Source organism: Pseudomonas sp. NBRC 111140 (assembly GCF_001320885.1).
Classification (GTDB): Bacteria; Pseudomonadota; Gammaproteobacteria; order Pseudomonadales; family Pseudomonadaceae; genus Aquipseudomonas; species Aquipseudomonas putida_P.
This window is the reverse complement of the sequence record NZ_BCBQ01000017.1, coordinates 1-56,075: the sequence shown is the minus strand read 5'-3', so window position 1 is coordinate 56,075 and position 56,075 is coordinate 1. Positions and strand designations below refer to the sequence as shown.

Sequence of the window (56,075 nt, the reverse complement as noted above, 5' to 3'; positions counted from 1 at the left end):
GTGTCCGGTTCGGGCAAGTCATCGCTGGCCTTCTCCACGCTTTATGCCGAGGCCCAGCGCCGCTATTTCGAATCGGTAGCGCCCTATGCCCGGCGCCTGATCGACCAGGTTGGCGTGCCCGACGTGGATGCCATCGACGGCCTGCCGCCGGCAGTGGCCCTGCAACAGCAACGTGGTACGCCAAGTGCCCGCTCTTCGGTGGGCAGCGTCACCACCCTGTCCAGCTCGATCCGCATGCTCTACTCGCGCGCGGGCCACTACCCGGCCGGGCAAGCAATGCTGTACGCCGAGGACTTTTCACCGAACACACCTCAGGGCGCCTGCCCGGAGTGCCACGGCATGGGCCGGGTTTACCAAGTGACCGAAGCGACCATGGTCCCCGACCCGTCGCTGACTATCCGCGAGCGGGCGGTGGCCGCGTGGCCGATGGCCTGGCAGGGGCAGAACCAGCGCGACATCCTGGTGACGCTGGGCTATGACGTGGACATTCCCTGGCGCGACCTGCCCCAGGCGCAACGCGACTGGATCCTGTTCACCGAAGAAACGCCTACCGCGCCCGTGTATGCCGGCTTGACCCCAGCGCAGACCCGCGACGCACTCAAGCGCAAACTGGAGCCCAGCTACCAAGGCACGTTCATGGGTGCACGGCGTTACGTGCTGCATACGTTCATGCACTCGCAAAGCGCGCAGATGCGCAAGCGCGTGGCTCAGTACATGCGCCCCAGCCCCTGCCCGCTGTGCCAGGGCAAGCGCCTGAAGCGCGACGCGCTGGGCGTGACCTTCGCCGGCCTGGACATCGCCGAGCTGTCGCACCTGCCGTTGCAGGCGCTGGCCGAAGTGTTGCGCAAGGTGGCGGCGGCAGACTACCTGACACTGCAGCAGGATGAGCTGACGCTGGAAAAGCGCCTGGCCGCCCAACGCATCGCCAACGAACTGCTGGAGCGTATCGACACATTGCTCGGCCTGGGCCTTGGTTACCTGGCACTTGAGCGCAGCACCCCGACGTTGTCCTCCGGCGAGCTGCAACGCCTGCGCCTGGCCACCCAGCTGAATTCACAGTTGTTCGGCGTGATCTACGTGCTCGACGAGCCATCGGCCGGTTTGCACCCAGCCGACAGCGAAGCGCTGTTCGAAGCCTTGCAACGCCTGAAGCATGCAGGCAATTCGGTGTATGTGGTGGAGCACGACCTGGACACCATGCGCCGCGCCGACTGGCTGGTGGATGTAGGGCCGGCTGCCGGTGAGCATGGCGGTACCATTCTTTACAGCGGGCCGCCTGCGGGCCTGGCCGAGGTCGAGCAGTCATGCACCCGTGCCTACCTGTTCAGCGCCCCGCCCCAGACCAAACGCGCCCCCCGTCAGCCCTGCGACTGGCTGAAGCTTGAAGGCATCACGCGCAACAACCTCGATAACCTCAGCGCTGCCTTCCCGCTGGGCTGCTTCACCGCCGTTACCGGTGTTTCCGGTTCTGGCAAGTCCAGCCTGGTCAGCCAGGCCCTGCTGGAACTGGTAGGGGCACACCTGGGTCATGCCGAGCAACGTGGCGAGCCCGAAGAACACAGCCTGGAAGACGAACCTGATCAGGCCAGTAGCGGCCAGGTGAGTGCGGGGCTTGGCAGCATCAAGCGCCTGGTGCAGGTCGACCAGAAGCCAATCGGCCGCACACCGCGCTCCAACCTGGCCACCTATACCGGCCTGTTCGACCATGTACGCAAGCTGTTCGCCGCCACCGAGCAGGCCAAGGCGCAGGGTTTCGACGCTGGGCGTTTTTCTTTCAACGTTGCCAAGGGCCGCTGCGCCAACTGCGAGGGTGAAGGTTTCGTCAGCGTCGAGTTGCTGTTCATGCCCAGTGTCTACGCGCCCTGCCCAACCTGCCATGGCGCCCGCTACAACCCCGAAACCCTGGCGGTGAGTTGGCAAGGCATGAACATCGCGCAAGTGCTGCAGATGACCGTCGACCAAGCCCTGCAGGTATTTGCCGAACAGCCACCGGTGCGACGTTGCCTGCAAGTGCTGCAGGATATCGGCCTGGGCTACCTGCGCCTGGGCCAACCGGCCACCGAGCTGTCCGGTGGCGAGGCGCAGCGGATCAAGCTGGCTACCGAACTGCAACGCATCGCCCGCGGGGCAACGCTGTATGTGCTGGATGAGCCCACCAACGGTTTGCACCCGCAGGACATCGACCGGCTGCTGGTGCAGTTGAACCGCCTGGTCGAGGGCGGGCACAGCGTGGTAGTGGTCGAGCACGACATGCGTGTGGTGGCGCAAAGCGACTGGGTGATCGATATTGGGCCGGGAGCTGGCGATGCCGGGGGCAAGGTGGTGGTCAGCGGCATCCCGCAAGTCGTGGCTGGCTGTAGCGAAAGCCGTACAGCGGCGTTTCTGGCCAAAGCCTTGTAGTGCCTGCGCATTGCCAGGCTCCGTGGATGGCGCTTAGAATGCGATCAATTCTTAATTGCACCCTTCGCCCGGAGCCTCGCGCCCGTCATGCCGCCCGCCGACCCTACCCTGAACCTGCAAGTCCAGACGCTGTACACCGAGCACCATGGCTGGCTGCAGGGCTGGCTGGGGCGGAAACTGGGCAATGCCTGCGATGCCGCCGACCTGGCTCATGACACGTTCGTGCGCCTGCTCAGCCGGCAGGGCAACAGCTTTTTCGGCAATGAACCCCGGGCCTTGCTGACCCACATCGCAAAGGGCCTGGTGATCGACCGCTGGCGCCGCCAGGAAGTCGAGCGCGCCTACCTGGAAGCCATCGCACACTTGCCGCAACCCGAGGTGCCCTCGCCGGAAACGCGCTGGCTGATCCTCGAAACCCTGTACCGCATCGACGCCATGCTGCGCGACATGCCGGCCCGTGTACGTCAGGTGTTCCTGCTGTCGCAGCTGGACGGGCTGACCTACGCACAAATTGCAGAACAGCTGCAGGTTTCGCTGATCACCATCAAGCGCGACATGCGCACGGCTTTCCTTGCCTGCCTGAGCATCGACTGATGGTGCAGCGCATCGACCCACTGATCCTTGGCGAAGCCGCTGACTGGCTGGTGCAGCTGCAGTCGGGCAACGCCACCGAGGACGATCGCCGTGCGGTCCTAGCCTGGTGCCAACGCAGCGCCCAGCACGCCCAGGCGTGGCAGCGTGCCGAGGCCATCCTCGGTGATTTCCGCCGCCTGCCCACCCCGGTTACCGGTGAAACCCTGCGCCGCCTGAGCCGCAACGGGGCGGTAAGCCGTCGCCAGGCCCTGCAGCGCCTGGGGCTGTGGCTGCTGGCAGCACCCACGGCCTGGCTGGCCTGGCGTGAAACGCCTTGGCAGCAATGGACCGCCGATGCGCGCACCGCGGTCGGCGAGCAACGCGCATTGACACTTGCCGACGGTAGCCAGGTGCTGCTGAACACCGACACAGCCATCGATATCACCTTCGACGCCCAACAGCGCCGCATCGACCTGCTGGCGGGCGAGATTCTGCTCACCAGCGCCAAGGACCCTGCCACCCTGGCGCGGCCGCTGCTAGTGCGCACCCTGCATGGTCAGGCGACTGCGCTGGGCACACGCTTCAGCGTGCGTATCGATGGCGCGCTGACCCGGGTGGCCGTACTTGAAGGCGAAGTGGCTACACGCCCGCTGCATGCCGCAAGCCTGTTGCTCAAGGCTGGCGAGCGCAGCGCTTTCGATGCCGACCGAGTACTGCCCGCCTCAGCGCTGGAAACCGGTGACCTGGCCTGGGAGCACGGCATGCTGCTGGCGCGCGACATGCGCCTGGCCGACCTGTTGCTGGAGTTAGGTCGCTATCGCCCAGGCGTGCTGCGCTGCCACCCGGCAGTGCGCGAGCTGAAGGTATCGGGCGCCTTTCCACTGGCAGACACCGACGCCAGCTTGCGGCTGCTGGGTGACACCCTACCCGTATCAATCCAGGGTTTGACCCGTTACTGGGTGACGGTGGAGCCCCTAAGCTGACACGCCCCTACAGGGACCGCGAAAAAGTCAGTGATACCTTTACCTGCGTCGTCCGGTGATGAGTGCAGAACCTTCATTTTCTGCACCCACAGGATGCTTGCATGACGCCCCGCCAGCCGTACCGCTTGCCCTTCAAGGCACTGAGCCTTGCTATCGCCATGGCCGCCCTGGCCCCCACGGCGATGGCCGCCGACACCACCCCGCGCACCTATCACCTGGCCGCTGGCCCACTGGCCGACGTGCTGGCGCGCTTCGCCGCCAGCGCCGGAGTACCATTGTCGTTCGACCCGGCCCTGCTCAACGGCCTACAAAGCCAGGGCCTGCAGGGTAACTACAGCATCCCGGAAGGTTTCACCCGCCTGCTGGCCGGCAGTGGCTACAGCCTGATCACCACCGACAGCGGCGGTTATACCTTGGCGCCGACGGTCGACCTGGGCAATGCCCTGGAACTGGGTGCGACCACCATCAACAGCGACCTGGCCGCCAGCAGCGACACCTGGCAAGGTGGCCAGGTAGCCCGCAGCGCGCGCCTGGGCGTGCTCGGCGACCAGGCCATCAGCGACGTGCCGTTCAGCGTTACCAGCTACACCGCCAAGACCATCGCCGACCAGCAGGCTCGCACCCTGGGTGACGTGTTGCTCAATGACGCGTCGGTGCGCCAGTCGGCGGGCTTCGGCAACTTCTCGCAAGTGTTCACCATTCGCGGTTTGCCGCTGAACACCGACGACATCAGCTACAACGGCCTTTACGGCGTACTGCCGCGGCAGATCGTGACCACCGAAGCGCTCGAGCGAGTCGAGGTGTTCAAAGGGTCCAGTGCCTTCCTCAATGGGGTCGCACCGCAAGGCAGCGGCATTGGGGGTGCAATCAACCTGGTGCCCAAGCGCGCCGAAGATACCCCCACACGGCACGTTACCCTCGACTATGCCACTGGCGACAACATTGGCGGCCATCTCGACCTGGGCACGCGGTTTGGTGAGGACAATCGTTTCGGCGCCCGCATCAACCTGGCCCAGCATGACGGCGGCACTGGCGTGGACGACGAAGCCCAGCATTCCACCCTGGTTGCCGTGGCCCTTGATTACCGTGGCGAGCGGCTGCGCTTGTCCACCGATCTGGGCTACCAGAAGGAACGCATCAACCAAGGCCGCGCGGTGATCTACCCCACCGGCAGCAAGGTGCCCCACGCGCCTTCAGCGCGTGACAACTATTCGCAAGCCTGGAGCTGGTCGCAGCTGGAAGACACCTACGGCATGCTCAACGCCGAGTACGACCTGAACGACAACTGGATGCTGTATGCCGGCGCCGGCGCCAAGCACACGCGTGAGAACGGCGAATACTCCTCGCTGTACGTCAGCGACGCGAACGGCACCGCGCGCGGAGGTTTTCTGTATTCGCCCCACGACGAGGACAACAAAAGCGCCGTCGCCGGGCTCAATGGCCGCTTTGCCACCGGCCCGGTCAGCCACCGGGTCAATTTCGGCCTGTCAGGCATGTGGGGTGAACAGCGTTCGGCCTACGAGGCACTGGCTGCCAGCAAGCGTTATGACAGCAACCTGTACAACCCGGTGAAAGTGCCGCGCCCCACCGACACCTACTTTGGCAGCGACCTGCACGACCCGCGCATCGTCGGCAAAAACCGCAACAAGAGCGTCGCATTGTCCGACACCCTGGGTTTTCTTGATGACCGCGTCCTGTTGACCGTGGGTGTGCGCCGGCAATCGATCAGCGTCGACAGCTGGGCGACCGCCACGGGGGGGCGCAACACGCCGTACGACGAGTCGATCACCACACCGGTGTATGGCTTGGTGATCAAGCCTTGGGAGCATGTGTCGTTCTATGCCAACCGCATCGAGGGCTTGGCCCAGGGCCCGACGGCACCGTCGAGTGTCAGCAATGCCAACGAGGTGTTCCCGCCCAAGCGCAGCAAGCAGGTCGAGGCTGGGGTGAAACTGGACTGGAACAGTTTTGGCGCCACCTTGGGCGTGTACCGCATCGAACAGCCCAACAGCGTCACCTACCGCGCTCCGGGCGCTGCGCTGGACACATTCAGCATGGACGGCGAGCAGGTCAACAAAGGCGTGGAACTGAACCTGTTTGGTGAGCCCGTCGACGGCTTGCGCCTGCTGACAGGCGCGGTATTCATGCACACCGAGCAGAAGCACACGGCCTATGGCAGCAACGACGGCAACCGCGCCGCTGGCGTGCCACGCTTCCAGTACAACCTGGGTGCCGACTGGGACGTGCCTGGCATTCAAGGCGCCGCGCTCAGTGCCCGCTTGCTGCGCACGGGTGGCCAGTATGTGAATGCGGCCAACAGCCTGAGCATTCCGGCCTGGACCCGAGTGGACCTGGGCGCACGCTACCGTTTCAAGGTCGATGACAAGCAAGTGACATTGCGCGCCAACGTGGAGAACGTGGCGAACAAGGCGTACTGGGCTTCGGCGTCGACTTCCAACAACTACTTGACCCAAGGTACGCCGAGAGTGCTGCGATTGTCGGCCAGTGTAGACTTCTGAGCCATTCGCGGCACAGGGCTGTTCCTACAGCGACGGCATCGCCTGCAAATGCGAGGCAGTGCGTGTAGGAGCAGCCTTGTGCTGCGAAAGGGCCGGAAGATGTCGTGGCCACTGCCCTACATCCACCAGGCCAACACCACCGGCAACCAGGCAAACGACAGCACTGTCGAGCACATCACCAGGTTTGCCACCTGCTCCGGCTCACGGTTGGCCCGTACCGCCATCAGGTAGTTGAACACGGCTACCGGCATCGCCGACTGCACCACCAGCACTGCACGCTCCAGGCTCTCCATACCCAGCGCTGCGCCCACCGCCCAGCCCACCCCGGCCCCCAGGCCAATGCGCAAACCACCCAGCAGCATGCCACTGCCAACATGGCGCAGGCGAATGCTGGCCAGCGATACCCCGAGGGTCAGCAGCATCAGCGGAATGGTCATGCCACCCAGCAAGTCCGCGGTATTGGCCAGCCAGCGCGGCAGCTCGAAGTCCAGAAATATGATCGGCATGGCACCGGCCAGGCTGATCACGATGGGGTTGCGCAGCAAAGCCTTGAGCGAAGCGGCAGTGCCGGAAATGGCCATACCAATGGTGAACTGCACGATCGAGAGGGTGAGAAAGAACGCCACGGCCAGGGCCAGGCCATGTTCACCAAAGGCGTACAGGCTGATCGGCAGCCCCATGTTGCCGGTGTTGGGGAACATGAACGCCGGCAGCAGTACCCGCCAGTGCATCCCCGAAACGCGGCACACCAGCAAAGCGGCCATGGCCATGCCCAGGGTGCACAGCAGACAGGCCATGGCCATGCTGGTGAAGGCGGCGGGGTCCAGCTCGGTGCGGCTGAGGGTGGACAGTACCAATGACGGTGTGCCAACGGTCATCACCACCCGAGCGATGAACTCGGTGGGGTAGTCCAGGCCCTTGCGGGCCCAGATATAGCCGATGCCGGCGACGATGAATACCGGGGCCAGGACTGCAAACAACGACGCGAACATGGGGGCCTTCCTTGGTGTGGGTTCAGCATTATGCAGCAGTCTGCAAGATTGCCCAGATAACCTCACCCCTGTCGGAGCAGCCCTCAAGATTGTCTGTAAAAGACACTTTCATGTCGCCCACAGACTGCGGCGTCTCGTCGCATACCGTTGCCCCTTGGGCAAAAGCTTCCAAGCCCGTAGAATCCCGCTTCCTTTTCGCCCGTCGCCTTGAACGGTGGCAACCAGCAGCAAAGACAGAGTCAGCGCCTGAACACATGAACGCACATGTGAAATAGGCTCAACCCTCCCCGCCCGGCCCCTTCCCAAAAGGCCCAGCGGTTGAGTCTTGCCCAGGTCGCATCCGTGTCGCCACTCGCCCCTTGTTGGGCCGAGCCGGTGTGCGCGTCCGAGAAGGCGCTCATTCCGCTCATCCAACTAGAGGTACGTATGTCTCCGCGTTTGCTGGCCATGGCGCTGGCGCCCCTGCTCGGGCTGTTCATCATCGCCCTGGGCAACGGCTTCATGTCTTCCCTGACCACCCTGCGCCTGGGCGCTGCCGGTGAGTCCGCCACCACCATTGGTATCGTCTCGTCGACTTACTTCATCGGCCTGACCCTTGGTGCCATCTTCAACGACCGGCTGATCCTGCGCATCGGCCACATCCGCGCCTATACCAGCTTCGCCTCGCTGATCGCCGTGACCATCCTGCTGCAGGGCCTGTTCTATGACGTCACCTGGTGGTCTGTGCTGCGCCTGATCAATGGCTGGGCGGCCGTCGGCGTGTTCCTGGTGATCGAAAGCTGGCTGCTGCTGGCCGGTGACGCGAAAATCCGTGGTCGCTTGCTGGCGCTGTACATGATCGCCTTCTATGGTGCCGGGGTAATCGCCCAGGCCGGCCTTGGCGAAATTACCCAGTTGGGCGAAACCGCACCCTTCATGCTGGCTGGCGTGCTGGCCGCCCTGTCGGTGCTGCCAATCGTGATCCTGCCGCGGGTGTCGCCGCTGTTGGACCAGGTCGAACCCCTCAAGCCCCGCCAATTGCTGGGTGTGGCGCCGTCGGGCCTGGTCGGTTGCTTCGGCTCGGGCGTGGCCATTGCCGGCATTTATGCGCTGCTGCCGCTGTACCTGCAACGCATCGGCCTGGAGGTAGGGGAAGTTGGCAACATGATGGCCTGGGTGATCCTGGGTGCCATGCTGCTGCAATACCCGGTCGGGCGCTGGTCCGACCGCAAGGACCGCCAAGATGTGCTGATTGCCCTGGCTGCGCTGTGCGTGGTGCTGTCGCTGATCACGGTGTTCCTGCCGTCGGACTCGTTCCTGCTGCCGGCCATGCTGTTCCTGCTCGGTGGCGGCGTGTTCACCCTGTACCCGGTGGCGGTCAGCCACGCGGCCGACCGCGCGCCTTCCGATGCGCTGGTACCGATGATTCAGGGCCTGCTGCTGATCAACTCGCTGGGTTCGGCCATGGCGCCGGTGGCCATTTCGCCGATGATGAGCGAATTTGGCGAGGCCGGGCTGTTCTGGGCCTTTGCCGTGGTCAACCTGGCCATGGTGTGCTTCTTCATGTGGCGCCGTGGCAAGCGCCCGGCCGCGGAGCACCCAGCCCCGTTCACCGCTTCGACGACCTTCTCGCCAACCGGCGCCGAGCTGAGGGTGACCGAAGACCTGATGCATGCGGCCCAGGAGCATCCGCCGCTGGAGCCAGTGGAGCCCGTGCAGGCTGCCCGTAGCGAAACGCACTGAGCCTCGGGGCCGCACAGCGGCCCCTCCCCTGCGACCACTCGTCGCCCAGAAGGCACCCCTCCTCACACCCCCAGCCAAACGAATGACAGATCATCCGCAAAGGAGACGTCCCATGATCCGCATTCGCCCGCTCTCCCTGTGCCTGGCGCTGGCCCTGACCAGCCTCGCCGGCACTACGTTCGCCGCCACCGATACCCATACCGACAGCCGCCCGCAAACCGACCAGTCTGGCGGCAAGACCGCCGGTGATGACAGCAGCGTCAACAGCCCCGGCAGTGGCAAAAGCAACGACAGCAGCGACACCGGCAGCAATACCGATGCCGCCGACGGCGCCAGCGGCGGTTCCAACAGCACTGGCGAAGCCACGGGCTCCGGCGCCGGGTATAGCGGTGGCACCGCCGAGGACCAGGACAGCCACTGACGCGGGCCTGGGCTACACTGCGCTCCAACGCCCTGCCAAGGAGTTGCCATGAACCTCAAACCCTGGCTGCTCGCCGCCCTGATGCCTTGCGCGGCCTTGGCTAACAGCAGCAACCAAGGCGCACTGTCGATCAGCTCCTCGTCGTTCACCGATGGTGGCGTGATTGCGTTGCAGCAGGTCGGCCTGGACCCGGCCTGCGGTGCCGGCGAGGAGCGCACCCCGCAACTGAGCTGGGACAACCTGCCCGAAGGCACCCAATCGCTGGCCCTGATCATGTTCGACCCAGACGGCGGCAAGGGTGTCGGCGTAGTGCACTGGGTTGCCTACAACATCGACCCCGAACAGGATGGGCTCAAGGAAGGTATGGCCGGGCTGAGCGGGCAGTACCTGACCGTGGGCCGAAACTCGAGGGGCACCCGCAGCTACCGTGGCCCCTGCCCACCCGCCGGCGACAACCCGCACCACTATGCATTGACCCTGATCGCCACCGACCTGCCGTTAGGTACATTGCCCGAAGACCTGGACCGCAACGGCCTGCTGGAGCTGCTGCAAGGCCACGCACTGGGGGCGCAGAGCCTGGTCGGGCGCTACGGCCATTGAACCATTCAGTACAAAAATAAATGATCAGCTCCATAGCATTTATCCATTGAATGGCCCGCACCAACTGAAGTAAGCTCGGGGTCATTCACTGGAGAGCAACATGCCGAAACACACCCGCAACCACGCCAACCACACCGGTCGCAGCCTGCGCCCTGTGCTGGCCGTTGCCGGCTGCGTGGCACCTGCCAGCTATTACTTTGGGTATTGGTTTAGCCACTAGGCGCCGATACCCACACGGCGCCCACCTTCGAGGGGCCGCCGAACATGAGAATACTCAAACCCCCGGTCGGCTCCCCGACCGGGGGTTTTGCTTTTCAGGCCTTTGAACAACACCGATTCACATTGAGGACAGATTCATGAACTACGCCACTTACTACTACGCAAACACCTATGCCTGGCGATTTAGCCAATCCCGTTCGGGCCAGCCTGCCGCCTCCGATCGGTCCTCTACAGGTGGCAATGCAGCAGCCAATACGAATTCAACGATCTGTCGAACACCTCGATAGGGCCGACCACGCGGGCTTGAACCCGCCGTCCGCCCAGGGAAAAACGCCATGCAAGCTTCCAACCTCGCCCTGCCCCTGACCCAGCCGCAAGCGGCCAACACCACCGTCAGCAAACGCCTGCCCAGCCCGCACCTGCTCAAGCAGCAGATGCCACTGCCCAGCGAACTGGCCCAGCAAGTCCAGGCCCATCGCCAGGCTATCCGCAACATCCTCGAAGGCCGCGATCAGCGCCTGCTGGTCATCGTCGGCCCCTGCTCGATTCACGACCCTCGCTCAGCCCTGGAATACGCCGACCGCCTGGCCGCCCTCAGCCGCGAAGTCGATGACAAGCTGCTGCTGGTGATGCGCGCCTACGTCGAAAAACCGCGTACCACAGTGGGTTGGAAAGGCCTGGCCTACGACCCGCACCTGGATGGCAGCGACGACATGCACTCGGGGCTTGCCTTGTCCCGTGGGCTGATGCTGAGCATGATCGAGCGCGGCCTGCCCATCGCCACCGAGCTGTTGCAACCGATGGCCGCCGGCTACTTCGATGACCTGCTGGCCTGGGCCGCGATTGGCGCACGCACCACCGAATCGCAAATCCACCGCGAAATGGTCAGTGGCCTGGAGCTGCCGGTGGGCTTCAAGAACGGCACCGACGGCGGTATTGCCATCGCCAGCGACGCCATGCGCAGCGCTGCCCACTCGCACCGCCACTTCGGCATGGATGCGCAGGGCCACCCGGCAATCATCGATACCCTGGGCAATCCGGACACACACCTGGTGCTGCGTGGCGGCCACAAAGGCCCGAACTACGATGCCGACAGTATCGCCATGGCCCGCCAGGCATTGGCCAAAGCCGGCCTGCAGGCACGGATCATGGTCGATTGCAGCCACGCCAACAGCGGCAAGGACCCGGCGCGCCAGCCGGCCGTCTTCAATGATGTTTTGGCGCAGCGTCTGGCCGGCGACCGTTCGCTGGTCGGCGTGATGATCGAGGGGCACCTGTTCGAGGGTTGCCAGGCGCTGGGCAAGGGCGCACTGAAATACGGCGTGTCGATTACCGATGGCTGCCTGGGCTGGGCCTCGACCGAATCCCTGTTGCGCGAGGCGGCACAAATACTCTAGGCCGATGGTTGCAAGCCTGGCGAGACATACCCCAAGCAAGTGCGCTAGGCTTGCCTTTTTACCCCAAGGAGCAGTACCCATGGCCCGTGCAACCGCCCGCCACATCCTGGTCAGCAGCGAAGAGAAATGCAACGAACTGAAAGCCCAGATCGAAGCAGGCGCCGACTTCGCTGAAATCGCCAAAGCCAACTCTACCTGCCCGTCCAGCCGCCAGGGCGGCGACCTGGGCTCGTTCGGCCCAGGCCAGATGGTCAAGGAATTCGACACCGTGGTGTTCAGCGCCCCGGTCAACACCGTGCAAGGCCCGGTGAAGACCCAGTTCGGCTACCACCTGCTGGAAGTGACCAGCCGCCAGGACTAAGTAGCCAGTAGCTGCTCATGTCCCCTGTGGGGGCGGGTTTACCCGCGAATGCGCCAGATCAGGCAACAAGGTTGCATGGATGGACGCATTCGCGGGTAAACCCGCTCCTACAGGTTCTGTGTTGCCTGTTCCTGCTTTGTTTCGCATTCAACACGCAGGCCGCCCCCTCCCACGCCCTCACCGTCTACGGTGAAGCCCCCCGCTACAACGCCAGCTTCCAGCATTTCGACTATGTAAACCCCAACGCCCCCAAAGGTGGCATCCTGCGCCGCTCGGCCATCGAGATTGGTCAGTTCGACCACATCCTCCCCTACATCGACAAGGGTATCGGCGTCAGCGAAGTCGATGGCTTGCTCTACGCGCCTCTGGCCGTGCGCTCGTTCGATGAACCCTACACCGTGTATGGCCTGATTGCCCGACGCATGGAGCGCGGGCCCGATGACGTCTGGCTGCGTTTCGAAATAGACCCGCGCGCCACCTTCGCCGATGGCAAGCCGGTGCGTGCCGACGATGTACGTTTCACCTTCGAACTCTTGATGAGCAAGGGCAGCCTCAAGTACCGCACCCAGTTCGCCGACGTCACCGGCGTTACCGTGGAAAGCCCGCGCAGCGTGCGTTTCGACTTCAAACCCAAGCACGGCCGCACCCTGGCGCTGGACCTCGCCAGCCTGCCGGTGCTGCCCGAGCACGACTGGCAACAGCGCGACTTCGCCAACGGTGCCGGCTTCGACAAACCGGTCGGCAGCGGGCCGTACCGCATCGGGCGCATCGACAATGGCCGCAGCATCACCTTCGAGCGCGACCCGAACTGGTGGGCGCGTGAGCTGCCCGCCAGCCGTGGCCGCTACAATTTCGACAAGTGGCGCATCGAGTACTTCGGCGACACCGAAGTGGCGCGCCAAGTGCTCAAAGGCGGTGGCTACGACTACAACCGCGAATTCTCCGCCACCGCCTACACCTTGGGCTACAACGGCGTGCAACTGGACGACGGCCGTCTGCAACGCGCCCACCTGGGCCCGGCCAAGCCGCAGGTGGCCCAAGGCTTCGTGTTCAACCTCGACCAGCCGCAGTTCAAGGACCGCCGTGTGCGTCAGGCGCTGGGCATGTTGTGGGACTATGAGTGGAGCAACCGGCAGATGATGCGCAATATGTACATCCGCCAACAGAGTGTGTTCTCCAACACCCCGTTGGCTGCCCGCAAGCTGCCCGATGCCAGCGAGCTGAAGCTGCTTGAGCCACTGCGCGGCAAGGTGCCGGACGAAGTCTTCACCACCGTGTTCACCGCCCCGGTTACCGATGGTTCGGGCATCATCCGCCAGCAGCAGCTGCAGGCCCTTGCCCTGCTCGAACAAGCCGGCTGGCACCCTGAAGGCGACCGCCTGGTGAACAGCCAGGGCACACCGCTGGCGTTTACCTTCCTCAACGGCCAGTCGGGCATGGAGCGCCTGCTGTTGCCGTGGAAGCGCAACCTGGCCCAGATCGGCGTCACCCTGAACATCCGCAACGTCGATTCGGCCCAGTACGTCAACCGGCTGATGGCGCGCGACTACGACATGATCGTCACCGGCTACCCGGTCACCCTGTCGCCGGGTGCCGAGCTGTACAACTACTTCGGCTCGACGGCCGCGCACGACCCTGGCTCGAACAACCTGATGGTGTTGCAGGACCCCGCCGTGGACCGCCTGATCGACGGCCTGGTGCGGGCCGAAACTCAGGCCGACATGCTGCATCATGCCCATGCGCTGGACCGGGTACTGCAATGGAACTACTACTGGATCCCCAACTACTACCCACCGGGCAGCTCCACCGCCTGGTGGAACCGCTTCGGCCTGCCCAAGGTACAGGCCGCCTATGACGAAGGCCTGGACACCTGGTGGGAGGCAAGCCCCACCGCGCTGACCAATGAGCAAATGGCCGAACGCCGGAAGGCCTCGCCATGACCGCCTACCTGCTGCGCCGCCTGTTGCTGATCATTCCGACGCTGCTGGCAATCCTGCTGGTCAATTTCGCCATCGTCCAGGCCGCGCCGGGTGGCCCGGTGGAGCAGGCCGTGGCGCGCCTGCAGGGCCTCGGTGGCAGCGCACCCGGCGCGCGGGCTGAGGTTGTGCATGGTGAATCCCGCGCCACCCGTGGCCTGGACCCAAAACTGATCAATGAGATCAAGCGCCAGTACGGTTTCGACAAGTCCGCCCCCGAACGCCTGTGGCTGATGCTGGGTCAGTATGCCCGGCTGGATTTTGGCAACAGCTTCTTTCGCGGAGCGAAGGTGACCGACCTGATCCTCGACAAGTTGCCGGTTACCTTGTCGCTGGGTTTCTGGGCCACGCTGATCACTTACCTGGTGTCGATCCCGCTGGGTATTCGCAAGGCAGTGCGCCACGGCAGCCGTTTCGATGCCTGGAGCAGCGCGCTGATCGTGATTGGCTACGCCCTGCCCTCGTTCCTCTTCGCCCTGTTGCTGATCGTGCTGTTCGCCGGCGGCACCTCGCTCAACTGGTTCCCGGTGCGTGGCCTGGTCTCGGACAATTTCGACGAGCTCAGCCTGCTGGGCAAGGTCGCGGACTATTTCTGGCACCTGGTGTTGCCGGTCGGCGCCCTGGTGATCGGTGGTTTCGCCACCCTCACGCTGCTGACCAAGAACGCCTTCCTCGACGAGATTTCCCGCCAGTATGTGGTGACTGCCAGGGCCAAGGGCCTCAGCGAGCGCCGTGTGCTGTATGGCCATGTGTTGCGCAATGCCATGCTGCTGGTGGTGGCTGGCCTGCCGCAGGCATTGATCACGGTATTCTTCGCCGGTTCGCTGCTGATCGAAGTGATCTTCTCGCTCGATGGCCTGGGCCGCATGAGCTATGAAGCAGCCGTGTCGCGAGATTACCCGGTTGTGTTCGGCACGCTGTTCATCTTCACCCTGGCTGGCCTGCTGATTCGCCTGATCGGGGACCTGTCGTACACCCTGCTGGACCCGCGCATCGACTTCGACACGAGGGCGCACTGATGCTCTCGCCCATATCGCGCCGTCGCCTGCAACGCTTTCGCCGCAACCGCCTGGGCTGGGTGTCGCTGTGGCTGTTCGCCGGCCTTCTGCTGTTGAGCCTGGGGGCGGAGCTTGTGGCCAACGACAAGCCACTGCTGCTGGGCTACAAAGGCCAGCTGTATGTACCGGCGCTCAAACGCTACACCGAGCAGCAGTTTGGCGGGCAACTGCCGTTTCAGCCCGATTACCGCAGCGCCTATGTGCGCCAACTGATCGAAGGCCAGGGCGGCTGGATGCTGTTCGCGCCTATCCCGTTCAGCGCCGATACCCCCAACTACGACCTGCTGGTACCCACCCCCAGCCCGCCCAGTGCCAGCAACTGGTTGGGCACCGACGACCAGGGCCGTGACGTGCTGGCGCGGGTGCTGTACGGCACGCGGGTATCGCTGCTGTTCGCCTTCGCCCTGACCGTGGTCAGCGTGCTCATCGGTGTGGTGGCCGGCGCTCTGCAGGGCTACCACGGCGGCTGGGTCGACCTGCTCGGCCAGCGTTTGCTGGAGGTATGGTCGGGGTTGCCGGTGTTGTACCTGCTAATCATCCTCAGCGGCTTTGTCGAGCCGGATTTCTGGTGGCTGCTGGGGATCATGGCGTTGTTTTCCTGGCTGACCCTGGTCGACGTGGTGCGCGCCGAGTTCCTGCGTGGGCGCAACCTTGAGTATGTAAAGGCCGCCCGGGCGCTGGGGCTGCCGGACAGCCAGGTGATGCTGCGGCATATCTTGCCCAATGCCATGAATGCCACGTTGACTTATGTGCCGTTCATGCTGACCGGGGCGATTACCACACTGACCGCGCTGGACTTTCTTGGCTTTGGCATGCCGGCGGGCAGCGCCTCGCTGGGTGAGCTGGTGACCCAGGGCAAGCAGCACCTGGAGGCGCCATGGCTGGGCTTTACCGCGTTCTTTGCGCTGGCGGTGATCTTGTCGCTGCTGGTGTTTATCGGGGATGCCCTGCGCGAGGCGTTCGATCCTCGAGGATGATTTTTCAGGATTTCTACCCATGCACGACAGCGACAGCCTCAAGGACTACCCACAAGTACGGCAACTGGCGATCCGCTCGCTGTTCGAGATCATCGAGCAGTCCAGTGAAGGCACGGTGATCGTCGACCGCCAGGCACGCATCGTCTGGATGAACGAGCGCTACGCCCGACGCTTTGGCCTGGCCGACGCGGCCAGTGCCATCGGCCAGCCGTGTGAAACAGTGATCCCCGGCAGCCTGATGCGCGAGGTGGTGAGTAATGGCCGGCCGATTCTGCTGGACATGCTCGACACCCCGAATGAGCCGCTGGTGGTAATGCGCCTGCCCATCCACGATGACCAAGGCACGCTGATCGGCGCTATCGGCTTTGCCCTGTTCGACGAACTGCGCAGCCTGTCACCGCTGCTCAAGCGCTACTCCAGCATGCAGCAGGAACTGGCCTCGACCCGCTCGCAACTGCGCGCCCGCCAGGCCAAGTACAGCTTCGCCCAGTTCGTTGGCAGCAGCGCTGCCTGCCTGGAAGCCAAGCGCCGCGCCCGGCGTGGCGCGGCCAGCGATTCTCCGGTGTTGCTGCTGGGCGAAACCGGCACCGGCAAAGAGCTGCTGGCCCACGCCATCCATGCCGCATCAGCGCGGGCACACAAAGCCTTTGTCAGTATCAACAGCGCGGCAATCCCCGAAACGCTGCTGGAAGCCGAATTCTTCGGCACTGCGCCAGGTGCATTTACCGGTGCCGACCGCAAAGGCCGCAGTGGCAAGTTGCAGCTGGCAGAGGGCGGCACGTTGTTCCTCGACGAGATCGGCGACATGCCGCTGGCCCTGCAGAGCAAGCTGCTGCGGGTGCTGCAGGAGAAGGAATACGAGCCGGTCGGCTCGAACCAGATGCTGCGCAGCGACGTGCGCATCATCGCCGCCACCTCCATCGACTTGCAGGCCGCCATGGCCCGTGGGGCGTTCCGGGCCGACCTGTATTACCGACTGAATGTGCTGCCGATCGATGTGCCGCCGCTGCGGTTGCGGCTGGAGGACCTGCCGGCGCTGTGCGAGGCCATACTGGGTGAACTGGGTAGCCGGTACGAACTGGAGGCAGACGCGCAGCACCTGCTGGCGATGCATGCGTGGCCGGGGAACATTCGCGAACTGCGCAATGTACTGGAGCGCGCAACATTGCTGGCGGATCAGCCCCGGTTGGAAGCGGCGGATTTGCGGGCGGCGCTGGGGCCTTTGAGCCCGCTGGCCGATGCGCCTGCGCCTGCGCCTGTGCGGCAGACCTACCGCGAGGCGTGCGAAGCGTTTGAACGCCAGCTGATTGGCCAGGCATTGGCAGAGCATGGGGGCGTTGTGCCGCAAGCTGCGGCAGCGCTAGGGCTGGGTAGGTCAACGCTGTACAAGAAAATGGTGGCACTCGGTCTCTGATTGGAGATTTATGTTTCAATTTTGAGATTGTCGCGAGGGCTTCGCCCTCGATCGCGACACAAGGCCGCTCCTACAAGGGAAACGCGCCCTTCTGTAGGAGCGGCCTTGTGTCGCGATGGGCCGCAAAGCGGCCTCAAAATCTTAAAAGAGAGACAAAACGCTCAACAAAAACAATTTTTCTTTATATTTCAATGACTTAAAAACTGGCACGATTCCCGCTACCTCCTGCAAACCGATAAAAACAAGACTCACCCAGGAGACCCACCCCGATGACCGTGCTCATCGCTCTCGCCGCTCTGGCCCTGCTGATGCTGGCTGCCTACCGCGGTTACAGCGTAATTCTGTTCGCCCCCATCGCCGCCCTCGGCGCCGTCCTGCTTACCGACCCATCCGCCGTGGCCCCCGCATTCACCGGGGTGTTCATGGAGAAAATGGTCGGTTTCATCAAACTGTATTTCCCGGTATTCCTGCTGGGCGCGGTGTTCGGCAAGCTGATCGAGCTGTCCGGTTTCTCTCGCTCGATCGTCGCGGCGGCCATCCGCCTGCTCGGCACGCGCCAGGCGATGCTGGTGATCGTGCTGGTTTGCGCCCTGCTCACCTACGGCGGTGTGTCGCTGTTCGTGGTGGTGTTCGCGGTGTACCCGTTCGCCGCCGAAATGTTCCGCCAAAGCAACATCCCCAAACGCCTGATCCCGGCCACCATCGCCCTGGGCGCCTTCTCGTTCACCATGGACGCCCTGCCCGGCACCCCACAGATCCAGAACATCATCCCCAGCACCTTTTTCAACACCACCGCCTGGGCTGCGCCCTGGCTGGGCCTGATCGGCACGTTGTTCGTGTTCCTTACCGGCATGGCCTACCTGCAGCGCCAACGCAACAAGGCCCAGCGCGCCGGTGAAGGTTATGGCACCGACTTGCGCAACGAGCCAGAAACCGCTGCCGACCTGACCCTGCCCAACCCTTGGCTGGCACTCTCGCCGCTGATACTGGTGGGGGTGATGAACCTGCTGTTCACCCACTGGATCCCTCAGTGGTACGGCCCGAGCCACAGCCTGCAACTGCCAGGCATGAGCGCGCCGGTACAAAGCGACGTGGCCAAGCTCACCGCCATCTGGGCCGTGCAGGCGGCGTTGCTGGTGGGTATCCTGATGGTGCTGGTGTGCGCCTTCGGCGCCATTCGCACACGCCTGGCCGAAGGCACCAAAAGCGCGGTGAGCGGCGCGCTGCTGGCGGCGATGAACACCGCGTCGGAATACGGTTTTGGCGCAGTGATCGCCTCGCTGCCGGGCTTTCTGGTACTGGCCGATGCCCTGCGCGGCATCCCCAACCCACTGGTCAATGAAGCCATCACCGTGACCTTGCTGGCCGGCATCACCGGCTCTGCTTCGGGCGGCATGAGCATCGCCCTGGCGGCCATGGGCGATACCTTCATCGCCGCCGCACATGCCGCCAACATCCCGCTCGAAGTGCTGCACCGGGTAGCCGCCATGGCCAGTGGCGGTATGGACACACTGCCACACAACGGCGCGGTGATCACCTTGCTGGCCGTTACCGGCCTGACTCACCGCGAGGCCTACAAGGACATTTTCGGTATTACTCTGATCAAGACCCTGGCGGTGTTCGTGGTCATCGCCACGTTCTATGCCACCGGCATCGTTTAAGGAGCTTCGCATGACCCTCAACGGCAAGACTGCACTCGTCACCGGTTCCACCAGCGGCATCGGCCTGGGCATCGCCCAGGTGTTGGCCCGCGCGGGTGCCAACCTCGTGCTCAACGGCTTTGGCGACCCGGCACCGGCCATGGCCGAGATTGCCCGGCACGGGGTGAAGGTGGTCCATCACCCGGCAGACCTGTCGGACGTGGCCCAGATCGAGGCCTTGTTCAACCTGGCAGAAGGCCAATTTGGCGGCGTCGACATTCTGGTCAACAACGCCGGCATTCAGCATGTGGCGCCGGTGGAGCAGTTCCCCACCGAAAGCTGGGACAAGATCATTGCCCTGAACCTGTCGGCTGTATTCCATGGCACCCGTTTGGCGCTGCCGGGCATGCGCACGCGCAACTGGGGGCGCATCATCAACATCGCTTCGGTGCATGGTTTGGTGGGTTCGACCGGCAAGGCAGCCTACGTGGCGGCCAAGCACGGTGTAGTCGGGCTGACCAAGGTGGTAGGCCTGGAAACCGCCACCAGCAAGGTCACCTGCAACGCGATCTGCCCAGGTTGGGTATTGACCCCGCTGGTACAGAAACAGATCGACGATCGTGCCGCCAACGGTGGCGATCCACTGCAAGCGCAACACGATCTATTGGCAGAAAAGCAACCGTCCCTGGCCTTCGTTACCCCCGAGCACTTGGGTGAACTGGTACTATTCTTGTGCAGCGAGGCCGGTAGCCAGGTTCGCGGCGCCGCCTGGAACGTCGATGGTGGCTGGTTGGCCCAGTGACGGGCGGCCTGGGCCTGGCGGTGGTCTCGCATTCGTTTATCTGCAAGGAGGCCCTATGCGCCCAACCCCGATGACCGCGATTCTGGCCCTGACCCTGGCTGCCGCCGCACCTGCGATGGCTGCCAGCCTGAAGGACGTCGCCCCCTACCCAGAAGCGGAAAAAGGCTTCACCCGGCAGGTCATCCACCTGCCGGCCCAGGCCGATGAATCGGCCTATAAACTGGAAATCCTCGCTGGCAAAACGCTGAAGGTCGACTGCAATCGCCAGCGCCTGGGCGGCAGCCTGGAAGAACGCACCCTGGAAGGCTGGGGCTACAACTACTACCGCCTGGACAAAGTCAGCGGCCCGGCCAGTACGCTGATGGCCTGCCCAGATGGCAAAAAGACCGAAGCCTTCGTACCGGTAGTCGGTGACGGCTTCCTGCTGCGCTACAACAGCAAGCTGCCGGTGGTGGTCTATGTGCCCAAGGATGTCGAAGTGCGCTACCGCGTGTGGTCGGCGTCGCAGGATGTGCAAAAGGCCAACGTAGAGTAAATCTTGAGGGTGCCCTCATCGCCGGCAATCCGGCGATGAGGGCTTTGCAGGCTTCAGGAGGTTCGGCATGAACGATGTGCTCTGGCGCCCCTCTACGGCGCAAATCGAGGCCAGCCGGATGGATGCCTTCCGCCGCCGGGTCAACCTGCGCTACAACCTGCAACTGAACGACTACCATGCGCTGCACAGCTGGAGCATCGAGCAGCGGCCTGCCTTCTGGCAAACCCTTGCCGAGTATTTCCACGTTCATTGGCATACTCCGCCGAGCCAAGTGCTAAGCGAAGGGCCGCAGATGCCCGATGCACAGTGGTTCGCCAATGCCACCCTGAACTTCGCCGAACACCTGCTGCGCCGCCGTGACGACCGCCCGGCCGTGGTCGCCGTGCGCGAAGACGGCCAACGTGAAGTGTTCACCCATGCTGAACTGGCCGCACAGGTCGCCGGGCTGCAAACGGCGCTCAAGGCCATTGGTATCGCCCCCGGCGACCGGGTGGCCGCCGTCATGCCCAACACCTGGCAAACACTGGTCGCCATGCTCGCCTGCAGCAGCATTGGCGCGGTCTGGTCCACCTCTTCGCCCGAGTTTGGCGTGCACGGCATCATCGACCGTTTCGGCCAGATCGAACCCAAGCTGCTGATTGTCTGCGCCGGTTACCAATACGCCGGCAAGGCCATCGACCAAGTAGCCAAGGTCAACCAGGTGTGCGCTCAGTTGCCCGGCCTGGAGCAGCTGATCGTGGTGCCCCATACCCGCAGCGGTACACGCGCCGACGAGTTCCAGGCAACCAACGTCAGCCTGTGGGATGACTTCTTCCAACCCGGCGGCGAGCCCCGCTTCACCCCGCTGCCTTTCGATCACCCGCTGTACATTCTCTACTCCAGTGGTACCACCGGCGTGCCCAAGTGCATTGTCCATCGTGCCGGTGGCGTGCTGTTGCAGCACCTCAAGGAACACGGCCTGCACAATGACCTGAAGGCCGATGACGTGCTGTTCTACTACACCACCTGCGGCTGGATGATGTGGAACTGGCTGGCCAGCGGCCTGGCGGTGGGGGCCACGCTGGTGCTGTACGACGGCTCACCGTTCCACCCTGGCCCCGAGCGCCTGCTGGACCTGATCGACGCCGAAGGCATCCACGCCTTTGGCACCAGTGCCAAGTACCTGGCAGCACTGGAGCAGGCGGGCCTTGAACCTGCCGCCAGCCACCGCCTGGGCAGCCTGCGGCTGCTGCTGTCCACCGGTTCGCCGTTGTCACCTCACAGCTATGACTACGTGTACGGCAAGATCAAGGCCGACCTGTGGCTGGTGTCCATGTCGGGTGGGACCGACATCGTTTCCTGCTTCGTGCTGGGCAACCCGACTTTGCCGGTGCGCCGTGGCGAAATTCAGTGCAAGGGCCTGGGGATGGCGGTGCAAGTGTGGAACGAGCAAGGCCATGCCGTGGTGGACGAAAAAGGCGAACTGGTGTGCGCGCACCACTTTCCCTCCATGCCGCTGGGGTTCTGGAATGACCCGGACGGTAGCCGTTACCACGACACCTACTTCAGCCAGTTTCCGGGGGTGTGGGCCCAGGGCGACTATGCCGAGCAACGTGCCAGCGGGGGCATGGTGATCCACGGTCGCTCCGACGCCGTGCTCAACCCTGGCGGCGTGCGCATTGGCACGGCGGAAATCTACCGCCAGGTGGAGAAAGTCGAGCAGGTAATGGAAAGCGTGGCCATCGGCCAGGACTGGCACGGGGATGTGCGGGTGGTGCTGTTCGTGCGCCTGCACCAAGGCCTGCAACTGGATGACGCCCTGCGCCAGCGCATTCGCCAGGTGATACGTCAGTACACCACGCCCCGCCACGTACCTGCGGTGATCGCCCAGGTCAGCGACATACCGCGCACCATCAGCGGCAAGCTGGTGGAGCTGGCGATTCGCAACGTGGTGCACGGGTTGCCGGTGAAGAACACCGATGCCCTGGCCAACCCAGAGGCACTGGAGCAGTTTCGTGATCGCGTGGAATTGCGCGAGCAGGCATAATGCCGTCCTTTTTTCCGATGCACAGGTAGCCCATGAAAGCCCAAGCCCGCCACATTCTGGTCAAGACCGCTGACGAAGCCGAAAAGCTCAAGCAGCGCATCGCCAATGGCGAGGCTTTCGATGTGCTCGCGAAAAAGTTCTCTCTCTGCCCTTCGGGCAAGCGCGGCGGTGACCTGGGCGAAGTGCGCCCTGGGCAAATGGTCGGCGCTATCGACCAGGTGATCTTCAAAAAGCCGTTACGCGTGGTACACGGGCCGATCAAGAGCAAGTTCGGCTACCACCTGGTACAAACCTTCTACCGCGATTGACAGCAGGGGGCACCTAGCATTTTTGCCAGTTGCTCCATCACCGCACATTGCATACAAAGCAGGCAGGGCCGAAGCGTCGCTTCAGGTTGTGGCTCCTTCAATGGGCACGGAGACCTGTCTATGCGATGCCACCGCTTGCTGCTGCCTGTCGCATTGCCCCTACTGACGTTGCCTTTGTTGGCTCACTCCCAATCCCTGACGGTTTCAGCCGGTGAAAACGTTGGCGCCCTTGTGCAGACGAATGCCGCTGATGAATTTACCCTCACGGGCGGAACGGTTCAGTCATTGCAGCAAGGTAATGGCCAAGACACATTCAACATGTCTGGCGGCACGCTAGGGTCGTTGAATCAAGGCGGTGACTTCGACACGTTCAGCATGACCGGCGGCACCATCACGGGCGCATTCGAAGACGGTGACTCGGCCTCGTTCAAAGGCGGCAGCATTGGCCGAATAGACCTCAAGCTCGCAGACAATTTCCTTGAAATTCCCCAGGATCTCGGGGTCGAAACCATCGTTGTCGGCAATGTCGTCAGCGGGCTTGGCAACGATACGATCACCATGACTGGCGGCACCATCGGCGGTGATATCAGTACCAGCAGCGGCGTTGACAAGGTAAGCATCAGCGGCGGCACGCTAAAGGGCGAAATACGTACTGGCAACGATGACGATGTGTTTACCTGGACGGGTGGACAGGTCGGTAAAAGAGTCCTCTTGGAGAACGGCAATGACACGGCCACGGTACGCACCCTGGACCTCGGCAACTCAACGGTTACCCTGGACGGCGGCACCGGCACCGACACATTGACGTTCGAGCAGGCTCAGGTCGGTAAAGGTGCGTTGTACGTCAACTGGGAGTCCATCGCCCTCAAGCAAGGCAGCCAGCTTACCCTCAACGACACGCTGACATTGGGAGACGTGGGCGCCACCCAGCCACGCGTGATCCCCGCCACGGGCACCGGCACCTTGCAAATCGATGCAAATAGCACGCTGATCAGCCGCCAGGGCAGCATCGTCAGTATTCAAGTTGAGAACAAGGCATCGGTCGTGAACGCCGGCACCATCGACCTGAGCAGTGGCAACGACGCGCGGGGCCGCCTGACCCTCCAGGGCGACTACACCGGCAACAACGGCACCCTGCGCCTGAACAGCGTGCTGGCAGGCGATGACGCAGCTTCCGACCGCCTGGTGGTCAGCCGGGGGGCCATTGGTGGCTCCACCCAGATGTTCATCAACAACTTCAAGGGTGCAGGTGCGGCAACCACGCAAAACGGCATCCAGGTGGTCGAAGCCCGCGATGGCGCTACCAGCACGGCCACCGCATTCGTGCAGACCCAGACGCTTTCGGCCGGTGCCTTCGACTACCGGTTGTTCAAAGGGGGCGTGACGGCAGGTAGCGAAAACAGCTGGTACCTGCGCTCCACCCTGGTCGCGCCACCTGCTCCGGCTACTGTACCGGAACCCGTGCCGGAACCTGGCGAACCTACACAGCCAACCGAACCCAGCCAGCCAAACGAACCGGGCACGCCACCGGTGGTCGCCCCAGCCGCCACTCTACCCGTTGCTGCGCCAGCGCCCGGCCAGGTCGACCTGCCTGCTCCAGTGCAGGGCGAAAGCCTGCCGCTGTATCGCCCAGAAGTCCCGGTGTATGCCGCGGCGCCAAGAGGTGCCGCGATCATCGCCCGTCAGGCATTAGGAACATTCCACCAGCGCCAGGGTGACCAGCAGTTGCTCAAAGCTGACGGCGCCCTGCCCGCCAGCTGGGGCCAGGCCTATGGCGGCGCACTGCGCCAGCAATGGAGCGGTACGGTCAACCCGAGCCTGGATGGCGACCTGTACGGTTTCAAGGTGGGCCAGGACCTGTATGCCAAGGTGGGCGACAACGGCTACCGCCAGCATGTCGGCCTGTACGTCAGCCACAGCCGCCTGGACGCCGACGTCAAAGGTTTCGCCCTGGCCGTGCAGGACCGCCGGGTGGGAGACCTCAAGCTCGATGGCGACAGTGTGGGCGCCTACTGGACGCTGGTTGGGCCGCAAGGCGAATACCTGGATACGGTGCTGCAGTACACCCGCCTGGATGGCCGGGCGCGCTCCGACCGTGGCGACAAGCTGAACATCGATGGCCATGCCTGGACCGCTTCGCTGGAGTCTGGCTACCCTATCGCCCTGTCCGAACGCTGGACCGTGGAGCCGCAAGCTCAGTTGATCGCGCAAAAGGTATCGCTCGACAGCGCCAGCGACAGCGTCTCGCGCATTAGCCATGACGCCCAGGTTGAGCTGACCGGCCGCCTGGGTGTGCGTATGGAAGGTGCGTTCACAGGAAGCAGCGGCCGCCTGTTGCAGCCCTATGCGCAGGTCAACCTATGGCACGGCGACGGTGGCCGCGACACCTTGACCTTCGATGGGGTAGACAAGATCAAGACCGACTACCGCTATACCGCGGTGCAACTGGAAAGTGGCGTGGTGGCGCAGGTCAGCGAAGCACTGAGCCTGCATGGCGGCGTGCAGTACACCGCCAACCTGGACAGCCGCCAGCAGGAAGCCAGCGGCGTGAACCTGGGTGTTCGCTGGCAGTTCTAGCGCCGCGCCGCCAGCAAACCGAGGCCAGCGCAACCTAGCAGGGAGGCGCTGACCCGGTTGAACATGCGCCGTGGCCCGGGCTGGCTGAACCAGCGCTGCATGTAGGCGCCCAGGCCCGAGTAGATGGCGATCGCCGCCCATTCCAGCAACAGGAACAATACGCCCAGCCAAAGGAACTGCTCGCTCACAGGCGTAGTGCTGCCAACCGAAACGAACTGCGGCAGAAAGGCGGTGAATATCAGGATGGCCTTGGGGTTGCCAGCCGCCACCCAGAATTCCTGCCGCGCCAGGCGCCAGGTGCCGCGTGGGTGATCGCTGGCCACCACGGCCTCGCCCACCGGTGCGCGCCACAGTTGCCAGGCGATGTAGAACAGGTACGCCGCGCCCACTACCTTGATGGTCAGGAACAGGTATTCGCTGGTATGCAGCACCACCGCCAGGCCCATGGCGGCCAGGGCGATCATGCCGCTGAAGGCGAGGATGCGCCCCCCACCAGCCACACAGGCGGTGCGCAGGCCGTACCGGCTGGCATTGTGCAGCGACAGTAGGTTGTTCGGCCCCGGCGCCATGTTCAGAGCGAAGCAGGCAGGGATGAAAAGCAGCAGGCTTGAAAGGTCCATTCTTGTTTTCCTCTGACAACAGGCGCCTATTTCGGCGTGTGTCGCGCCTTGCGGTCAAGTTACAGCCAGCGATAAAAACTGTACGGGTATGCGCCAGCTGTTACCCTGCCGACACTACCGAGGAGCCTGTAATGCCCCGTTCCCACGCCGTCGTGTGGCGCGACCCGGCCCTGGCGCATGTCGAAAGCCGCCGCGCCTGTAATAGCCGCGCCTGTTACAAGGCCCACAGCCACCCGACGTTTTCCATCGGTGCGGTGGATGCCGGCCACAGCCATTTCACCGGGGCTGCCGGTGGGCAAGAGCGCCTGACACCCGGCACGTTGGTACTGGTCCCGGCCCGCCGTGTGCATGCCTGCAACCCCGAGCCTGGGCAGGCCTGGAGCTACCAGATGCTGCATGTGGATGCCGACTGGCTGACGCAGCTGCGCCTGGAGTCGGGGCTGAGCGGCACCGAGGCCGGCGAGCCAGCACGCATTTGCCGGGCGCCGCAGGTCTATCGGCAGTTCTGCGAGCTGAACAGTTTGCTGTTTTCCCGCGCCAACAACAGTGAGAAGGATGCGGCGCTGGTTGCCTTTCTGGGGGACCTGGATTTTTCCGCGCACCCACCACTGGTAGCGGCCCCTGCCCTGGAAGCCGCGACATTGAGTGAGGTGCTCGAGCGTATCGAGCACCTCGACCCAGCGCGATTGAGCCTGGGAGCACTGGCGCGGGAGGCTGGGCTTGGGCGCTATCAGCTGATCCGAGCATTTCGCGCAGCGACCGGATTTACGCCCCATGCTTATGTACTCAATGCCCGGGTCAATCGCGGCCGACAGCTGTTGAGTAAAGGGCTGGCACTGGCAGAGGTGGCCTACCAGCTTGGGTTTGCCGACCAAAGCCATTTCCAGCGGGTGTTCAAGGCCCATGTGGGGGTGACACCGGGGCAGTACCGAGGCGATTGAAGGCGTGCGCGGTCCCCAAGGGGCCGCGTTGGCTTTTTGGGGTTTGCAATATTCTTCAATACGCCCAACACGCGGGGCAGCAGACTGCGGTTTTTTCCGCAGAGCAGCCCCACCCATGCAACAGTTTCTGATCATCGCCCTCGCCCACTTTCTCGCCCTGCTTTCTCCCGGCCCGGACTTCTTCCTGGTCGCGCGCAGCTCGATCAACAGCGGCTGGTGCACTGCCAGCGGTGCTTGCCTGGGCATCGCCCTGGCCAACGGCGCATTCATCGCCATGGCCTTCACCGGCCTTTCGGTACTGCAGGAAGGCAGCCTGTTGTTCACCACGCTGCAGCTGGCCGGCGCCAGCTACCTGCTGTACATCGGCGTGCTGTTTCTGCGCCATGCCGGGCAAACCAGCCTGGGCACAGTCGCTGGCAGCCAGCGGGCTCAAGGCTGGTGGCGCAATGTGGGCATGGGCTTCTTGTCCGGCATCCTCAACCCCAAGAACGCGCTGTTCTATGCCAGCCTGGCCAGCATGGTCGCCAGTGCCAGCGTCGGCTGGAAAACGGCCTACGCCGTGTGGATGTTCAGCATCGTACTGCTCTGGGATCTAGCGGTTGCCGTGGCCATTGGCAACCAGCGAGTATTGCGGCGCTTCGCCCGCAGCCTGCCGTGGCTGGAGCGGGCCTCGGGGGTCATGCTGGTGGTTTTGGCGGGGGCGTTGTTGCTGCACCTGGCGCGGGGCTGATCAGTTTCAGGGTACGCATGTCCATCAAGGTGAAATGGCCACTGGCCCACCCGCCCGTGTCCAGGTGCCAGACATTGCCCAACTGCTTGGCCTCCAGCACCGGCGTGTGGCCGACCAGCAAGGCACGCAGGCCCTGCACCGGCTGGGTGTCGCCTTCCTTCAGCCGCCGCCGCGACCACTGGCACACTTCCCGCACCTTGGGGTCGTCCTCCAGTTCCAGCCAGGTGCGCAGTACTGCCCAGTCGGCAAACGGGCTGTCGGCATGCAGCAGGCCCACCAGCCCGGCCGCACTTTCTACTTCTATCGCAATCGGCAGTTGCTCGAAGCGCTCCACGAAGCGCAATTGCTCGCCCCGTGGCAGGTCGAGAAACCAGCTACCTCCAGCGGCGCGGTACATGTCCAGGTCCAGCCGCCCACCGCGCACGCGGGTAATTGCCAGGGCCTCGTGGTTGCCTTGCACGGCATGGAACCAGGGCTGTGCCAACCATTCCAGTGCTGCCTCGCTATGCGGCCCACGGTCGACCAGGTCACCCACGCTGAACAGGCGGTCCACCGCTGGATCGAACCCGACCGCATCCAGGCACTGTTGCAGGCGCTGGAAGTGACCATGGATATCGCCGACCGCCAGGTCCCGTCCCCGGATATTGGCGATCAGCCGCCGAAACCGTCCCATTACAATCTTCCTCTGCTGGTAGCGCCACGCCAGGGGTAAAATGGGAGCACACGCAATCTGCCCCGGAGGTGCATCATGCGTACCGCCCTCGTGTGTGCCGTGCTCATGGCGCTGTCACTGGACAGCATGGCACAAGGTGCCCCGGCCGCGCAGGTCGAGGTGCGTTTCGACCACCCGGAAAAATTCCGCGATGCCAGCCTCGACAGCCACGGTTATGAACGTGGTGCCGACGCCTATGTCATGAAAACCCTCAGCCAATACCTGCAGCAGCTCGGCCAGCGCTACCTGCAACCGGGCCAGCAACTGGTCATCGACATCCGCGACATCGACCTGGCCGGGCGCTTCGAGCCCTGGCACAGCCAGGCCTACGATGTGCGCTTCATGCGCGAGATCACCTGGCCGACCATCGACCTCACCTACACCCTCAGCCAACCTGGCAAACCCGATCAGCAGGCGCAGGAGCGGGTCAGCGACAAGATGTACCTGAGCCGCCCGGGCCGGGTCGCCAGCAGCAGTGACCGCCTGTATGCCGAAAAGGCCATGCTCAGCGACTGGTTCCGCCAACGCTTCGCGACGCACTCGGCTTCCTGAAAAACCCTTCACTGGTACAGGTGTTGGTGCCGATAGTATGCTCGGCCCTTCAACCTGTACCAGGGAATGGTTCTCATGAAACTGTGCGCCGTACAACTGGCATCGCTCAAGGGCGATTTGCCAGGCAACCTCCAGCGTCACCTGGCCTGCATCGAGCAGGCTGCGGCCCTGGGTGCCGAACTTGTGGTGTTTCCCGAACTGTCGCTGACCGGCTACGAGCCGAGTGTGGCGCGCCAGGCCGCCCTGCCGGTGGCCTCCACACGGCTGGACCCGCTGCAGGCCGCTTGTGACCGCCTGGGCATCACTATTGCCGTGGGCCTACCACTGCCAACGCCGGACGGCATACGCATCGGCATGCCGATCTTCAGCCCTGGGGCACCGCGCCAGGCCTATGCCAAGCGGCGCTTGCACGATGATGAACTGCCCTACTTCACCCCAGGCGATCAGGCCTTGCTGCTGGAGATGGGGGAGCACCGGGTGGCGCCGGCAATCTGTTACGAATCGATGTTCATGGCACATGCGGCCATGGCCCGCGAGCACGGTGCCGACCTGTACCTGGTCAGCGTGGCGAAAACCGCCAAAGGCATCCGCGAGGGACACGCGCACTACCCAGAAGTGGCGCGTGAGCTTGGCATGCCGGTATTGATGGCCAACTGCGTGGGGCCGGCTGACACCTTCATCGGCGCCGGCGGCTCCGCTGCGTGGGACAGCCAGGGGCGCTTGCTGGCCAGCCTGGATGAGCACAGTGAAGGGCTGATCGTACTCGACACCCGTAATGCCAGCGCAAGCGCGCTGCCTTTGGACCCGCACCCTGCATGATCTATCTGTTTCTTGCGTTGCTGAGTTATGCCTGCACCTACTACCTGGTCGGCTTGCTGATTCAGGGCCAACTTGCCGATGTGGCCGAGGGTTTGCGCCATCGGCCCGATGCACCTACGCCCGGCGAGTACCTGCGGGAGGTCGAGCCCCTTGCGCGTCGAGCGCATCGGCACTACACCCTGATGGCTGGCTCGGTGCTGGCCGTACTGGTCTGCCTGGTCGCCAGCTGGTTCGGCTGAAGCCTTAGAAGTCCAGCGCCAGGCTTTGCCGGCCCTCCAGCGCCAGCAGGTACTGCTTGGCCGCGAGGCCACCGGCAAAGCCAGTCAAGCTGCCCGACGCGCCGATTACCCGGTGGCACGGGGCGATGATCGAAATCGGGTTGCGGCCATTGGCGGCGCCTACGGCACGCACCGCGCTGGGGTTGCCGATTTGCCGGGCGATATCGCCGTAGCTGCGGGTTTCGCCGAACGGTATCGCCAGCAGCGCGGCCCACACCTGCCGCTGGAACTCGGTGCCGGCAAAGTCCAGCGCCAGTTCGAAACGCTGGCGCTTGCCGGCAAAGTACTCGCCGAGCTGGCGAGCGGTTTCCACCAGTACCGGGCACTGGTCATCACGGTGCAGGGCGCCCAGGCGTACGCGGTTTTCCCGCTCCTCTTCCCACAGCACAGCTGCCAGGCTGTCGCCACGGGCCACCAGGGTCAGCGTGCCGACGGGCGATTGCATGAAAGTGAAAGCGCTGGACATAGCGGGCTCCTGCTGGTTGCGATCAACTTACTGTACGCATCCACAGTTACTGATGCACCCGCTTTCTTGCTCAAGTCATTGCGCAGCCGGCAATGCACCGCGCCTGGCTGAGGTTGACCTTGGGGATCAGATCGTCAGGAATACGCGACGTCGCCGACAGGTTGTAGACATGAAAATGTTCGTTGACCACTTCTCTGGCCATCAGTGTCAACGACGGCAGAATGCGGCTGTCCCAATGCTGGTCCAGCCCGCACGGCGAACACTCGCCGTTGCCGTTCTCGTAGAAGCGCCCGACGCTCTGATCGAGGTCTACCCCTACCAGCAGCACCTCTTCGAAGCCCAGGTGGTAAGCCAGCTGCAAGGCCACGTACGCCACTGTGCGAGCATCGAAGAAACCATGGGCCAGGTCTTTGCTGAAGGCAATCGAACGGCTACGTTTGCTCCACAGTGCGCGGTTGCACACGCAGCTGTCACCGTGGCCACGCAAACCGTCCAGCAGGCCTGGCGTGTCGGCTTTGTGCAAGGCATAACACTCGGTATCCGCTGGCACATTGGCACCCGCATACTGCTCGGGCCAAAGTGCCAGGCGCTCGCTGTCGCGCAAGGCCGTGGCGAACAAGGCCGGCTGTTGCAGGCGAAAACTTTTGTCGGTGCACACGTAAAAGAACGGTTTGATACCGTGTTCGGCGGTCATGGCAACCGAGCCGTTCATGGCGATGATGGGCAAATGGGCGAATTCGCCCAATGGAAAATGCTTGGCAGACGCACCGGAGGCAAGTATCACCACGGGGCCCTGCTGGGTGTTGCGACACGCCTCGAAATGGGAGAACGCCCCGCGTTCAGCGCTTGGCTGCGACGGAAGTGTGTTCATCAATGGCATCTTTAACTGGACAGTACAAACCACAATACTGATCCGTGTATACGCCGTGGCCGCTTTTACCTAACTTTACCTAGCTGAACATCAGTCAACCGCCATCCCTTGTTTGGCGGGGTTTTGGGGCCGCTGCGCAGCCCCAGAAAAACGCAAGCCAACGCTAGACTTCCGTCTGGCGGATGCGTTTCTTGTCGATCTTGCCGACACTGGTCCGGGGGATCTCGTCCACACAACGCAACTGCCGTGGTATCGCCCACTTGTTCAAGTGCCCGCTGTCGACAAACGGCTGCAGGTGCCTGGCCAATGACGGCTGGTCCAGTTGCACACCCTCACAGCAGACCACCAGGGCCAAGGGTTGTTCCCCCCACTGTGGATCAGGAACACCGACGACAGCCACCGAGGCGACAAACGGGTGCTGGCTGATCAGGTTTTCCAGCGCTACCGAGCTGACCCACTCGCCACCGGTCTTGATCACGTCCTTGATCCGGTCGCGGATACGCACCACGCCCGCCGCATCGATACAAGCCAGGTCACCGGTGTGCATCCAGCCCCCCAACCACAGTGCTGCGCCTTGCTCCGGTTCGTGCAGGTAGCCTTGGGTCAGCCAAGGCGCGCGCACCACGACTTCACCCAGGCTTTCACCGTCGTGCGGCACCTCCCGGCCCTCGCTGTCGACGATACGCAGGTCCACCATGGCAATCGGCACACCGGCATCGATGCGCAGCGGCAATTGTTGCGCCATGGGCTTTGCCAGCAGCTCGGCACTCAGGTAGGTGATGCTGAGCAGCGGGCAGCTTTCCGACATGCCGTAACCACAGTGCACGCTGATGCCGCGCTCGCTGGCGCGCTGGGCCAGGCCCAGGGTCAGCGCGCTGCCGCCCAGCAGCATTTTCCAGCCGGCAAGGTCGGTGCGGCGCCCTTGCTCGCTGTCGAGCATCATCTGCAGCACCGTTGGCACGCAATGGGAGAAGGTCACCCCCTCCTCATGGAACAGGCGCACCAGGCGGTTGGGCTCGTAGCGCCCCGGGTAGACCTGCTTGATGCCAAGTGCCGTCGCCACGTAAGGCACGCCCCAGGCATGCACATGGAACATGGGCGTGATCGGCATGTACACATCGCCGGTGCGCAGCAGCGGTACCTCACCGCACGCGGCCAAAGTGCCCTGCTCGACCAGGGTATGCAGCACCAGTTGCCGGTGACTGAAGTACACACCCTTGGGGTTGCCGGTGGTACCGCTGGTATAGAACAGCGTGGCCAGCGAGTTTTCGTCGAAGTCCGGGAATTCGAAGTACGGTTCTGCAGCCGCCAGCATGGTTTCGTACTCGCCCAGCAGAGGCACGCCTTGCGCGGCGTGACCGCCGTCACTCAGGCGGATGAAGCCCTCCACTGTCGGCAGGTCGGCGCGCAGCTGCTGCATCAACGGCAGGAAGTCGTCGTGCACCAGCACCAGCCGGTCCTCGGCGTGGTTCATGGTGTAGCGCACCTGCTCGCTGGACAACCGCACGTTTACCGTATGCAACACCGCGCCCAGCATGGGTACGGCGAAGAAACACTCCAATGCGCGGTGGCTGTCCCAGTCGAGCAAGGCCACGGTGTCGCCAGGCTGGACCCCGGCAGCGCTCAGCACGTTGGCCAGCCGTTGAATACGCTCCAGCAACGTGGTGTAGGTGTAGCGCAGCTTGTCGGCGTAGACGATTTCCTGGTTGGGCTGGTAGCGCACACCCGACAACAGCAGGCGCTTGATCAGCAGCGGGTACGCATAGGCCTGCTCGGCCGGGGGCATGACGCGGGTAGTGATCATGTGGGTGGCCTTCACAGTTGCCCGGCCTCGAGCAGGTACAGGCTATCGCTGCCGGCCCTCACGCTGGCGCTGAGCGAGTGGATGCGTGGCAGCAGGCGGGCAAAGTAGAAGCGCGCGGTGCCGAGCTTGCTCAGGTGGAACGGTTCAGGTGCCGCATGGGCCAGGCACACCACAGCCATGCGCGCCCACAGGTAGGCGTAGAGGGTGTAGCCAAACACCTGAAGGTACTCCACCGCCGCCGCGCCAAGCTCGCGCGGGTTGCCTTGGCCACGGTCGAGCAACCAAGCGCTCAGTTCGTCGAGGTTGTGCACGGCAGCCAGCAGTGGCGCAGCGAACTCGGCGTGCTCCACCGGCAGCGCCTCGGCAAAGGCGACCATTTCGTCAGACACGCCAAGGTAAGCCTTGCCACCATCACCCAACAGCTTGCGCCCGACCAGGTCGAGGGCCTGGATGCCGTTGGTACCTTCGTAGATCTGGGTGATGCGGCAGTCACGTATCAACTGCTCCTGGCCCCACTCACGGATATAGCCGTGGCCACCCAGTACCTGCTGGCCGTGCACGGTGGTCTCCAGCCCCATGTCGGTGAGGAAGGCCTTGGCCACCGGTGTAAGCAACGCCACCTTGGCTTCGGCCTTGGCGCAGGCAGCCGGGTCATCGCTGTACTTGGCCAGGTCCAGCTGCAACGCCACGTAGGTTGAAAACGCCCGCCCACCTTCGTTCAGCGCTTTCATGGTCAGCAACATACGGCGTACGTCCGGGTGGACGACAATCGGGTCGGCATGCTGCGCCAGTGCTTCGGCGCCTGTCGGCGCGCGGCCTTGCAGGCGATCACGGGCATAGGCGATGGCGCCCTGATAGGAGCGCTCGCCCAGGGCCAGGCCCTGGATGCCCACGCCCAGGCGCTCGTAGTTCATCATGGTGAACATGGCATTGAGGCCCTTGTTCGGCTCGCCGACCAGGTAGCCGGTGGCGCCATCGAAGTTCATCACGCAGGTGGCCGAGGCCTTGATGCCCATCTTGTGCTCGATAGAGCCGCAACTTACCGCGTTGGCCTCGCCCAGCGCACCGTCGGCGTCGACCAGCACCTTGGGCACCAAAAACAGCGAGATACCTTTGGGCCCAGCGGGCGCATCGGGCAGCCGCGCCAGCACCAGGTGGATGATGTTTTCGGTCAGGTCCTGCTCGCCGCCAGTGATGAAGATCTTCGTGCCGCTGAGGCGGTAGCAACCTTCGGCGATGGGCTCCGCGCGGGTGCGGATCAGCCCCAGGTCGGTGCCAGCGTGCGGTTCGGTAAGGCACATGGAGCCGGTCCAGCGGCCTTGGTACATCGGCGGCAGATACAGCGCCTTCAGCGGCTCGCTGGCATGGTTGAGCAGTGCCAGGCAGGCCCCGGCGGTCAGCATTGGGTACAGGCCGAACGATAGATTGGCGGCATTGAGCATCTCCTCGAGCTGAGCACCGATCACCTTCGGCATGCCCATGCCACCGTATTCCGGGGCCCCGGCCACACCTACCCAGCCGTCGGTGGCGAATGCCCGATAGGCATCGGCGAAACCATCGGGAGTACGTACCTGGCCAGCCTCCCAGCGGCAGCCCTGCTCGTCGCCACTGCGGTTGAGCGGCGCTACCCGCTCGGCGATCAGCTTGCCGGCCTGTTCGAGTATGGCCCGGGCCGTGTCGCCGTCGACCACCTCGGCCAGTGCGGGCGTTTGCGCCCACCAGGTCGGGATGTCGAACACTTCGTTCAACAGAAAATCCATGTCACGCAGTGGCGGAAGGTAATCAGACATGAGGCGAACACTCGCTTTCTTGGGTTTTCGAATGGGCTTTGGCCTGGGCTTCGGCAGTTGCCTGGGGGCCCACGCCGCGCAGAAGAAAGTGCGACAGCGCCGGTATCAGCACCAGCGCGCCGAGCATGTTCCACAGGAACATGAAGGTCAGCAGCAAGCCCATGTCGGCCTGGAACTTGATCGGTGACCAGGCCCAGCCGACCACGCCGGCCGCCAAGGTGATACCGACCAGCCCTACCACCCGGCCAGTGAAAGCCACGGCTTTCTGATAAGCCTGGGCCAGGCTCAGGCCGGCGCGCTGGTAATGCAGCTGCACGCTAAGCAGGTAAAGCGCGTAATCCACGCCAATACCCACGCCCAAGGCGATGACCGGCAAGGTGGCAACTTTGACACCAATGCCCATGGCCACCATCAGCGCCTCGCACAACACCGAGGTGAGCATCAACGGCAGAATCGCCACCAGCGTGGCACGCCAACTGCGGAAGGTGATCAGGCAGAACAGCGTCACCGCCAGGTAAACCAGCAACAGCATGCGGTGGTTGGCCTCGCGCACCACCATGTTGGTGGCGGCTTCGATACCGGCGCTGCCGGCCGCCAGCAGAAACTGATGCTCGGCGCTGCCGTTGGCCTGGGCGAAGCGCTCGGCCGTTGCGGCGACCTGGGCCAGCGTGTCGGCGCGGTGGTCCTTGAGGTAGGCGATCACCGGCATCAGCGAGCAATCGTTGTTGAACAGCTCCGGTGCGTTGACCGAGGCTTGCTGCGCGGCGTAGTTGAGCACGTCCTGGTTGCGCTGCAGGCTGTTCAGGCGCGGGTTGCCTTCGTAGGTACCGGCGGTGATCTGGCGCACGGCGTTGGCCAGCGACACGGTGGTCTGCACACCCGGCAACTGTTGCAGCTCCCAGGCCAGGCGATCAGCGAGGATCAAGGTCTGGTATTGCAGGCAGCCTTCGGGGGCGGTCTTGACCATGACCGCGAAGGTGTCGCTGGACAGTGCGTAATGCTGGGTGATGTAGGCGTTGTCGAGGTTGTAGCGCGAATCCGCGCGCAGCTCGGGGGCGCCGCTGTCGAGGTCGCCGATTTTCAACTGCAGACTGCCCCAGATGCCAAGGGCGGCCAAGGCCAGGGCAACCAGCAGCGCAGCGCTGGCCCACCTGCGTTGCGTGAAGCGGTCAAGCAAGTCCCACAGCCGGCCGAAGCCACGGTGTTGATCCGCGCGGGCATCGATGCGCAGCGCCCGCTCGGCAGCCTGGCGGCCCACACCGACATAGGACAGTGCCACGGGCATCAACAGCAATGAGGTAAAGATCAGCACCGCCACACCAATGCTGGCGGTAATAGCCAGGTCCTGTATCACCGGAATGTCGATCAGCATCAGCACGGCAAAGCCCACGGCATCGGCCAGCAATGCGGTGACACCTGCCACGAACAGGCGGCGGAACGTATAACGGGCGGCAATCTGCCGATGGGTACCACGGCCTATGTCCTGGAGGATGCCATTCATCTTTTGCGCGGCATGCGACACGCCGATGGCGAAGATCAGGAACGGCACCAGGATCGAGTACGGGTCGATGGCATAACCCAACCAGGCGACGATACCCAGCTGCCATACCACCGCAGTCAGCGAACACAGCACCACCAGCAAGGTGCTGCGCACACAGCGGGTGTAGCAGTAGATGATCACCAGGCTGGTGAGCACCGCCAGGGCAAAGAACGCCATCACCTGGATCAATCCGTCGATCAGGTCGCCCATCAGCTTGGCAAAGCCGATCACATGAATGCGGTACTGGCCGCTGGCCTGGTACTGGCTGCGCAACTGTTCGAGCTTTTGCGAAAAGGCATGGTAGTCCAGGCCTTTGCCGGTGGCTGAGTCCTGGTCGAGCAGCGGCACCACCAGCATGCTCGACTTGAAGTCGCGCGCTACCAGGCTGCCGACGATGTTGGCGCGCTCGATGTTTTGCCGCAGCTGTTCGATGTCGCCAGCCGCGCCCTGATAGCCGTCGGGCATGACCGGGCCACCTTGAAAACCTTCCTCGGTAACCTCGGTCCAGCGCACCGCCGGGCTCCACAGCGACTTCACCCAGGCCCGGTCCACGCCCTGGCTGAGAAACAGCTCGTCGTTGATGTGGCGCAGGGTCTGCAGGTAGCCGGGGTCGAAGATATCGCCCTGGGTGTTTTCCACCACTACTCGCACCGCATTGCCCAGGCCGCGCAACGAGGTGCGGTTGGCCAGGTAGTTCTGGATGTAGGGGTGGCTCTGCGGCAGCATCTTGTCGAAGCTGGGGCGCAGCTCCAGGCGGGTCAGCGCCATGAAGCCCAGCACCAGTGTCGCCAACAGCATGCACAGCAGAAATGGCAGGCGGTGGTTGAACACCAGGCGTTCCAGGCCATTGCCCGAGCGCGGGTCGAAATCGGCAAGGTTGCGGATTACCGGAAGGGTATCTTGGCGGTTAGCGGCCATCAGGGTTTTCTCTTGTTATGGGTGCGGCGTGGGGTTACCGAACAGGTTGCGCACGCCCCGCTCGCCCACCAGCACCAGGCCGTTGTCGGCATCGCTGGCGAGTGCGGTCACCGGGCCACGGGCGCTTTGTGGCACCGGGCGGAAGCTGGCGCCGTCGTCGCGGCTGAGCAACAGGTCGCCGGCCTGGCTGGCCAGCCACAGCTGCCCGTCGCGATCGATACCGGCGGCGGTGAGGCTGGTATTGACGCCCGTGTCGACCGGCTGCCACTGCTCGCCGCCATCGGTACTGCGATAAGCGTGGCCGCGCAGGCCGTATATCAGCAGCACACCGGGCTTGCCGATGGCGCCGAACAGAGTGCCGGCGTAGGGGGTATCGACGCGGCTGAAGCGCTCGCCGTTCCACTTCAACAGCAAGCCCTGCTCGCCCGTGATGTACAGGTTGTCAGCCACTGCGGCCAGGCTGGTCAGGTGCAGGCCTTGCGGGTTGTCGCTGTGGTCGAGCCAGGGCTGCCAGTGCTCGCCGCCGTCCGTGGTGCGCAGCAGCAGGTTGAACACGCCCACCGCGTAGCCATGACGAGCATCGCTGAACCACACATCGAGCAAGGCATTGTCGGTGCCAGCGCCGGGCAGCTGTTCAGCCAACGCTCGACCATCCAGCTGCCTTTGCCAGTGCACGCCAGCATCACGGGTGTGCAGTACCACGCCATCATGGCCGACCGCCCAGCCCAGTTCAGGCGTGGCAAAGCTCACCGCATTCAGGTCGGCGCTGACCGGCACCTGGGCCTGCTGCCAGTGCGCGCCGTGGTCGTCGGAATAGAGGATATGCCCGCGTGGGCCGACCGCGACCAGGCGCTGCCCGGCCAAGGTCACATCACGCAGGGCGCTGCTGCTGGCCAGGGTGCTGGGCATGGCGGGCACATCCAGCACATCGGTGAATGGCGCCGCCTGCGCCGCGCCCTGCAGCGCGGCCAGGGCCAACATCACCAGGCTGCATCGTTTGAAGACAGACATTGGCAACCTCTGCTCCATGGTTCAGCGAATGCCATTGCCGGCCAGTGACTCGGGCGACCACTGGGTTTTCGACAGCGGCTCGATGTAGCGGATACCACCATAGGCACCGACCACGCCGTTGAGGTTGTAGGTGCCGCCGATCAGGTCGTAGATCATGAACGGCGTGGCGTCCGGGGTCTGCTTGTCGTAGCTCTGGGTCAGGAAGGCGAACGAGCCCCGGTACAGCTGGCCACGAGCGTCGTACTGGTCGGAGGCAAGGGCGATCCAGCTGTCTTCGTCAAGGTAGAAGCGGCGCTTGTGGTAGATGTGGCGTGCGCCGTCCTTGAGCTTGCCTTCCACCACCCAGACGCGGTGTTTTTCCCAGCGCACGAACTGCGGTGCCAGGTGGTTGGGCGTGATCACCTGCTTGACGTCGGTGTTGTAGGTCAGCTGGTAGGTGTTGTACGGCACGTACATTTCCTGCTTGCCCACCAGGGTCCAGTCGTAGCGGTCCAGCGCGCCGTTGAAGACGAACACGTCATCGTAGGTGCCAGAGCCGGAGGTGCCCGGGTTGGGCGTGTCGTAGGCCAGGTTGGGCGCCAGCTTCACCCGGCGCTGGCCTGGCAGGTATTGCCAGGCGTTGCGTGGCTGCACCAGCGGGTTTGCGGCGTCGCGCAGCATCATCGCTTCACCGGCACGACGTGCGGGCCCGGTGTACACCAGTTTCATCTGGTAGTAGGTGTCCTTGGCGCCGATCGGCTTGGCCATGTCCTCGTAAATCGGGTAACTGATGTTGGCCTGGCCAGTGGTCGACAGCGACGGTTTGCCGGCGGCGTCGACGTTCCACGAGTCGTACTTGGCGGTCATGCTCACGCCCTGGTAACGCAGCAGGAAGTTCCACATGGCTTCGGCGCCGTTCTGCGGGATGGGGAACGGGATACCCGGCAGCACGTTGTCTACCGCAGTACCGCCCTCCTGGCTTTTGGCAGCGGTGGCGTTCTTGCGGGTGTTGTCGAGCACCGCCTGCGGCAGCGCTACGCTGCGATGCGTCGGGTACACGTCGACGCGGTAGCTGGGATAGCGCTTGAGCAATTCCAGGGTGGTGGCGGTCAGCTGAGCCTTGTACTGATCGGCATTCTTGCCATCGATCACCAGCAGCGGCTTCTCGCTGGCAAACGGGTCCGGGCGCATGCTGGCACCGCTCTGGTAGCTGGCCGGGGGCGTTTGCAGGCCGCCCTGGTAGGCCGGGATCGAGCCGTCGGCATTGCCGGCCTTTTCGGCGCCGATGGCGGTCAGGTTGCTGCCCAGGTGTGCAGCCTGGTCAGGGGAAACGGCCGCCTGGGCGGCATTGAGCGCGGCCAGCGACAGGCACGAGGCAAGCAGGGTACGTACGAAATTCATGATGGTTGTCTTCCTGTGTAGGCGGTAGGAAACATGACTCAGAAGGTCGTCTTGACGGTCAGGTACAGGGCGCCACGGTCTTCAGTGGTGGCACCACCCCCCGAGAAGGAGGCGTAGCCGCCGCCGTAGCAGGTGTAATCCTGTTCGCCGTCCAGGGCATTGGGGGTGCTGCCGTCGGTCTGGCCGTCCTTGCAGGCCTTGGTCTCACCGAAGCTGTCGACGTACTTGAGGTCGACGAAGTACTGGTTGTAGATCGCAGCGCTGAAACCCACCGCGTAGTTGCCAGTGTTCTCGGCACCGCCACCCTGCACCGGCGATACACCGTCGATGCCGACGTTGACCGAAAGCGGCATGCTCAGGTCCATGCCCGGAAACACCTGGTACCAGGTAGGGGTGAAATTGACGGCGATGCCCCAGTTGTCGCGGGTGGCCTTGTCGATGCCGCGGTAGCTGCTCTTGCCTTTGTACAAAGCTTCGTTGTGGCTATCGAGCTTGAGCAGGTTGCTGTAGAACAGCTCGCCCAGCAGGGTTGCCGAGTCGAACAGCGGTGTGTCGCCAATCGTCATCAGGCCGTTGAGGGTGAAGTGCAAGGTGTCGCCGGTGGCGCTCAGGCTGTCGCCATCCTTGGGCACGTCGTAGATCACCCCGCTGCTGGGCAGCCGTGCCGGCAGCAGGCCAAAGCCGCCGCCCAGGCCGCCTTGGCCGGGGGCGCTGACGATTGCCGGAATGCTCGCCAGCGGCATGTTGTGGCGGATGTTCAGGTCGCTGCCGACGCTGATGCCCGCCACATCCTTGGAGAGGCTCAGCCCATAAATGTCGATGTTGTCGGCGTAGGCAAACTGGTAAGTGGTGCTTTGCAGCGAGTTGTAGAGGTTGCCGATCGCGCCTTGGCGGCTGCCCGGTGGGTTGCCGAATGGGCCGTTGGCCACGGTCATGCCGCGCGCATCGAGCCAGGCCTGGGGCAGGATCTCGGACGTCTTGCGGTAGTAGAAGCCGAGGGTGCCGCCCAGCCACTCTGGCGACCACTTGGCCATGATGCCCCAGTCGCCGCTTTTGCCGGGGGTCAGGTCATGACCGCGGCGAATGGTGGTGAGCGCACCGCGCACCGGGATCAACCCCGGCGTACCGGTGTGGCCCAACAGGAAGCTCTGCGCGCCCTCACCCACCACATCAGAGCCGCCATAGTACGTGCCGGCTTCAGGCAGCCGGGCGGCATCCCAGTCGAAGAAGTACTGGGCACCCAGGGTGAGCTCGGAGTTGACCAGGAACGCGGTCGACAGCTGGTTGCGGGGTACGAAAAGCTCCTTGGCCTCGGTGCCCGGCGAGGCCGCCAGCTTGGCCAGGTCCAGGCCTGATTGGCCATAACTCAGCGAATGCACCGGGTTGAGCAAGGTTTCACCCCAGAACAGGTTGTGCTGGCCCAGCTTGGCGCTGACCTGCGACGCTTCGCCCACGTCACGGCTCATGAACACGAAGGCATCCAGCACTTCGCCAGACGGGCCGCTGTAGTAACGCTGGGCGTAGTTGCTCAGGTGTGGGCTGCCTAGCGGGATGCCGGTCCCAGGCAGGCCATTGAGGCTGGGGTTGATACCCGACTGGTCACCGTTGCCGTTGACGAATGGGTTGCTGTTGGAGCCGGTGTTGTCATAGGCCTTGTCGTACCAGCTGGCAGTGCTGACGCGAAAACCGCTGTTGCCCTGGTACACCACATCCAGCTCGGTCAGCAGGTCGACCCGGTTGGTGATGTTGGTGCCGGCCTTGCGGAAGTTGTAGTCGCCGTCGTTGCTGTTGGGCGTGCCCAGCAGGCGCTTGTCGGCACTCTCGGTACGCACGCCGTAGTTGTATTTGACGGTATTGTCGAAGCGCACGGCCCAGTCTTCATGGCCGGTATCGACTTCGAACGCCTGGGCGGCGGGCAGCGTGAGCAGGCCGATGGCGCAGGCGAGCAGGCAGCGCTGTGGTTTCACAGCACGGTGAATGCGGTGTTCTGGCATTACGATGGCTCCACGTATTGTTATTGTTTTTTACGCCGCCCGTCTGTTGCGGGCGTGGCTGGGGCGTCCATGCGTTACTGCAGGTTTGCGGCGTCCAGTCGGCGGATCAACGCCTCGGCCAACGGCCAAGGGCCGAAACCGGAAGCCGGGTTGAGGTGGCCAACGGCGCCCAGGTTGACCAGCTCGCTGCCCCAACGCCGGGCCAGCTCACCGGCAGCGGCGTAGCTGGCGAGGTGGTCATTGCTGCTGGCCGCGACAATGCTGGGAAAGGGCAGCGGCGTAGGTGGAAGTGGCGACCAGCCCATCTCGGCCAGGCTGGCCGGGCTTGGGTAATGCTCGGGCCAGTGGGCGTCGAGGTCAGGTGGGGCCGCCAGCAATGCGCCCTTGATCGCCCGCCCGTAGCGCGCCGCCCAGTGGGCGACCATCAATGTGCCGGCACTGTGTGCCACCAGCAGCACCGGGCCATCGACCTGTTCCAGCTCGCGCTGGATTGCCTCGACCCGCGCGTTACAGCACAGGCCGTCGACTTCCAGCGGCGGTACGCTGCGCACCTTGGCCAGGCGGCCGGCAAGCAGGGTCTGCCAGTGTTCGGCCACGTGGCCGCGCAGGCCAGGGACAATCAGCACGGTGGCTGTGGTTTGCAGTTTTTCCACGGTGAACCTCGTGTGCGGTTTAGCGCTTGAAGTTCACAGTAAACAGGCCTCCACCGGGGTGCTTTACATTGGGCGTCAGGCGCTTTTCATTTGATGACAACCACATAAACAGGGCTTTGCTTTTCAATTGATGACACGCAGGCTATAAAACCAGTGGCCCTGCAAACCCCGGCTTTAGGGACAACAATAAAAAATGCCTGCTCTCGTTCGTGCCGCCAGCTTGACCAACTACCTGGAAGTGTCCCGCCATCTGGGCCTCAACCCCCATGCACTGCTTGCGCAGGTCGGCCTTAACGCCGCCTTGCTCGACGACCCCAACCGGCGTATCCCGGTGGCCAGCGTCATCAGTTTGCTGGAAGCTTCCGCCAGCGCCACGAAGTGCGAGAGTTTTGGGTTGCGCATGGCCGAGCTGCGCCAGCTATCGGACTTCGGCGAAATCAGCCTGTTGCTCAGCCACCAACGCAACCTGCGCGATGCGCTGCAGGTGATCGTGCAATACCGCCACCTGCTCAATGACGCGCTGGCCATTCATATCGAAGAAGCCGGCAAGACCGTGATCATTCGCGAAGAGGTGATCAACGAACGCGCGCCCTGCAGCCGCCAGGCCACCGAGTTGGCCATCGGCGTGATGATGCGCTTGTGCGCGGCACTGCTGGGCGCCCACTGGCACCCGATCAGTGCCAACTTCACGCATGCGGCCCCCGCCGACCCCGCCATTCATCGGCGCATCTTCGGCTGCACGCTGGTGTTCGGCAGCGAGTTCAACGGTATCGTCTGCCCCGCCGCCGACCTCGACAGCGCCAGCCCGCAGGCCAACGAAGCCATGGCCCGCCTGGCACGGCGCTACCTCGACACGCTGCCGGCCAGCGGCGTACCGTCGCTGGAACTGGAACTGCGTAAAACCATCTACCTGCTGCTGCCCATGGGCCGTGCCACCATCGAGCAGGTGGCGCAGACCCAGGGCATGAACGTGCGTACATTGCAGCGGCGGCTGGAAGAAAATGGTTTGACGTTCAAGGACCTGATCAACAACGTGCGCCGCGACCTGGTGATGCGCTACCTGGAAAACCCCGGTTACTCGCTGGGGCGCATCGCCGACATGCTCGGTTACTCGATGCCCAGTTCGTTCACCCGTTGGTTCATCGCCCAGTTCGGCATGCCACCGGCTGTTTGGCGGGCTCAGCACACGCCGCAGCCATGAGCCTATGGTGGTCTTGGCGGCGGTTCAAGACGCCGCTTCGCCGTCCAGCACGATAAAGACCTGCCCATCCTGTTGCTCGATCGGGTAGCTGGCGACTTTCAAGGCCTTGGAGTTGATCAGGTAGCCGCTGGCCAGGTCGAAGCGCAGACCATGCGCACAGCACTGAATGACCCGCCCTTCCAGGCGCCCACTGCACAGCGACGCGCCCTGGTGCGGGCAACTGTCGTCGATGGCGTAAAGGGTGTCGGCGACATTGAACAAGGCCACGCTGCGGCCCTCGCAGGCCAGCAGCACCCGGCCATTGCGCTCCGGCAGTTGCTGAGGGCTCAGTGCGATACGCCGGTTCATGCCTGCACCACCGCTTGCAAGGCGTCATTCATGGCGGCAAACAGCGCCTCGGCTGGCCGCACCCCGGCAAGCTGCGGGCCCTGGTTGAAGCGATAGCGTGGTACGGCGCTGCCCGCTCGCCCTGCACCGTCAAGGAACGGGCTGCCATCGTCACGCAAACAGTCGATCACCTGCCCGGGCTCAAGCCCGCAACCCTGGGCGATGCCGAGCAATGTGCGGCTATCACCCAGGTCGCGGCCCTGGTGGAAATAGGCAATGAACAGTTGCGCCAGCAACGCTTCCTGCTGCGGCGCGCTGAGCAGGCTGCCGGCCCGTTGCATCAAGCGGTGGGCATTGCCGGTATTGGGCATGCGACGGATGCGCGAAAAATCGATGTCCTCGCCCACCACACTGGCAGCAGCACGCACCTGAGCCTGGCGCTCGCGTACCGCCTGCTCGCTGCCCAGGCGTTGCAGGTAGAAGGTATTGAAAGGCACCCCGTTGGCAGGCAGCCCCGGCAGCAACTGAACGCCCCGCCAGTGTATCTGCACCTGTACCTGTGGCTGCTCACGCTGCAGCAGCAACAAGGCCGCTTGCAGGTGCCGCTGGCCAATCAGGCACCAAGGGCAGACGAAATCGAAAAACACTTCGATGGACAACAGCTGTTTCACAGTTTCAACTCCTGGAGCGCAGACGGTCCATGTCGCGGTGGTAGTGACGCTTGGCGATAAAGAACACGGCCGCCGCCGCGATGCTGATCAGCGGCACCAATTGCAGCGCGGCCTGCAGCCCGATCAAGTCGGACACCCGGCCCGTGATCAGTGGCCCGGTGGCCAGGCCCAGCAGGTTGTTGGCCAGGGTCAGGGTGGCGAATGCCGTGCCATGCACCGATGCATGGGTAAGGTTGGCAACCATGGCGCTGGACGGGCCATTGGTACCGGCGGCGATCATCATGCCCAGGCAAATCAGTACCAGTTGCGCGGTGCCGGCAGGCAGCGCAAAGGCAATGCTCAGCAGCATGCAACTGCCCAGGCAGTAGGCGATGGCCAGGCTGATCTTGCGGTCCGGGCGCTGTCGCCCAAGGCGGTCGCAGAGCATGGCGCAAAGGATCATGCCGATACCGCTGCACAGCACGATGACGGCGGCGATTGCCCCGGCACGGTCGGTACCCATGGCGTAATAGCGGTTGAGGTAACTGGGCATCCACACGATCAGGGTGCCACCGACGAACAGTTGCAGGCCGCTGCCGACATAGGCGGCGATGACCGATCGGCTGCTGTACAGCGTGCGCAGCGGTCGGCTGGCCTTGTCGAGCGCCTGCTGCGCGCACTTGGGTGCAATGCGCGCCTCCTTGACGATCATCGGATACACCATCGCCAGCACCAGGCCGAACAATGCCATGCCAGCAAATGCCCAGCGCCAGCCCAAATGCTGGGCCAGCACGCCGCCCAAGGCCATGCCCAGCACCGAACCGAACATGCCGCCGGCCATGAACGCCCCGGCCAGCGTCGAGCGCATGTCGCGGGGGAACACTGCGACCACCACGGCAATGCCGACACTGCCATAGGCTGCCTCGCCAACCCCGACCAAAAAGCGCGCAATGAACATTTGCGGGTAGTTTTCCGCCAGGGCACAGCCGAGCGTGGCCAGGCTCCACAACACTGCCATCAACACCAGGCTGCGTACCCGGCCGAAGCGGTCGGCCAACAAGGAAAGTGGAAAGGTCAGCAGGCCGACCATCAGCGCGACGATGCCGCTGAGCAAGCCGAGCTGGCTGTCGCTGAGCGCCCATTCGCCCTTTAGCAGCGGGAACACCGCATTGAGCACCTGGCGCGACATATAGTCGGAGATCAACAGGCCGAAGGTCAGGGCAAACACCACCCAGGCATAGCGCCGGGGGACGCTGTGGGCGGTGTCGGTGCCGGAGTCTTCGGCACTGGCGAGATAGGTGGCCATGTTGCCTCCTTGGGTGTGGTGTGGGTTTTTCTTGTTGTTATGCACTACTGCTCAAGCTTGGTCGGCCCCTGTGGGAGCGGCCTTGTGTCGCGATAGGGCTGCAACGCAGCCCCAGGATTTCAGTGCAGATGCACCTTTTGCAGCCCTATCGCGACGCAAGGCCGCACTCATCTGGCCGTGCCAACGTTTGTATCAAGTACGCTGCGGCACACCCTTCTCACCCGCCTGGCGGTTCGGCGCCATGCCATTGGCTTTAAGCGTCTGCTCGATACTGTCGTACTGCTGCCCGATGCGGTAAATGGCCCGGGCCTCCTTGCCGCTGGCAATCTCGCGCCCCAGTTCGTGGGCCACGCGCACGGTCTGCTGGATCTGCTGCACCGAGGTGAAGCGTTTGCCGTGCTGGTCGATGATGGTGTCTTCGTTGCCACAGCGCGGGTGCAGGCCCATGGCCAGGGCCATGGTGTTGAACGGCAGCACGTTCTTCAGCAACGATTCGGCGGTCAGGGTGCAACCGTCCGGTGCGCGGTGGATGAAGTTGAAGAAGTTGAACGGGTTGGGGCCGTCGAAACCGCCGCCAATGCCGATCCAGGTCAGGTTCAGCGGGCCCATGTAATCACCACGGCGCACGATGCGCTCGAGGGTTTCCAGGGCATGCATGCCGGTCAGTTGGAAATGCGGCTGGATGTTGCTGGCCTGCAGGCGGCGCAGGTGCTCACGGACCCAGGCCGGGCCGGCCGGTACGGTCATTTCGCTGTAGGCGGCGTGGATTGCGGGGCTGGCCAGCGAGGTACCTTCGAGGTATTCGGGGTACAGCAGCTCCATGATGTTCATCTGCGTGGTGTTGATGGCCACGGTGACCTGATCGGGGCGCGGTGTCAGCTCGGCGAGCATGTGCCGGGTGTCGTCCGACAACCACTTGGCTGACTCGCCTTCGCCTTCCGGGGCGAAGGAAATCGAACCGCCAACCTGAATGATCATGTCCGGCACCGCTTCGCGGACTCCGGCGATCAGCTCGTTGAACTTGGACAGCCGCTTGGAGCCTTTGCCGTCCAGCTCACGCACGTGCAAATGCAGCACGGTTGCGCCTGCCTCGTAGCAGTCGACGGCCTTTTGCACCTGCTCGTCCATGGTCAGCGGAATGTCTTCAGGGAAATCTTCGGGCATCCACTCAGGGCCATAGGGGCCACGGTGATCACCACCTTTTCCATGTTTTCCGGGTGCAACGAATCGTCGAAGAATTGCATGCTGTAGTCCTCGCTATTGTTTTTGTGCGGTTGCCAGCGGCTGGCTTAGAAGGTGCGGCTGCCTTTGATCCCGGCGCGCTCCATCTTGCGATGGCACGGTGGGTAATCCATGACGGCGTAATGCTGGGTGCTGCGGTTATCCCAAATTGCCACGCTGTTGGGCTTCCAGCGCCAGCGCACCTGGTATTCGGGCAGGTAAGCCTGGCTGATGAGGTAACGCAGCAGGTCGCCTGCGCCGGGGTTGGCGTCCTGGCCGAAACGCACCCGCTGCGGCGTGTGGTAGTTGCTGAAGTGGGTGGTGAAGGCGTTGACGAACAGCACCTGCTCGCCGGTTTCCGGGTGGGTGCGTACCACCGGATGCTCGGCATCGGGGAATTGCGCCTTGAGTGCCAGCCGTTTTTCCAACGGCATGGCGGCGCCGAAGCTGGCCTCGATGCTGTGGCGGGCGCGCAGGCCTTCGATGTTGGCCTTCACCTCGCTGGGCAGGTTTTCGTAAGCCAGCACCATGTTCGCCCACAGGGTGTCGCCGCCCACCGGTGGGCATTCGACGCAGCGCAGCACGCAACCCATGGGCGGTGCTTCACGCCAGGTGGCATCGGTGTGCCAGGCATTTTCGTAGCGGTCATTGGGCTGGTCCGGGCGCTTGTAGATCTGCACCAGGCCCGGGTGCTCCGGGTCGCTTCCTGCCACCGGGTGGTCCTCCAGCTCGCCGAAGCGACGGGCGAAGGCCACGTGTTCGGCACGGCTGAAGTGTTGGTCGCGCAGGAACAGCACACGGTGCTGCAGCAACTGCTGGCGCAGCTGGGCGAACAGGTCGTCGTCGTGAATCGCGTCGGCCAGGTTGACGCCACTCACCTCGGCACCGATCGCGCAAGTCAGTTGTTCGATGTGCATGCTGTTGCCCTCTTCAGATGACGAAGATCGACGAGCCGGTGGTTTTGCGGGCTTCCAGGTCACGGTGGGCCTGAACCGCGTCCTGAAGGGCGTAGTGCTGGTTGATTTCGATACGGATGCGCCCGCTGCTGACGTGATCGAACAACTCGCCGGCCAGGTCGGCTTTTTCTGCCGGGTCGGCGATGAAGTCGGCCAGGGCCGGCCGGGTGAGCTGCAGAGAACCCTTGATCGCCAGCAACTGCGGGTCGAACGGCGGGATGGTGCCCGACGCCGTGCCAACGCATACCATCAGCCCGCGGCGCTTGAGCGAGTCGAGCGAGCCGGTGAAGGTGTTCTTGCCGACACTGTCGAACACCACGTTCACCCCAACCCCGTCGGTCAGCTCGCGTACACGGCTGGCCACGTCCTCGACGCTGTAATTGATGATGTGGTTGCAGCCATGGGCGCGGGCGACCTCGGCCTTGGCTTCGGTGGACACGGTGCCGATCACGTTCAAGCCCAGCAGCCGTGCCCACTGCGCGACAATCAGGCCCACGCCGCCAGCAGCCGCATGCAGCAGCACGCTGTCACCGGGTTTGAAGGCGTAGAGGCGGCGCAACAGGTAGGCCGAGGTCAGGCCGCGCATGGTCATGGCGGCAGCGGTCTCGAAGGCAATGGTTTCCGGCAGTTTGATCAGCGCCGCAGCGGGGATCAGGCGTTCGGTGCAATAAGCACCCAGGGTATTGAGGAACCCGGTGTAGGTGACCCGATCACCGACACCCACCTGGGTCACCCCCTCGCCCACCGCCTCCACTACCCCGGCAGCTTCCACGCCGATGCCATTGGGCAGCGGGATCGGGTAAGTGCCGTTGCGAAAGTAGGTGTCGGCGTAGTTCAGGCCAACCGCCACCTGGCGCAATCGCACCTGCCCCGGGCCGGGCTCGCCCACTTCGGCGTCCTCATAGCGCAGTACCTCGGGGCCACCGGTCTGATGGAAACGTACGACTTTGGACATGCTTGTCTCTCCAATCATCGATCTGGACGCCAGGCGTCAGTTCTGGGTGATTGGACTGTATGCCCTTGGCTTGCAGGGTGCTTCGCATCGGACGACATCGGGTTTTCATTTGATGACAGCGCGTTCATCGCCCAGCGTTCGGCCAACCTGCTTTATTCATGAGCCTGCTGGATGCTTGTCAAAGCCGGCAATCAGGCGCTGGGCATTCTCTTCGCAATCCATCCCCTGCGGCTTGTCTTCGATACCGGCAATTACCGCCAGCAGCTGTGCCCGGTTCTGCGCCAATCGCTGCTGCATCGCCTCGATCTCTGCCACCTTGCGCTTGAGGCTTGCCAGCAACAAACCATGATCAGCCGGGGCTGCACCGGAGGCGTCGGTCAGCTTGCGCATTTCATCCAGGCTGAACCCCGCCTGCTGGCCACAGGTAATGATTTCCAGCGCCCGCACCACCTGCTCCGGGTAGTCCCGGTAACCATTGCCCAGGCGCCGGGCGGCAATCAACCCGGTGGCTTCGTAGAAGCGGATACGCGACGCACTGAGCCCCGTACGTCGCGCCAGTTCACCAATTTTCATCTCGATACCCTTGCGCTATTGACATTAAAGTTGACTTTAACCTTAGCCTTCTCCCGAACCTAGCCCACGCGTGCAGTAACCGATGCGTGGTAGCCACCATTCGGAGATCGCCATGACGCCGTTCCAACCCCTGCTGCTGCCCAATGGCAGTGTCATACCCAACCGCATCGCCAAGGCGGCGATGGAAGAGAACCTGGCCAACCCGGACCAGACCCCTTCCGACTCATTGCTGCGGCTGTACCAGGCCTGGGCCGAAGGCGGTGCCGGGCTGTTGCTCACCGGCAACGTGATGGTCGACCCCAGCGCCATGACCGGCCCGGGCGGTGTCATGCTCGACGCCAGCCAGCCGCTGCAGCGATTTCGCGACTGGGCCCGTATAGGCCGTGCCCATGGCGCGCAGTTCTGGATGCAGATCAACCACCCAGGGCGGCAGATGCAAGCCAACCTTGGGCAGCCCACGGTAGCGCCTTCGGCCATCGCCTTGGACATGGGCGGCCTGTCCAAACTGTTCCCTCGGCCCAAGGCACTGGACGAAGCCGAGATCGCCGCACTGATCGAGCGCTTCGCTCGTACTGCGGCCCTGGCCGAAGAGGCCGGCTTCAGTGGTGTACAGGTGCACGCCGCCCATGGTTATTTGCTGAGCCAGTTTCTGTCGCCGTTGAGCAACCAGCGCCGGGACCGCTGGGGCGGCAGCCTGGAGAACCGCGCGCGGTTATTGCTGGAGGTGGTCAAAGCCGTGCGCAAGGTGGTTTCGCCCGGCTTCGCCGTGGCCGTGAAGCTGAATTCAGCGGACTTCCAGCGCGGCGGTTTTGAACCTGCAGATGCCCGTCAGGTGGTGCTGTGGCTGAACCAATTGCCCGTAGACCTGGTGGAGCTGTCCGGTGGCAGCTATGAAGCACCGGCCATGCAGGGCGACGCCCGTGACGGCCGGACCCTGGCCCGCGAGGCGTACTTCCTGGAGTTTGCCCGAGAGATCGCCGCCATTGCGAAGATGCCGGTGATGGTCACCGGCGGTATTCGCCGCCTGCCGGTGGTCGAGCACGTGCTCGCCAGTGGCGTGGCCATGGCCGGAATAGCGACAGCCCTGGCTGTAGAGCCTGGCTTGCCCCAGCGCTGGCTGAACGGCGAAGCGACAGCCAGCGCCGAACTGCAGCCGATTCGCTGGAAGCGCAAGGCGTTTGCCGCACTGGCGTACATGGCCTTGGTGAAACTGCAGATGCGCCGGCTGGCAGCAGGCAACAGGCCCAAGGCGCATGCGTCACCGTTGCGCGCCTTGTTGCTGGAGCAAGGCTGCACGTTACTGCGGGTAAGGCAGTACAGGCGTATGATGAGAAGCCGAGCTGGATGAGGGGCTACCTGCCGCCTCAACTCGCCTGGCCTGCCTTCATCGCCGTTCTCTACCGGAGCACTGCCATGAACAAACCCCATCACGCGCTGCTCTTCGCCCTGGCTGCGCTTGCTGCCTGCTCATCCAACTCTGCGCAGTACCAAGACCAGCCACTGGTGGCCAAGGTCGGTACCGGCATGAGCAAAGACCAGGTCGTGCAAATAGGCGGCAAACCTGATGCCGAGACCGACCGTACCGTGGTGCCCGGCACCTGCTTCGACTACATGCTGACCCAGGCCGGCAAACGGCAACCCTACAGCGTCAGCTTCGACGGCAACGGCAAGGTGGACAAGACCGCCTTCATGACCTGCGCCGAATGGAGCAATGCCCAGCACAAGGCCCGCCTGCCCAGCATGGGCGGCTCAAGCGGCTCGGGCTACTGATTCAGTCCAGGCAGTCCTTGGCAGCTTGACGCAATTTGTCGCCAGACAGAAAGCTGCCCTTGTAGAAAGTCGCGCGGCTGCCATCGCGGGAGTCGACCACGTCCAGCACATCGTCACTTGCCACCGCGCTGGATGCCGTCAGCCGGTAGCCATGGGCTATCGACTTCTGCGTGGCCTGGGGCGCCAGCGCCTGCCATTTGGGCAATACACAGGCGGCGTACTGCTGCGGCGTTTTTTTGGTCAGTTTGCTGGCAGTGGGCTTGCCAGGCGTTGCGCAGCCGACAAGGCTGGCGACTAGCGCAGAAGCGACAAAGATACGAAAAATAGGCATTTGCAATTGGCCATTAGGGATACGCCGCATTCTAACGGGGGTTGCGGCGAGTTTCTAATCAACCAAGGTCTTGCTGCGTTTTTTTCGCGCAATTGACACAGTCACAACGCGCCAACGACAACCAAACAACACGCCGGCTGATTAACTAAGGCTGGTTGAAAGTAATGAATTGTTTTAAGCGAGGGAACGAATTCGTTCTTCCCTGCTTCTGATTAGCATCCGGCAACGGCAATCACCGGCCGGCTTCACCCACCCACATTGATCAGCGCGCTTCGCCAAGGAGAATCCCATGTTGTGGTGGCTGGAAATACTCGCCCAATACGTAACTTCCACCGGCTTGGCGGTACTCTGTATCTTCGTGTTCTGGGCTTATGGCCTGGCATTCGGCAGGGCCTACATGAAGGTCCTCTCTGGCCTGCTGGCCGCCATGCTGCTAATGATCGCCGCATGCCCACATGGCGTGGACTTTGCGTTGGGCAATCACATGGCGCCTGGTGACGTCAGTGCCCTACTGCTGTTCCTTGCCGATGCAACAGGGGTGATAACAGCGGTGGTAGTGGCCTCGTTTTTCTTCAGCCCCGGGCGTTTGCAAGACGAAGCCTGAGCGCGATGACTGGCGCACACCTGATATTTCTGCCAGTAGCGTGGGCGGCGGAACGCTGAGAAAGTGAACCTGCCCATGGGGCATCACTACGACTCGGCAAGGAAACCTACCATGCAAAATAACGCCAACAGCACGCTGTTCTTCTATCAGAACGGCAAACTCATCACCCTTAAAACCGGTGAACAGGGCCGTAGCATCTTTCGTTCTTCGGATGTGCCACTGGCCGAGCAACAATCCAACGGCACCCACACCAGCGGCTTGCTGGTGACCGACGACAAGGGCTCGGTGCTGCAGGTGCAGGAGAAAAGCTGAAGTTCCAAGCAAGTGCCTTTCACACAGCTATTGCGTTTCACCCCGCCCTGAGGCGATGCTCACAGGCCCGTCGAAGCAGAAGACAAGGAAGGCCTTTAGCACTATGGAGACGCTGCACAGTATCAAGTCAGACCTGGTCAGAACAGCCGATCACCTGGACAAACTCAGCCAAGCCATGAATGGCCATGCCAGGTTCATGGAGGCGCGAGGTAGCTCTCCGAGCGAGCTCGATGTTACCGCGCACATCAGGTCCATCGATGTGGTGGCGGACGAGTTGCGCGCCGTGGCCGCAAGAATCGACGACATTGAAGGTGCTTGATGATAGGCATCTGAACGGGAAATCTACCCGGTTCAAGGCGTCGCCCCCAAACGCGGGGTCAGGGCTTGGCTCCCCGGTACAGTACGATGGCCGCAACATCCAAGGCCAGTACACTGCCTACAAACAGGGCCATGACGTACAGGTCTTCAGTAAGCATTGCCGTTTCCCCCAAATGCACCACTTTCTCTGGGGACTTGCAATTAATGCTCCAGTTACCATGTGGTAACCGGACAGCGACTCAGCTGAACTTGAGCTTCAACACTTTGCTCAGCGCCCAACCACTGAAGACATAGAATGCATCGAGGTAGAAGCGCCCTGCATAGTTGGGCAGCGGTGCGTGATTCAACAGCACATCCGGGTCAGGCGCGGGCGGAAACAGGGCATAAAAGCCGTTGGGCAGCACAGCCAGCGCCAGCAATGACAAGTAGGTCGAGGCTTGCAGCCAAGTGGCACGATTGCCGAGCCTGGCGGACCACTTCAGGCCGTAGTAAGCAACCAGGCCAGCGACCGGCAACACCCAAAAATGCGTCGGGATCCCAATGAACATTTCGGCGACAACGCTTCTTGCTTCCACCCGCTGTTCTCCATTCAAATGCGACGATTATCGCGGGCGGGGCCAGCAAATGCAAAAACGGCGCGGTTCAAGCCAGCTCCGGCTCCACCAGCCACTTCTTGAACTTTGCCGGTGAGCCGGCATACAGCGCATTGGGCGGAACATCCTCGGTTACCACGCTGTTCGCCGCGATCACGCTGTTATGGCCAATATTGATGCCAGGCAATACCACGGCACCCGCGCCAATCCAGGCATTGTCGCCCACGGTAATCGGGGCGATGTAGTCATTGTCCTTGCGCCGCTGGGGGTTGATATCGTGGCTGGTCGTACACAAACGCACCTGCGGGCCAAGCATGGCCATGCGGCCGATGCGGATAGTTGCTTCGTCGAGGAGCACGCACCCGCTGTTGATGAAAGCGCCCTGCCCCAATTCAAGGTTGCCGCGCTCGAAGTAGAACGGCGGGCGAATGACTACATGGCTTTGGGTACGGACACCGGTTTTGGCCAATAGGCGATTCAACTGTTTTTTACCCAGGTCATGGGTATCCAGCAGGCGCATGAACTGACGCGGAGACAGGTGTTTTTTGAGTTTTGCGACGAATAGGAGCAAGCGAGACATCCGACAGTGGTAATGGTGTTGATCGCGTCAGCGAGACACTAGCAGGCAGCTTATCGGTGCCTCCTGCCATTTCTTGAGCACGCGAGTTTACGCGGCCCATTGGCAAAAAGCCCGCTCTGGACGGCGGGCTTTTTTGTTTCGTCGGTTGAATGATCACGCTTTTGAACACATCAGCGCGGCATCCAGCAACCTGCCGTGGTCGTACCAGGCATCACGTTGATAAGCCGTGAACTGGTGCTGGGTTCCCGTGCTGCGCAATTCTACAAGACCATCAGCCTTGTCGGGGTCGGTGCTTTCGATGAACAGCTTGACCGAGTTATCGCCATCGACTTCATAGGTTTTCACATGTCCTGGAAGTTCGCCTTTGACGCACCCCAGATATGCGGGTGGGCTTTTCGCGGTCGTGCCAGCGGTATAATCGTGGCTGTCACGCACATCAGGGTTTTGTGCGCAGCCTGCCATTAACAACGTGGCAAACCCGGACACCAGTATTGCGCCGGCAAGCGATCTTGAGCTCTTCACGCGACACGCTCCTGCCCCCCATCGAAAACTGGGAAAGTGTTGCCAAGCAGCCTGCCCATTTTTTGGTTTTCGTATGCCCATGTTACTGCTCAATGACAACCGGGCATTAGGTTTGTTTGCTATATAGGTTCTGGGGCGTACCCCCTCGCGCCCTGCATCAGTAGCGACGGTATTCCTGCCCGCCACGGTCTCCGTCATAGTAATGGCGGTGATGCCTGCCGTCGTGCCAGTACGGCCAACAACCACTGAGCAACAACAAACCGGACAACACCACAACCCATGCAGTCTTGCGTTTCATGTGCGAACCTCCGGCGGGCGAAGCCATGCCTTCCCTGAGTTGGACCGCACGGGGTTGGGATGTTCAGGCAGGCGCAGGCCGTTGGTCATCTTCCATGCATAATTTCATTTACCCGGCGGCCCTGGCTGCGGTTGGCCCCGATTACGCGTATGGCGTACCCATAACCGGGGTCAGGCAATGGCATTGAGAAACACGTAAGTTGCCGCCAGGTCCAGCACCAACACAGCAACCACGCCAAAAATCATGTAATAGCGGTCATCCTGAGTCATTTCTGCGTACTCCGCATGATCAATGTCTCAGGACTACAGCAATTCCCGTTCCATCTACTGGGTGGAGCCTGCGGGCGCCGGTGGAGCCAAGCAAACAGGTGGGGCAATTAGTCCTTGACCTGGCATACACCATTGGCTTTGTTCTTGCCGGTATATGAGACGTCAGGCGAGCCATCCGGATTGATCGACAACGATACCGTTAACCCGCTGCCTTTGGCTTCGTAGTAGTTGTCGTTGAATTTTTTCAGTTTGCCTTCCTTGCCATTGATATAGATCGGCCCGCCCTTGTCGGCATGAACCTCGATGTTTCCGGGGCACGTCGCGTTCAACAGCGGAATGCCGGCGTGGGCAGTGCCCGACGCCAGGAGCAAGATGCCAAGTAACAAACGCTTCATCTACGGTGTCCTCCTGTGGTTGTCGGGGTGCGAGTGATAAACCACGCTGCACTACCTGCACGGCCTCATTGTGCAGAAGGCCCACCCGTTTGACGAGCCTGCCATGGGGCAAATGGCTGCTACCCGTGGCTCCAGATAACCTGCGTCTCAACGTGCAGCCATTTCCAGCCGGCTCAAAAACTATTGCGAGCAGGCCAGCACCGCCCGGCGGGCTATCCTTTGTGCTCCAGTAGGAGGAATGGGAATGTGCGGAAGGCTGAGCCAGTACCGCGGGATCCATGACTTCGTTGAGACCCTGAGCATGCCAGAGGCCTG

General features: G+C 63.2%; 54 protein-coding genes and 2 pseudogenes (1 of these 56 running past the window's edge). 31 read left to right on the top strand and 25 right to left on the bottom strand.

Annotated elements, in window-relative coordinates:
* From APH42_RS08170 to APH42_RS08155, 4 genes are all read left to right on the top strand, one after another.
* A protein-coding gene (locus APH42_RS08170) for an excinuclease ABC subunit UvrA (RefSeq protein WP_060493108.1) crosses the window boundary here: on the top strand, nt 1–2,400 show its 3' portion. The gene continues 117 nt to the left of window position 1, outside the view; 2,400 of the gene's 2,517 nt are visible here — the last part of the coding sequence; the start codon falls outside the window, past its left edge; it ends in the stop codon at nt 2,398–2,400.
* 87 nt (nt 2,401–2,487) lie between these two features.
* Entirely contained in the window at nt 2,488–2,994 is a 507-nt protein-coding gene (locus tag APH42_RS08165) for a sigma-70 family RNA polymerase sigma factor (RefSeq protein ID WP_012272412.1), read from the top strand.
* Complete coding sequence (locus APH42_RS08160; protein ID WP_060493107.1) at nt 2,994–3,956, top strand: FecR domain-containing protein; 963 nt, start codon at nt 2,994–2,996, stop codon at nt 3,954–3,956. Before APH42_RS08165 ends, APH42_RS08160 begins: the two co-directional genes overlap by 1 nt.
* A gap of 101 nt (nt 3,957–4,057) precedes the next feature.
* The gene (locus tag APH42_RS08155; RefSeq protein WP_060493106.1) at nt 4,058–6,475 is read left to right on the top strand and encodes a TonB-dependent receptor; all 2,418 of its coding nucleotides are present in this window, start codon (nt 4,058–4,060) and stop codon (nt 6,473–6,475) included.
* 116 nt (nt 6,476–6,591) lie between these two features.
* Here the strand turns inward: APH42_RS08155 and APH42_RS08150 are convergent, their stop codons facing one another.
* Nucleotides 6,592–7,467 (bottom strand): AEC family transporter, encoded by an 876-nt coding sequence (locus APH42_RS08150; RefSeq protein WP_060493105.1) that lies wholly within the window; start codon nt 7,465–7,467, stop codon nt 6,592–6,594.
* A gap of 426 nt (nt 7,468–7,893) precedes the next feature.
* Here APH42_RS08150 and APH42_RS08145 point away from each other — a divergent pair, with 426 nt between their 5' ends.
* The 15 genes from APH42_RS08145 (at nt 7,894) to APH42_RS08075 (ending at nt 25,500) form a co-directional block, all read left to right on the top strand.
* Nucleotides 7,894–9,189 (top strand): MFS transporter, encoded by a 1,296-nt coding sequence (locus tag APH42_RS08145; RefSeq protein WP_012272416.1) that lies wholly within the window; start codon nt 7,894–7,896, stop codon nt 9,187–9,189.
* A gap of 112 nt (nt 9,190–9,301) precedes the next feature.
* On the top strand, nt 9,302–9,610 hold the full coding sequence (locus APH42_RS08140) for a hypothetical protein (protein ID WP_012272417.1): 309 nt from the start codon (nt 9,302–9,304) through the stop codon (nt 9,608–9,610).
* Between the two features lie 48 nt (nt 9,611–9,658).
* On the top strand, nt 9,659–10,210 hold the full coding sequence (locus APH42_RS08135; RefSeq protein WP_012272418.1) for a YbhB/YbcL family Raf kinase inhibitor-like protein: 552 nt from the start codon (nt 9,659–9,661) through the stop codon (nt 10,208–10,210).
* Nucleotides 10,211–10,764: 554 nt separating this feature from the next.
* Complete coding sequence (locus APH42_RS08130) at nt 10,765–11,826, top strand: 3-deoxy-7-phosphoheptulonate synthase (protein ID WP_060493104.1); 1,062 nt, start codon at nt 10,765–10,767, stop codon at nt 11,824–11,826.
* A 79-nt stretch (nt 11,827–11,905) separates the two neighbouring features.
* Nucleotides 11,906–12,187 carry a peptidylprolyl isomerase gene (locus APH42_RS08125; RefSeq protein ID WP_003258780.1) on the top strand — a complete coding sequence of 94 codons (282 nt, stop codon included), beginning with the start codon at nt 11,906–11,908 and terminating at the stop codon, nt 12,185–12,187.
* 11 nt (nt 12,188–12,198) lie between these two features.
* Nucleotides 12,199–14,127 (top strand): extracellular solute-binding protein, encoded by a 1,929-nt coding sequence (locus APH42_RS08120; protein WP_060493103.1) that lies wholly within the window; start codon nt 12,199–12,201, stop codon nt 14,125–14,127.
* On the top strand, nt 14,124–15,182 hold the full coding sequence (locus APH42_RS08115) for a microcin C ABC transporter permease YejB (RefSeq protein ID WP_060493102.1): 1,059 nt from the start codon (nt 14,124–14,126) through the stop codon (nt 15,180–15,182). The genes APH42_RS08120 and APH42_RS08115 overlap by 4 nt, the downstream gene beginning before the upstream one ends.
* Nucleotides 15,182–16,198: an ABC transporter permease gene (locus APH42_RS08110; protein WP_012272422.1), complete on the top strand. Its 1,017-nt coding sequence runs from the start codon at nt 15,182–15,184 to the stop codon at nt 16,196–16,198. Before APH42_RS08115 ends, APH42_RS08110 begins: the two co-directional genes overlap by 1 nt.
* Nucleotides 16,199–16,217: 19 nt before the next feature.
* Nucleotides 16,218–17,612 carry a sigma-54-dependent Fis family transcriptional regulator gene (locus APH42_RS08105; protein ID WP_060493101.1) on the top strand — a complete coding sequence of 465 codons (1,395 nt, stop codon included), beginning with the start codon at nt 16,218–16,220 and terminating at the stop codon, nt 17,610–17,612.
* Nucleotides 17,613–17,881: 269 nt separating this feature from the next.
* On the top strand, nt 17,882–19,273 hold the full coding sequence (locus APH42_RS08100; RefSeq protein WP_060493100.1) for a GntP family permease: 1,392 nt from the start codon (nt 17,882–17,884) through the stop codon (nt 19,271–19,273).
* Between the two features lie 10 nt (nt 19,274–19,283).
* The gene (hbdH, locus tag APH42_RS08095) at nt 19,284–20,054 is read left to right on the top strand and encodes a 3-hydroxybutyrate dehydrogenase (protein WP_060493099.1); all 771 of its coding nucleotides are present in this window, start codon (nt 19,284–19,286) and stop codon (nt 20,052–20,054) included.
* A 55-nt stretch (nt 20,055–20,109) separates the two neighbouring features.
* Nucleotides 20,110–20,589, top strand: coding sequence for a serine protease inhibitor ecotin (gene eco, locus APH42_RS08090; RefSeq protein ID WP_012272426.1), 480 nt, complete (start codon nt 20,110–20,112; stop codon nt 20,587–20,589).
* A 67-nt stretch (nt 20,590–20,656) separates the two neighbouring features.
* Nucleotides 20,657–22,615: an acetoacetate--CoA ligase gene (locus APH42_RS08085; RefSeq protein WP_060493098.1), complete on the top strand. Its 1,959-nt coding sequence runs from the start codon at nt 20,657–20,659 to the stop codon at nt 22,613–22,615.
* A gap of 32 nt (nt 22,616–22,647) precedes the next feature.
* Entirely contained in the window at nt 22,648–22,923 is a 276-nt protein-coding gene (locus APH42_RS08080) for a peptidylprolyl isomerase (RefSeq protein WP_012272428.1), read from the top strand.
* Nucleotides 22,924–23,043: 120 nt separating this feature from the next.
* Nucleotides 23,044–25,500: an autotransporter outer membrane beta-barrel domain-containing protein gene (locus APH42_RS08075; protein ID WP_060493097.1), complete on the top strand. Its 2,457-nt coding sequence runs from the start codon at nt 23,044–23,046 to the stop codon at nt 25,498–25,500.
* On the opposite strand, the gene APH42_RS08070 is transcribed toward APH42_RS08075, so the two are convergent.
* Nucleotides 25,497–26,120: a LysE family translocator gene (locus APH42_RS08070; RefSeq protein WP_060493096.1), complete on the bottom strand. Its 624-nt coding sequence runs from the start codon at nt 26,118–26,120 to the stop codon at nt 25,497–25,499. The two genes, APH42_RS08075 and APH42_RS08070, sit on opposite strands and share 4 nt — an antisense overlap.
* Nucleotides 26,121–26,251: 131 nt before the next feature.
* On the opposite strand from APH42_RS08070, the gene APH42_RS08065 reads away from it, so the two are divergent.
* Together APH42_RS08065 and APH42_RS08060 are read left to right on the top strand one after the other, a co-directional pair.
* Nucleotides 26,252–27,061: an AraC family transcriptional regulator gene (locus APH42_RS08065; RefSeq protein ID WP_060493095.1), complete on the top strand. Its 810-nt coding sequence runs from the start codon at nt 26,252–26,254 to the stop codon at nt 27,059–27,061.
* 115 nt (nt 27,062–27,176) lie between these two features.
* Nucleotides 27,177–27,791, top strand: coding sequence for a LysE family translocator (locus tag APH42_RS08060; RefSeq protein ID WP_060493094.1), 615 nt, complete (start codon nt 27,177–27,179; stop codon nt 27,789–27,791).
* On the opposite strand, the gene APH42_RS08055 is transcribed toward APH42_RS08060, so the two are convergent.
* The gene (locus tag APH42_RS08055; protein ID WP_012272433.1) at nt 27,739–28,464 is read right to left on the bottom strand and encodes a metallophosphoesterase; all 726 of its coding nucleotides are present in this window, start codon (nt 28,462–28,464) and stop codon (nt 27,739–27,741) included. The two genes, APH42_RS08060 and APH42_RS08055, sit on opposite strands and share 53 nt — an antisense overlap.
* Before the next feature lie 75 nt (nt 28,465–28,539).
* Here APH42_RS08055 and APH42_RS08050 point away from each other — a divergent pair, with 75 nt between their 5' ends.
* From APH42_RS08050 to APH42_RS08040, 3 genes are all read left to right on the top strand, one after another.
* The gene (locus APH42_RS08050) at nt 28,540–29,055 is read left to right on the top strand and encodes a DUF3016 domain-containing protein (protein ID WP_012272434.1); all 516 of its coding nucleotides are present in this window, start codon (nt 28,540–28,542) and stop codon (nt 29,053–29,055) included.
* A 75-nt stretch (nt 29,056–29,130) separates the two neighbouring features.
* Nucleotides 29,131–29,874 (top strand): carbon-nitrogen hydrolase family protein, encoded by a 744-nt coding sequence (locus tag APH42_RS08045; RefSeq protein ID WP_012272435.1) that lies wholly within the window; start codon nt 29,131–29,133, stop codon nt 29,872–29,874.
* Nucleotides 29,871–30,113 (top strand): hypothetical protein, encoded by a 243-nt coding sequence (locus tag APH42_RS08040; RefSeq protein WP_012272436.1) that lies wholly within the window; start codon nt 29,871–29,873, stop codon nt 30,111–30,113. Before APH42_RS08045 ends, APH42_RS08040 begins: the two co-directional genes overlap by 4 nt.
* Nucleotides 30,114–30,117: 4 nt before the next feature.
* Here APH42_RS08040 and APH42_RS08035 read toward each other — a convergent pair whose 3' ends face one another.
* From APH42_RS08035 to APH42_RS07995, 9 genes are all read right to left on the bottom strand, one after another.
* Nucleotides 30,118–30,618, bottom strand: coding sequence for a methylated-DNA--[protein]-cysteine S-methyltransferase (locus APH42_RS08035; RefSeq protein ID WP_012272437.1), 501 nt, complete (start codon nt 30,616–30,618; stop codon nt 30,118–30,120).
* Between the two features lie 70 nt (nt 30,619–30,688).
* Nucleotides 30,689–31,489, bottom strand: coding sequence for a hypothetical protein (locus APH42_RS08030; protein ID WP_060493093.1), 801 nt, complete (start codon nt 31,487–31,489; stop codon nt 30,689–30,691).
* A gap of 163 nt (nt 31,490–31,652) precedes the next feature.
* Nucleotides 31,653–33,293 (bottom strand): fatty acid--CoA ligase, encoded by a 1,641-nt coding sequence (locus APH42_RS08025; RefSeq protein WP_012272439.1) that lies wholly within the window; start codon nt 33,291–33,293, stop codon nt 31,653–31,655.
* Nucleotides 33,294–33,304: 11 nt separating this feature from the next.
* Nucleotides 33,305–35,083: an acyl-CoA dehydrogenase C-terminal domain-containing protein gene (locus APH42_RS08020; protein ID WP_060493092.1), complete on the bottom strand. Its 1,779-nt coding sequence runs from the start codon at nt 35,081–35,083 to the stop codon at nt 33,305–33,307.
* Nucleotides 35,076–37,541, bottom strand: coding sequence for an RND family transporter (locus tag APH42_RS08015; protein WP_060493091.1), 2,466 nt, complete (start codon nt 37,539–37,541; stop codon nt 35,076–35,078). The genes APH42_RS08020 and APH42_RS08015 overlap by 8 nt, the downstream gene beginning before the upstream one ends.
* Nucleotides 37,542–37,556: 15 nt before the next feature.
* Nucleotides 37,557–38,552 (bottom strand): YCF48-related protein, encoded by a 996-nt coding sequence (locus APH42_RS08010; RefSeq protein WP_012272442.1) that lies wholly within the window; start codon nt 38,550–38,552, stop codon nt 37,557–37,559.
* Nucleotides 38,553–38,573: 21 nt separating this feature from the next.
* Nucleotides 38,574–39,932, bottom strand: a complete 1,359-nt coding sequence (locus APH42_RS08005) for a DUF1329 domain-containing protein (RefSeq protein ID WP_012272443.1) — start codon at nt 39,930–39,932, stop codon at nt 38,574–38,576.
* A gap of 38 nt (nt 39,933–39,970) precedes the next feature.
* Nucleotides 39,971–41,926, bottom strand: a complete 1,956-nt coding sequence (locus APH42_RS08000; protein ID WP_012272444.1) for a DUF1302 domain-containing protein — start codon at nt 41,924–41,926, stop codon at nt 39,971–39,973.
* 74 nt (nt 41,927–42,000) lie between these two features.
* A complete protein-coding gene (locus APH42_RS07995) occupies nt 42,001–42,579 on the bottom strand; it encodes an alpha/beta hydrolase (protein WP_060493090.1) in 579 nt (192 codons plus the stop codon).
* Between the two features lie 193 nt (nt 42,580–42,772).
* Between APH42_RS07995 and APH42_RS07990 the strand changes: the two genes are divergently transcribed.
* Complete coding sequence (locus APH42_RS07990) at nt 42,773–43,780, top strand: AraC family transcriptional regulator (protein WP_012272446.1); 1,008 nt, start codon at nt 42,773–42,775, stop codon at nt 43,778–43,780.
* 24 nt (nt 43,781–43,804) lie between these two features.
* On the opposite strand, the gene APH42_RS07985 is transcribed toward APH42_RS07990, so the two are convergent.
* The 7 genes and pseudogenes from APH42_RS07985 to APH42_RS07955 form a co-directional block, all read right to left on the bottom strand.
* A complete protein-coding gene (locus tag APH42_RS07985) occupies nt 43,805–44,128 on the bottom strand; it encodes a Rieske 2Fe-2S domain-containing protein (RefSeq protein ID WP_060493089.1) in 324 nt (107 codons plus the stop codon).
* Complete coding sequence (locus APH42_RS07980; RefSeq protein WP_060493088.1) at nt 44,125–44,778, bottom strand: DsbA family protein; 654 nt, start codon at nt 44,776–44,778, stop codon at nt 44,125–44,127. The genes APH42_RS07985 and APH42_RS07980 overlap by 4 nt, the downstream gene beginning before the upstream one ends.
* Before the next feature lie 4 nt (nt 44,779–44,782).
* Complete coding sequence (locus APH42_RS07975; RefSeq protein WP_012272449.1) at nt 44,783–46,063, bottom strand: MFS transporter; 1,281 nt, start codon at nt 46,061–46,063, stop codon at nt 44,783–44,785.
* 192 nt (nt 46,064–46,255) lie between these two features.
* Nucleotides 46,256–47,307 (bottom strand): annotated as a pseudogene (locus tag APH42_RS07970) (3-keto-5-aminohexanoate cleavage protein).
* A gap of 45 nt (nt 47,308–47,352) precedes the next feature.
* Nucleotides 47,353–48,201: a TauD/TfdA family dioxygenase gene (locus APH42_RS07965; RefSeq protein ID WP_012272451.1), complete on the bottom strand. Its 849-nt coding sequence runs from the start codon at nt 48,199–48,201 to the stop codon at nt 47,353–47,355.
* 13 nt (nt 48,202–48,214) lie between these two features.
* Nucleotides 48,215–49,195, bottom strand: a complete 981-nt coding sequence (locus tag APH42_RS07960; RefSeq protein WP_012272452.1) for a quinone oxidoreductase — start codon at nt 49,193–49,195, stop codon at nt 48,215–48,217.
* A 156-nt stretch (nt 49,196–49,351) separates the two neighbouring features.
* Nucleotides 49,352–49,768 (bottom strand): MerR family transcriptional regulator, encoded by a 417-nt coding sequence (locus APH42_RS07955; protein WP_012272453.1) that lies wholly within the window; start codon nt 49,766–49,768, stop codon nt 49,352–49,354.
* Between the two features lie 112 nt (nt 49,769–49,880).
* On the opposite strand from APH42_RS07955, the gene APH42_RS07950 reads away from it, so the two are divergent.
* Nucleotides 49,881–51,116 carry an NADH:flavin oxidoreductase/NADH oxidase family protein gene (locus APH42_RS07950; RefSeq protein ID WP_060493087.1) on the top strand — a complete coding sequence of 412 codons (1,236 nt, stop codon included), beginning with the start codon at nt 49,881–49,883 and terminating at the stop codon, nt 51,114–51,116.
* Between the two features lie 65 nt (nt 51,117–51,181).
* The gene (osmE, locus tag APH42_RS07945; protein ID WP_012272455.1) at nt 51,182–51,538 is read left to right on the top strand and encodes an osmotically-inducible lipoprotein OsmE; all 357 of its coding nucleotides are present in this window, start codon (nt 51,182–51,184) and stop codon (nt 51,536–51,538) included.
* A gap of 1 nt (nt 51,539) precedes the next feature.
* Here the strand turns inward: osmE and APH42_RS07940 are convergent, their stop codons facing one another.
* Entirely contained in the window at nt 51,540–51,899 is a 360-nt protein-coding gene (locus tag APH42_RS07940) for a hypothetical protein (protein WP_060493086.1), read from the bottom strand.
* A 259-nt stretch (nt 51,900–52,158) separates the two neighbouring features.
* Between APH42_RS07940 and APH42_RS07935 the strand changes: the two genes are divergently transcribed.
* From APH42_RS07935 to APH42_RS07925, 3 genes are all read left to right on the top strand, one after another.
* On the top strand, nt 52,159–52,473 hold the full coding sequence (locus APH42_RS07935) for a hypothetical protein (protein ID WP_060493085.1): 315 nt from the start codon (nt 52,159–52,161) through the stop codon (nt 52,471–52,473).
* A gap of 111 nt (nt 52,474–52,584) precedes the next feature.
* Nucleotides 52,585–52,785, top strand: coding sequence for a hypothetical protein (locus APH42_RS07930; RefSeq protein ID WP_012272458.1), 201 nt, complete (start codon nt 52,585–52,587; stop codon nt 52,783–52,785).
* A 103-nt stretch (nt 52,786–52,888) separates the two neighbouring features.
* Nucleotides 52,889–53,104, top strand: a complete 216-nt coding sequence (locus APH42_RS07925; RefSeq protein WP_060493084.1) for a hypothetical protein — start codon at nt 52,889–52,891, stop codon at nt 53,102–53,104.
* 238 nt (nt 53,105–53,342) lie between these two features.
* On the opposite strand, the gene APH42_RS07920 is transcribed toward APH42_RS07925, so the two are convergent.
* The 5 genes from APH42_RS07920 to APH42_RS07905 form a co-directional block, all read right to left on the bottom strand.
* Nucleotides 53,343–53,651 carry a hypothetical protein gene (locus tag APH42_RS07920; RefSeq protein ID WP_041166499.1) on the bottom strand — a complete coding sequence of 103 codons (309 nt, stop codon included), beginning with the start codon at nt 53,649–53,651 and terminating at the stop codon, nt 53,343–53,345.
* A gap of 94 nt (nt 53,652–53,745) precedes the next feature.
* The gene (locus APH42_RS07915; RefSeq protein ID WP_012272462.1) at nt 53,746–54,276 is read right to left on the bottom strand and encodes a DapH/DapD/GlmU-related protein; all 531 of its coding nucleotides are present in this window, start codon (nt 54,274–54,276) and stop codon (nt 53,746–53,748) included.
* A gap of 153 nt (nt 54,277–54,429) precedes the next feature.
* Nucleotides 54,430–54,798, bottom strand: coding sequence for a hypothetical protein (locus tag APH42_RS07910; protein ID WP_060493083.1), 369 nt, complete (start codon nt 54,796–54,798; stop codon nt 54,430–54,432).
* A 157-nt stretch (nt 54,799–54,955) separates the two neighbouring features.
* The gene (locus APH42_RS30120) at nt 54,956–55,096 is read right to left on the bottom strand and encodes a hypothetical protein (RefSeq protein ID WP_171577247.1); all 141 of its coding nucleotides are present in this window, start codon (nt 55,094–55,096) and stop codon (nt 54,956–54,958) included.
* Nucleotides 55,097–55,472: 376 nt separating this feature from the next.
* On the bottom strand, nt 55,473–55,760 hold the full coding sequence (locus tag APH42_RS07905; RefSeq protein WP_060493082.1) for a hypothetical protein: 288 nt from the start codon (nt 55,758–55,760) through the stop codon (nt 55,473–55,475).
* 244 nt (nt 55,761–56,004) lie between these two features.
* Between APH42_RS07905 and APH42_RS29840 the strand changes: the two are divergent.
* A pseudogene (locus APH42_RS29840) lies at nt 56,005–56,075 on the top strand (DUF159 family protein); the annotation flags it as partial.

What these genes read in the sequence shown, in the direction of transcription:
- APH42_RS07935 (WP_060493085.1), top strand. Translation starts at nt 52,159, where the DNA reads ATGTTGTGGTGGCTGGAAATACTCGCCCAATACGTAACTTCCACCGGC.
- APH42_RS07930 (WP_012272458.1), top strand. Translation starts at nt 52,585, where the DNA reads ATGCAAAATAACGCCAACAGCACGCTGTTCTTCTATCAGAACGGCAAA.
- APH42_RS08115 (WP_060493102.1), top strand. Translation starts at nt 14,124, where the DNA reads ATGACCGCCTACCTGCTGCGCCGCCTGTTGCTGATCATTCCGACGCTG.
- APH42_RS08125 (WP_003258780.1), top strand. Translation starts at nt 11,906, where the DNA reads ATGGCCCGTGCAACCGCCCGCCACATCCTGGTCAGCAGCGAAGAGAAA.
- APH42_RS08105 (WP_060493101.1), top strand. Translation starts at nt 16,218, where the DNA reads ATGCACGACAGCGACAGCCTCAAGGACTACCCACAAGTACGGCAACTG.
- APH42_RS08055 (WP_012272433.1), bottom strand. Translation starts at nt 28,464, where the DNA reads ATGGGACGGTTTCGGCGGCTGATCGCCAATATCCGGGGACGGGACCTG.
- APH42_RS08060 (WP_060493094.1), top strand. Translation starts at nt 27,177, where the DNA reads ATGCAACAGTTTCTGATCATCGCCCTCGCCCACTTTCTCGCCCTGCTT.
- APH42_RS08035 (WP_012272437.1), bottom strand. Translation starts at nt 30,618, where the DNA reads ATGTCCAGCGCTTTCACTTTCATGCAATCGCCCGTCGGCACGCTGACC.
- APH42_RS07905 (WP_060493082.1), bottom strand. Translation starts at nt 55,760, where the DNA reads ATGAAGCGTTTGTTACTTGGCATCTTGCTCCTGGCGTCGGGCACTGCC.
- APH42_RS07925 (WP_060493084.1), top strand. Translation starts at nt 52,889, where the DNA reads ATGGAGACGCTGCACAGTATCAAGTCAGACCTGGTCAGAACAGCCGAT.
- APH42_RS08160 (WP_060493107.1), top strand. Translation starts at nt 2,994, where the DNA reads ATGGTGCAGCGCATCGACCCACTGATCCTTGGCGAAGCCGCTGACTGG.
- APH42_RS08080 (WP_012272428.1), top strand. Translation starts at nt 22,648, where the DNA reads ATGAAAGCCCAAGCCCGCCACATTCTGGTCAAGACCGCTGACGAAGCC.
- APH42_RS07950 (WP_060493087.1), top strand. Translation starts at nt 49,881, where the DNA reads ATGACGCCGTTCCAACCCCTGCTGCTGCCCAATGGCAGTGTCATACCC.
- APH42_RS07955 (WP_012272453.1), bottom strand. Translation starts at nt 49,768, where the DNA reads ATGAAAATTGGTGAACTGGCGCGACGTACGGGGCTCAGTGCGTCGCGT.
- APH42_RS07920 (WP_041166499.1), bottom strand. Translation starts at nt 53,651, where the DNA reads ATGTTCATTGGGATCCCGACGCATTTTTGGGTGTTGCCGGTCGCTGGC.
- osmE (WP_012272455.1), top strand. Translation starts at nt 51,182, where the DNA reads ATGAACAAACCCCATCACGCGCTGCTCTTCGCCCTGGCTGCGCTTGCT.
- APH42_RS07990 (WP_012272446.1), top strand. Translation starts at nt 42,773, where the DNA reads ATGCCTGCTCTCGTTCGTGCCGCCAGCTTGACCAACTACCTGGAAGTG.
- APH42_RS08010 (WP_012272442.1), bottom strand. Translation starts at nt 38,552, where the DNA reads ATGTCTGTCTTCAAACGATGCAGCCTGGTGATGTTGGCCCTGGCCGCG.
- APH42_RS07915 (WP_012272462.1), bottom strand. Translation starts at nt 54,276, where the DNA reads ATGTCTCGCTTGCTCCTATTCGTCGCAAAACTCAAAAAACACCTGTCT.
- APH42_RS08025 (WP_012272439.1), bottom strand. Translation starts at nt 33,293, where the DNA reads ATGATCACTACCCGCGTCATGCCCCCGGCCGAGCAGGCCTATGCGTAC.
- APH42_RS08020 (WP_060493092.1), bottom strand. Translation starts at nt 35,083, where the DNA reads ATGTCTGATTACCTTCCGCCACTGCGTGACATGGATTTTCTGTTGAAC.
- APH42_RS08005 (WP_012272443.1), bottom strand. Translation starts at nt 39,932, where the DNA reads ATGAATTTCGTACGTACCCTGCTTGCCTCGTGCCTGTCGCTGGCCGCG.
- APH42_RS08000 (WP_012272444.1), bottom strand. Translation starts at nt 41,926, where the DNA reads ATGCCAGAACACCGCATTCACCGTGCTGTGAAACCACAGCGCTGCCTG.
- APH42_RS08130 (WP_060493104.1), top strand. Translation starts at nt 10,765, where the DNA reads ATGCAAGCTTCCAACCTCGCCCTGCCCCTGACCCAGCCGCAAGCGGCC.
- APH42_RS08110 (WP_012272422.1), top strand. Translation starts at nt 15,182, where the DNA reads ATGCTCTCGCCCATATCGCGCCGTCGCCTGCAACGCTTTCGCCGCAAC.
- APH42_RS08045 (WP_012272435.1), top strand. Translation starts at nt 29,131, where the DNA reads ATGAAACTGTGCGCCGTACAACTGGCATCGCTCAAGGGCGATTTGCCA.
- APH42_RS08075 (WP_060493097.1), top strand. Translation starts at nt 23,044, where the DNA reads ATGCGATGCCACCGCTTGCTGCTGCCTGTCGCATTGCCCCTACTGACG.
- APH42_RS08070 (WP_060493096.1), bottom strand. Translation starts at nt 26,120, where the DNA reads ATGGACCTTTCAAGCCTGCTGCTTTTCATCCCTGCCTGCTTCGCTCTG.
- APH42_RS07960 (WP_012272452.1), bottom strand. Translation starts at nt 49,195, where the DNA reads ATGTCCAAAGTCGTACGTTTCCATCAGACCGGTGGCCCCGAGGTACTG.
- APH42_RS07965 (WP_012272451.1), bottom strand. Translation starts at nt 48,201, where the DNA reads ATGCACATCGAACAACTGACTTGCGCGATCGGTGCCGAGGTGAGTGGC.
- APH42_RS08085 (WP_060493098.1), top strand. Translation starts at nt 20,657, where the DNA reads ATGAACGATGTGCTCTGGCGCCCCTCTACGGCGCAAATCGAGGCCAGC.
- APH42_RS08040 (WP_012272436.1), top strand. Translation starts at nt 29,871, where the DNA reads ATGATCTATCTGTTTCTTGCGTTGCTGAGTTATGCCTGCACCTACTAC.
- APH42_RS08165 (WP_012272412.1), top strand. Translation starts at nt 2,488, where the DNA reads ATGCCGCCCGCCGACCCTACCCTGAACCTGCAAGTCCAGACGCTGTAC.
- APH42_RS08155 (WP_060493106.1), top strand. Translation starts at nt 4,058, where the DNA reads ATGACGCCCCGCCAGCCGTACCGCTTGCCCTTCAAGGCACTGAGCCTT.
- APH42_RS08140 (WP_012272417.1), top strand. Translation starts at nt 9,302, where the DNA reads ATGATCCGCATTCGCCCGCTCTCCCTGTGCCTGGCGCTGGCCCTGACC.
- APH42_RS30120 (WP_171577247.1), bottom strand. Translation starts at nt 55,096, where the DNA reads ATGAAACGCAAGACTGCATGGGTTGTGGTGTTGTCCGGTTTGTTGTTG.
- APH42_RS07975 (WP_012272449.1), bottom strand. Translation starts at nt 46,063, where the DNA reads ATGGCCACCTATCTCGCCAGTGCCGAAGACTCCGGCACCGACACCGCC.
- APH42_RS08065 (WP_060493095.1), top strand. Translation starts at nt 26,252, where the DNA reads ATGCCCCGTTCCCACGCCGTCGTGTGGCGCGACCCGGCCCTGGCGCAT.
- APH42_RS08100 (WP_060493100.1), top strand. Translation starts at nt 17,882, where the DNA reads ATGACCGTGCTCATCGCTCTCGCCGCTCTGGCCCTGCTGATGCTGGCT.
- APH42_RS08030 (WP_060493093.1), bottom strand. Translation starts at nt 31,489, where the DNA reads ATGAACACACTTCCGTCGCAGCCAAGCGCTGAACGCGGGGCGTTCTCC.
- eco (WP_012272426.1), top strand. Translation starts at nt 20,110, where the DNA reads ATGCGCCCAACCCCGATGACCGCGATTCTGGCCCTGACCCTGGCTGCC.
- APH42_RS08135 (WP_012272418.1), top strand. Translation starts at nt 9,659, where the DNA reads ATGAACCTCAAACCCTGGCTGCTCGCCGCCCTGATGCCTTGCGCGGCC.
- APH42_RS07985 (WP_060493089.1), bottom strand. Translation starts at nt 44,128, where the DNA reads ATGAACCGGCGTATCGCACTGAGCCCTCAGCAACTGCCGGAGCGCAAT.
- APH42_RS08050 (WP_012272434.1), top strand. Translation starts at nt 28,540, where the DNA reads ATGCGTACCGCCCTCGTGTGTGCCGTGCTCATGGCGCTGTCACTGGAC.
- APH42_RS08015 (WP_060493091.1), bottom strand. Translation starts at nt 37,541, where the DNA reads ATGGCCGCTAACCGCCAAGATACCCTTCCGGTAATCCGCAACCTTGCC.
- APH42_RS08145 (WP_012272416.1), top strand. Translation starts at nt 7,894, where the DNA reads ATGTCTCCGCGTTTGCTGGCCATGGCGCTGGCGCCCCTGCTCGGGCTG.
- APH42_RS08150 (WP_060493105.1), bottom strand. Translation starts at nt 7,467, where the DNA reads ATGTTCGCGTCGTTGTTTGCAGTCCTGGCCCCGGTATTCATCGTCGCC.
- hbdH (WP_060493099.1), top strand. Translation starts at nt 19,284, where the DNA reads ATGACCCTCAACGGCAAGACTGCACTCGTCACCGGTTCCACCAGCGGC.
- APH42_RS07940 (WP_060493086.1), bottom strand. Translation starts at nt 51,899, where the DNA reads ATGCGGCGTATCCCTAATGGCCAATTGCAAATGCCTATTTTTCGTATC.